The sequence below is a fragment of the Paenirhizobium daejeonense genome, from assembly GCF_014280875.1.
In the GTDB taxonomy this organism is placed as follows: Bacteria; Pseudomonadota; Alphaproteobacteria; order Rhizobiales; family Rhizobiaceae; genus Allorhizobium; species Allorhizobium daejeonense.
This window is the reverse complement of the sequence record NZ_JACLAL010000005.1, coordinates 279677-336862: the sequence shown is the minus strand read 5'-3', so window position 1 is coordinate 336862 and position 57186 is coordinate 279677. Positions and strand designations below refer to the sequence as shown.

Below are 57186 nucleotides of genomic sequence, written 5' to 3'. Positions count from 1 at the left end.
TGGCGCTACGATCAAGATCGAGCAGGCAGCCGACATCATCTCGCAGAACATGCTGACCCGTGCCCGCAAGAAACACGACCGCAATACCGCCTTTTCAACGGAAGGATGGACAGAGCTCTCGGCGATGCACATTGAAGTGGTGAAGAACGCCCGCCTCGCCTTCAACCTTCTCGTCAATCGCGACATCGAACACGCTCGTCAACTCGTCGACCGCAAGGAAGCCGTGCGTAACCTCGTGCGCACCAGCGAGGAACAGCATCTGCAGCGACTTCGCAGCGGCAACGCCGCAAGCTTCGAATCGAGTTCCCTGCACATCGACACCATGCGCGACCTTAAGGAAATCAACTCGCTGTTTGCCTCGATCGCCTATCCGCTGCTTGAGCAGGAAGGCCTTCTGAGGCACAGCCGACTACTCTAGAGAATTTCCGCTTTTCTTCGAATCGCGAAAATTCTCCATCTCTTTTTGTTTACGCATTTCTGGACGCAAAACCGTGGCATACTTTTGCTGGAAAAGCTCCAGCGGCCGCACCGCCGCAAGAAGATCCTCGGCGGTCATTCCCTGCCCGGCCCGGCTTCCGGCCTCCCCATGCAGCCAGACGCCAGCTGCAGCAGCCTCGAAGGCCGGAACAGCCTGAGCCATCAGTCCGCCGATGATACCCGCCAGCACGTCACCCGAGCCTGCGGTGGCAAGCCATGGCGGCGCGTTCTCGTTGACCAGCGCCCGGCCATCGGGGCCAGCAATCACCGTGTCGGCGCCCTTGTAAACGATGGCGGCATTGGCGCGTTTCGCCGCGGCAAGCGCCATATCGATCTTGCTCATGCCCGCATCGGCGGCGATATCCGGAAAGAGCCGCGCAAACTCGCCTTCGTGCGGGGTGAGAACAAGTCGGGTTTCGCCGCTTTCAAACGCACCGAACAGTGCCTGCGGTTCCTCACGGAACGAAGTGATGCCATCGGCATCCAGCACCAGCCGCCGGCTCCACAGCGCGAGCGCAAAGGTTCGGGCTTTCGTCCCTACACCGAAACCGGGGCCAAGCACGAAAGCAGTGCGTCGTTCGTCGGCGAGATATTCCGCCAATGCGGCTGCGTCCTCGACCGGTTTCAGCATGACGGCGGTGGAATGCGCGGCATTGACAGCGAGCGCCTCCACGGGAGATGCGAGCGTCACAAGCCCTGCTCCGCTCTTCAATCCCGCCTCGGCTGAAAGCCGCGCGGCGCCCGTTGCCGTCGCCGGGCCTGAAAAAACGGTGAGATGACCGCGCCGGAATTTGTGGGCATCCGCAGAGAGAGACGGAAGCGCCGAAGCCCAGGCAGCCGGAGTGTTCGCGAACACGCCATCCGTATGCTGGCTGACGATGCGCCAGGGAATGCCGATGTCATAGACCTCGACCTCGCCACACAACTGCCGTCCCGGCAGCAGGAGATGACCCGGCTTGCGGGTCATGAATGTCACGGTATGACCTGCCCGAAAGGCTGCGCCAAGCACTCTGCCCGTCCGGCCATCGAGACCTGACGGAAGATCCACCGCAATGACCGGTACACCGACGCTCTCGACCTTGGCAATTATATCCGCAACCTCCTGCGGGACATCGCGCGCCAGCCCTGCACCGAATATGGCATCGATAATGACATCGCCCGTATCAGGCAGATAGTTGGCCAGAGGCGATCCCGTCACATGACAAAGCGCCCGCGCTGTTGCGGCGTCCCCCTTTAACCGCTGCGGAACGCCGAGGTGGTAAAGGGCGACATTGGCTCCTGCCTCCTGAAGGGCGTGGGCAGCCACATAGCCGTCGCCGCCATTGTTTCCCGGCCCGCAAAGAACGACGAAACGAAGGGCGCCCGGATGAAGCTTAAGGGCCGATGCCGCCACCGCGCAGCCCGCTTTCTCCATGAGACCGAAGGAATTGATCCCCGAGGCCGCGGCTGCAGCATCTGCCCCGGCCATCGCTGCCGGTGTCAGAAGGCTTCTGTAACGCTCATTTTCCATGCACTTATCAAAGCAGATTCCATGCATCCCGAAAACCATACCAAGCAGCCAGAGCGAATTGCCTCAACTTTAATCAAATGACTATTTTTTACTCTTTTAGAACTGCATATTTAATCATCATGCCATTTGATGCCGAAACGATTGCGACCAAAATTCCGAAAGAAAATAACAGAATTACACGCAAATGGGCTGGTATTTTGCCCGGCATTGCGCAAGATTTCGCTCAGGAGCGCAGGAAATCGGGAGTTTTTCCCAAAATCGCTATCCAAACTGGCACGTTACGTGCATCAGACTGGGCGAGCGGGAGTGACCTGCTTTAATGAGGGAAGCGGAGAGAAATTTTCTCATGAAAAAGATCGAAGCGATCATCAAGCCTTTCAAGCTCGACGAAGTCAAGGAAGCGCTTCAGGAGGTCGGCCTACAGGGTATTACCGTAACGGAAGCCAAGGGCTTCGGCCGTCAGAAGGGCCATACGGAACTCTACCGGGGTGCAGAATATGTCGTTGACTTCCTGCCGAAGGTGAAGGTCGAAGTAGTACTGGCCGATGAGAACGTAGAAGCCGTGATCGATGCTATTCGAAACGCGGCCCAGACCGGCCGAATTGGAGACGGAAAGATCTTCGTGTCCAATGTGGAGGAAGTGGTGCGCATCCGTACCGGCGAAACCGGTATCGACGCCATTTGACAATGTCCCAGCCCTCGGGCCGGGTTGTAATATCGTCATCTCACTCAAGGAATTCGAAAAATGACGACCGCAAATGAAATTCTGAAACAAATCAGGGACAACGACGTCAAGTTCGTCGATCTGCGCTTCACCGATCCAAAGGGCAAGCTGCAGCATGTGACGATGGACGTATCGTGCGTCGATGAAGACATGTTCGCGGACGGCGTCATGTTCGACGGTTCCTCGATCGGCGGCTGGAAGGCGATCAACGAGTCCGACATGGTGCTCATGCCTGACACGGATACGGTCCACATGGACCCCTTCTTCGCGCAGTCGACCATGGTCATCATCTGCGACATTCTCGACCCGGTTTCCGGCGAGGCCTATAACCGCGACCCACGCGGCACCGCCAAGAAGGCTGAGGCCTATCTGAAGGCATCGGGTATCGGCGACACCATCTTTGTTGGCCCGGAAGCTGAATTCTTCATCTTCGACGACGTCAAGTACAAGGCCGACCCATACAACACCGGCTTCAAGCTCGACTCGACCGAGCTGCCGTCCAACGACGACACCGATTACGAGACCGGCAACCTCGGTCACCGTCCGCGCGTCAAGGGTGGCTACTTCCCGGTTCCGCCGATCGACAGCTGCCAGGACATGCGTTCCGAGATGCTGACGGTTCTGACCGAGATGGGCGTCGTCGTCGAAAAGCATCACCACGAAGTGGCTGCTGCCCAGCACGAACTCGGCATCAAGTTCGACGCGCTGGTTCGCAACGCCGACAAGATGCAGATCTACAAGTATGTGGTCCATCAGGTCGCGAACGCATACGGCAAGACCGCAACCTTCATGCCGAAGCCGATCTTCGGCGATAACGGCTCGGGCATGCACGTTCACATGTCGATCTGGAAGGACGGCAAGCCGACCTTCGCCGGCGACGAATATGCAGGCCTGTCTGAAAGCTGCCTCTACTACATCGGCGGTATCATCAAGCATGCCAAGGCGATCAACGCCTTCACCAACCCGTCGACCAACTCTTACAAGCGACTGGTCCCGGGCTATGAAGCTCCGGTTCTGCTCGCCTATTCCGCCCGCAACCGCTCCGCTTCGTGCCGCATTCCGTTCGGCTCGAACCCGAAGGCAAAGCGCGTCGAAATCCGCTTCCCCGACCCGACTGCAAACCCCTATCTCGGTTTCGCCGCCATGCTGATGGCAGGCCTTGACGGCATCAAGAACAAGATCCATCCGGGCAAGGCCATGGACAAGGATCTCTATGATCTGCCGCCGAAGGAACTGAAGAAGATCCCAACGGTTTGCGGCTCGCTGCGCGAAGCTTTGGAAAGTCTGGACAAGGACCGCAAGTTCCTGACCGCCGGCGGCGTTTTCGACGACGACCAGATCGATGCCTTCATCGAACTGAAGATGCAGGAAGTCATGCGTTTCGAAATGACCCCGCATCCGGTCGAGTACGACATGTATTACTCGGTCTGATCAATTTGCCCGTCTGCGCGATGCAGGCGGGCAACCTGTAAAGGAAAAGGCGGCGGTTCATTCGAACCGCCGCCTTTTTCCAAATGGACGCACGGCGCTCCAGTTCTTGTCACTGCTTCTTGAGACGCTGCTTGAGGAGATTGAGGTATTCCTCATTGGCATCCGGAGCCTTTGGAACCGGCGGCGCGGGAACCATGCAATTGGGCTTGTAATCGAGTGCCATCCCGACTTTCACACAGCTTCCGACCTGCCAGCCCGGCGGCAGCGCGCTCAGGTCTACCGACTTCCATTTCGGATGACCGGTCTCTTCCAGCTTGGGCAAGCCATTCAGGATAAGGTTTGAGAAATCGGACACTGAGCGGCAACTGTCACGATGGTAGGCATTCTTCTTCGGATCATAGTCGTAGGTCATCAGCACAGCCTTCACCGCGACCAGATCGACGGGCTGTTGCTGGAAACTGTAGGTGGCCGCGGGGACGGTGACCGGCGTGTAGGTCGCGAGAAGTGGCGTGTCCTTGATCGGCAGAAGATGGAACCTGGCTGAGTCGATCGCCGTATTGGCGAATAGTTGTGCCGGCGCACCGGCGACGTAGAAGAGCGCATCGATCTCGCCGGAAAGAAGTTTCGGCAGCGCTTCGTCCGGATTGATGGTCAAGCGCTCGTCGGCCTTCACCTGAAGGATGTCCAGCATCAACGTCGCGGTAAGATATGTACCGCTATCCGCCTTGCCGATGGCGATCCTGCGACCGGCAAGCCCCTTGAGATCGGCGATGTCCGTTCGGGCGAGGACGTGTACTTCTTCATTATAGAGCGGGAACATGATGCGCACGCCACGCACCGCCTGCTGCACTTCGGGATCGTTAGCCTCGAAGGTCTTCAGATATTCGAGAACGTCGCTCTGAACGATACCGAACTGGGTGTTGCTGCGATTGCGGACGCCGACGAAGTTTTCCAGCGACCCCGCGCTTTCCACGACAGTGAGGTTCATGCCGCAGCTCGCGCCTAGCGCGGCGATGTCGCGGCCGATGCGGATATAGGTTCCGCTCGGCCCACCGGTCATGATGTTACGTTCGAAGGTGTCCGCGGAGGCCGCCCCCGCGACAAGCGATATCGCCACGGCACCAAGAATTGCAGACAGTCTCGATACCATTGACACAACTCCCCTCTTTCAACAGTCACTTTTCAGATCGCGTATCAGATTTCGAAGCGTCACGACCGGAACACTTGGAAAGACCGCCCGGAGACCTGTCGTCACGCACTGGCCTGAAACCAGCATATCCCGCAGACGCTGCCGGTTCTCGGACGTCAGCCGATCGATGCCCGGCGTGCTGGCGAGAACCTTATCCACAAGCGCCACGTCCCGCGTGGCTTCCCCGGTGGATGGCTTCTCGGTGGCGGCCGGGGACGTCTGCGGCTCGGTTGTAGCTGAGGAACTGACCGTATTGCGCTTCAATCGCTCCAGTTCCTCTGTCAGCACCGCATTCTTCTGCCGTTCTGCGCCAAGTGCGGACCGCAAGTCGGAGACGTCGACTCTTGCCTCTCCCAGGGCCTTCTCAAGCGACTGCGTTTGCGACTGTGCCGTGGCGGCATCCGCCTCGCTGGCAGCAACCTTCTCGCGGAGTTCAGTAATCTGTCCGTTGAGACTCGATACTTCCTCGCTACGGAGACGTTCAACTTCCCGCAGCCCGCTGCCCTGCTGCGCAGCCAGTCTCGCCTGAAGATCGGCTATTGCGACATCAGCCTCGGCGCGCGCGACCTTCGCGTCCTTCTCCGCCTCGATGATCGCCGTGGCCTGCGAACGCACCTTGTTTCGCTCGCCATCGAGTTCCTGCGACAGACTGGTTGAGTGATCCCTTTCCGCCTGCAGAGTGTCGCTGATGCGTGCGACCTCCTCGGCCATGGCGTCGAGTTCTGACCGCTGTAGGTCCAGCTTCTTCTGCAGTTCCGCGGCATCGCTTTCGGCGGGCCTGGCGTCGGCTTCACTGTTCTGTTGTGCAGAAATGGCTTGGCCGAGCTTTTTCCTTGTATCCGCCAGCTCTCCCGCAAGCTCGGAATTGCGCTGCTCCACCGCGGCCAGTCGGGAGACTGCATCGCCAGACGTATAACGCAGATAGCCATAGCCGACGATACCGCCGAGCGCGAGTCCCAGCACCAGGGCGAGAACTACACGCGCTGTCGACGCACTGCGCGCCGAAACGGACTGACTGTCCCTGCCCCACTGATTGCTCACGATATCTCCCGGCTTGACCGTGATCCGGCGGGTGAAATGAGAGATCACATCGCCTGAAAGGCTTCGAAGCGAGCTCCATGACCGGCGTGTTGCCCGTTGGGTAGCGTGAATTGCCAGCCCTTGCAAGCTTGGCGGTCGGGGAGATTTGTCAGTGCTCGGCGCTTTCCAATCCGGCACACTCTTTGTAGTCTCGCCAGATTGCGCGCCATGGGAAGCGCGACCTCGCCCCAACAGATCCTCAACACCGGTGTATTTCATGTCCATCCCGGAAGCGCATGCAGTAAAGCCAGCAGATTGGTTTCTATTCCTGCTGACGCCGATATTCTTCTCCACCAACCTGATCTTCGGACGTGGGATCACGGGTGATATCGCACCCTTCATCACCGCCTTCCTGCGTTGGGCTGGCTCGGCGGCCATCATGTTTCCATTCGTCTATGCCGAACGTAATCTCTGCCTCGCCTTCGTGCATGGCAACAAAGGCCTCTGGCTGCTTCTGGGCTTTCTAGGCATGGGGATCTGCGGCGGATTCGTGTACTGGGCGCTCACTCTGACGACGGCATCGAACGCGACTTTGATCTACACCACGTCTTCGCTCTTCATCATTCTTCTGCAATGGCTTCTTCATGGCCGCAAGATGAGCCGGGGCGAGCTTGCGGGCATGCTGATCGCCTTTGCCGGCGTAACCGCGATCGTGCTCAAGGGTGACATGAACGCCTTGCTGCACTTTACCTTCAACCTCGGGGACCTCGGCATTCTTGTGGCGGCGATCGCCTTCGCCATTTATTCGCTACTGCTGCGCCACCCAGCCGCAAGAGCCATGCCGCCTTTACCCCTGTTCGGTCTTCTGGCCTTATCCGGCGCGCTGGTGCTGGCTCCACCTGCCCTGTACGAGGCGCTGAAAGGCGGGCCGCTTCCCGACAGCCTGAGCGACTGGACGAAGCTTGCGGGCATCATCGCTTTCGCCTCGCTCGCCGCTTTCTACTGCTTCACCCATACCGTGCGTGCTTTCGGTCCTGCGGTCGCCGGCATTACACTCTACCTGATGCCACCGATGTCGATCCTGATGGCGGTCGTCTTTCTGGGAGAGATTTTTGAGATCTACCACGCAGTCGGCATCGTGCTCGTGATCGGCGGAGTAATCCTTGCAACCGCACCGCGGCGTGCGAGCAGCTTCAAATCCGCCTGACTGCAGGCCCATGCCTCAGGGACTTGATATCCGCTCCATTTCTCCCCAGATATTAATAGAAAGGAAGTGGAGCCATGAAACAACGAAACGCTAAATTTGGTATCGGGGAAGTCGTCCGCCATAAGGTCTTTCCGTTCCGCGGCGTCGTGTTCGATGTGGATCCGGAGTTTGCCAATACCGAGGAATGGTGGAACGCCATTCCGGCGGAAGTGCGCCCGAGCAAGGATCAACCCTTCTATCACTTGCTCGCGGAAAACGCCGACACCGAATATGTTGCCTATGTCTCGGAACAGAATCTGGAGCCTGACAATAGCGACGAGCCGTTGCGCAATCCCCATGTGCAACAGATTTTCGTCCAGGAACAGGCCGGACGCTACCGCCCCAGGCAGAACTTCGCGCACTGACGATATGTCGATGGCGAAGTCGGGTTACAACCCTCTTAAAGAGCGAAAGGCCCGTGCGAGCGGGCCTTTCTCATATCCAACCAGAATATCAGGGCTTATTGGCCCTGCTTGGCAGCATTCTGGGCGTCGTTGATTGCCTTGTTACGCTCTTCCTGCTTCTTCTGCATTGCTTCCTGCAGCAGACGCTGGCGTTCTTCGGCCTGCGACTGGGTCATCGCCTCGCCGTCATAGGCGCCAGTGAAGCCTTCGAGCGCGATCTTGATCGGGTTCGGGGCGCGACGGAAGTTGATCGAGGTAAAGACAACTTCGTTGCCCTTCTTGAGGCTGGCGATCAGCGCGTCCGTCAGCGGAATTTCAGCGGTGCAGCGATCCGGCAGGCAGACCGTGTAGTCGAGCTTGGTGCCCTTGGCGCCATCGATCTGCATCATGATACCCGGGGGGATCAGACGTGCCGAGGGAACGGTAACCTGCAAAAGCTTGCGATTGACCTTGCCTTCGATCGAGATCAGGCCGACAGCCGTGATGAGCTGACCGTTCTGCGCCGTCTGCTGGTTCTGGACCACGCAGACGTCTGAATCTTCCTGCTTGGTGCAGGTCTTGAACCACTTTGAAGGTGCGCCCGGAGCTGCCGCTTCCTGAGCCTGCGAGACGGCCGGAACCGTAGCGGCGCCAAGCGTCAGAACCAGAGCAGACAGGGCCGTCCGCGTAACTTTGCTTGCTTTGAACATCATAACCTAATCCGTCTCCTGAAAACCGGTATCGAGACCGCGACCCTCCGCGGCACTCCCTGGTCCGTTGCCCGTCAACTGTCGTTCAAATGAGGCAAATACATGACCTTGGTTGTCGGGACCACCTGTTACATCGCGCGGTGTGGAATATCCAGTCCTTCTTTGGCAGAACCCCGCAACCTGACGCCATTTTCCGGACGTGGTGTGTTGGTTTTATGGTGTTCATGATAGTTTTCCGCAGATTCTCAGGTTACGGCAAAGAGGAAACGACGTGCGTCGACTGTTACTCGGTCTGATTTTTCTTCCCTTTTGCGGTTTGGCCCAGGCCGAGCCGGTCCACGGCATCGCGATGCATGGCGAACCGGCGCTCGACGCCGGTTACCGGAGTTTCCCCTATGTCAACCCACAGGTTAAGAAGGGCGGCAAGATCAATTACGGCGTCGTCGGAACGTTCGACAGCCTCAATCCCTTCGTGCTTAAAGGCATGCGCACCACGGCCCGCGGCATATGGGATCCGGAATACGGGAACCTGTTCTACGAATCGTTGATGACGCGCTCCAGCGACGAGCCGTTTTCCCTTTATGGCCTTCTCGCCGAGACGGTGGAGATGGATGCCGACCGCACCTACATCCAGTTCAATCTCAATCCCAAGGCCCATTGGCAGGACGGCAAGCCGGTAACGCCCGAGGACGTAATCTTCTCCTTCAACCTGCTGCAGGAAAAGGGACGACCGCCCTATAACCGGCGCATGGCCGTGGTCGACAAGCTGGAAAAGGTCGGAGAAAACAGCGTCCGCTTTACCTTTAACGACAAGGCCAACCGCGAAACGCCGCTGATGATCGCCATGTCGCCGATCCTGCCAAAACATGCGACGGATGTAGCCACTTTCGACCAGAGCTCGCTGGCCGTTCCGGTGGCATCTGGCCCCTACAAGATCAAGGCGATCAAGCCCGGCGAAAAGATCACCTGGGAACGGGATCCGAACTATTGGGGCAAAGACCTGCCGTCCAAGGCCGGTTTCGATAATTATGATGAAATCTCCGTCACATACTTCCTGCAGGATTCGACACTGTTCGAAGCCTTCAAGAAGGGAGACATCGATGTCTATCCAGAGGGTGATTCCGGCCATTGGGCGCGCGCTTACGACTTTCCGGCTGCCCAAAACGGCGATGTCGTGAAAGAGACGTTCCAGCCCGGACTGCCATCCGGCATGCTGGGCTTCGTCTTCAACACGCGGCGCTCGCTTTTTGCCAACGAGGACGTCCGCGAGGCGCTGTCGCTCGCCTTCGACTTCGAATGGGTCAACAAGAACCTCTACAGCAGCGCCTTCAAGCGCAGCCAGAGCTTCTGGCAGAACTCCGCCCTCGGCGCATACGGCAATGCGGCCGACGAGCGGGAGATCACGCTTCTTGGAACCGCCAAGGACCGCATCGATCCGGCAATCCTTGCCGGCACCTATGCAATGCCGGTAACCGACGGCTCGGGCGCGGACCGCAAGGTTCTGCGCGAGGCGGTCAACCTGCTCAACAAAGCCGGCTATGCCATCAAGGGCGGCAAGATGGTAGATGCTTCGGGTCGCCAGCTCGCCTTCGAGGTGATGACCCAGAACGAGGGGCAGGAGAAAATGGCGATCGCCTATCAGCGCGCGCTCTCCCTCATCGGCATCGCCATGTCGATCCGGACAGTGGACGACGCCCAGTATCAGGCGCGTTCCAACAGCTTCGACTACGACATGATCGTCAAGGCGTACACTTCGTCGCTTTCACCAGGCGCGGAGCAAATCAACCGCTGGGGATCGTCGTCACGCGACGCGCAGGGCAGTTTCAACTACGCCGGCGTCGCCGATCCGGATATCGACCGGATGATCGACGCTCTTGTCAATGCACGCAGTGCAGAGGACTTCCGCGCAGCGGTTCGGGCCTATGACCGCCTTCTCGTCGCTGGCCACTATGTGGTGCCGCTCTACCATGTCGGCGAGCAATGGATGGCGCGCTGGAAACATGTGGGACGGCCGGAAAAGACCCCGCTCTACGGTTATCAGTTGCCGGTCTGGTGGGATGCACGGGCACAATAAGGATCGGAAAAGCCGGAGGGTCAGATAGTTACTTAGCGGTAACCGGTTGAAATGGGTGCAAATTCACCCTACTTCGCGACGACGAATGCCATTCGCGACCCCGCTGCCGGAAAGGAACCAGCATGCTGCGTATCACCATCGACCTCGTTTCGGACGTCGTCTGCCCGTGGTGCTATCTTGGCAAGGCAAGGCTCGACCTCGCAATCGCCGAAGTTCAGGACGAGATCGGCGTGGACATCAACTGGCGCCCCTACCAGCTCAATCCCGACTATCCGCCAGAAGGTGTGGACCAGCAGGTCGAGCTTGCAAAAAAGCTCGGCGGCAAGGCCAATATGGATCGAGGCCATGAGCAGCTCAGCGCGCTCGGCCGCGAGGTCGGCATCACCTTCAATTTCGAGGCGATCAAGATTGGACCGAACACACTTGACGCTCACCGCCTGATCCATTGGGCCGGCGTCGAAGGACGCGAAGTGCAGGAGCGTGTCGTATCCGCGCTGTTCAAGGCCAATTTCGAAGAGGGTCGTAACGTAGGGGACAAGGCCGTCCTGGCGGACATCGCCGAATCGGCCGGCCTTGATCGCGATGTGATCATGCAGTTGCTGGAAAGCGATTCCGACAAGGCCGAGGTACTCGGCGAAATCGATGCGGCCCGGCAGATGGGCGTCAACGGCGTGCCGTTCTTCATCTTCGACCAGCAATATGCGGTCAGCGGAGCCCAGACCCCTGACGTCATCGTCAATGCACTGCGTGATATTGCGAGAATGAAATCCGAAGCGCTTGCAAAACTCAATTGACGCGCGGCAGGAACGATCCTAAGCACGGGTTCATCCTCCCCCAGGACTTCAATTCGCCGTGCGCTCAGATCTCATCCTTCGAGGCATTCTTATTGCCTTCGCGTCCTTTGCCGCGTTCTCCATCAGCGATGCAAGCGTCAAGCTGATTGAAGGACGTCTCTCTCCACTCGAATCCGGTTTCTTCGGCGCCTGTTTCGGCCTGTTCGCCCTGCCCTTCCTCCTAAAGCGTAACGACCAATGGCTTGATATCGTCAGGACGACCAATAGGCCTCTCTGGGTCCTGCGCTTCGTTTCCGCAGGACTGGGTACGATCGGCAGCGTGACTGCCTTCACACACCTCTCCATGGCAGAAGCCTTCTGTCTGATCTTCCTGCTGCCGTCCTTCGTCACCATCATGTCGGTGATCTTCCTGAAGGAATCTGTCGGGATCAAACGCTGGAGCGCCGTCATCATCGGCTTTCTCGGCGTTCTCGTCGTCTTGCGACCGGGCTTCCGGGAATTGTCGATCGGACATCTGGGCGCCGTGTTCGCTGGTCTCGGCGGTGCGCTGTCTATCGTCATCTTCCGGGCGATCGGACCATCCGAAAAGAACATCTCGCTCTACGGCGCAGGCCTTCTTGGAACTCTACTGGTCTGTGGCGTCGCCATGATCCCGTATTTCACATGGCCAAGCGGCGAGGAATGGTTGCTGCTTGCGGGTTACGGCCTGCTTGCCGCCCTGGGCAACGTGCTGCTGATGTATGCTGCCTTCTACGCACCGGCCGCGGTCGTTGGACCAACGCAGTACAGCCAGATGCTCTGGGCAATCTTATTCGGCTACCTGATCTTCGGCGACCATGTCGATACGCCGATGCTGATCGGCATCGTGTTGATCATCGGTTCTGGTCTGCTGACGCTGTCACGTGAACGCGCGCGCGGCGTTACCCTTCCGCCGCCGGTTGCTGGAAATAGCCAGGCAGCGCTGGCCATCAAGCCGGAGGATGAAAACTCGGCATAGCCCCCGCCAACGGCCGCGGCTCAGCCTGAAGATCGTGCATGACTTCAGAACACCAACAATCGCACGACCCAGATGTGCTTTTTCCACAGATTCCGGGAGTACACTGCCGGGTTGGAAATACGTTAGAAATTGTTGACGGTGGTGCTCTTGGGCTTATGATATATCACAGCATCTTACTGTCTCGATTACGACATGGCAGTATTTGATATATCAGCGGAGGATGCCATGCCGAAACCTGCCGGCTCGCAAAGTCACCTTGCCTATCTCACGCTCGAGCAGCTGATCGTCACACTGAAGCTGGCGCCCGGCGCCCTGGTGAACGAACGACAACTTATCGATTTGTCTGGCTTCGGCCGAACCCCAGTGCGTGAGGCCATCCAGAAACTGGAGTGGCAGGGGCTGATTGTCGTGAAGCCGCGGGTCGGCCTCCAGATATCGGAAATCCATAACGAGGATCATCAGGCGATCATGGCGGTCAGGCGTCGCCTGGAGCCCTACGCGGCAAGACTGGTGGCAGAAAACGCCGATGTGAATCATCGTACCGCCCTTGTCGAATGCGCCAAGGCAATGACCGGAGCCGCCGCCGCCGGCGATTTCGACGCCTTCTTCACTGCAGACAAGCAGTTCGATGAAATCATAGAAGACGCCTGCCCCAACAGTTTCCTGATCTCGGCGCTAGAGCCTCTGCTTTCCCACTCACGTCGTCTCTGGTTCGCGAAAGCCACCAACAGCAGAATGGATCGTTCCGTGTCGCTGCATGTGGCGGTCATCCGCGCCATACAGCAGGGAGATGGCAACGAGGCAGAAGCTGCAATGCAGGCGCTAATCGACTATCTCACCGAAAACTGACGCAGCAACAGAAAACGCCCGGCCAAAGACCGGGCGTTTTCTCAGGATATCCAAGGTGATCACCCGACGAATGCACGCTCGATCACGAACTCTGCGGGCTTGTTGTTGGCACCTTCATTGAGGCCGGCCTTTTCCAGCAGAGCCTTGGTGTCCTTCAGCATTGCCGAGGAACCGCAGATCATGCCTCGGTCGACAGCCGGATCCAGCGGCGGCACACCCAGATCGGAATAAAGCTTGCCGCTCTCCATCAAGTCGGTGATGCGGCCCTTGAACGGAAAATCTTCGCGGGTGACAGTCGCGTAGTGCTTGAGCTTGTCGCCAACGATTTCATTGAGAAATTCGTGATTACGGATCTCCTCGACGAGATCGAAGCCGTATTTCAGCTCAGCAACCTCGCGGCAAGTATGCGTAAGGATCACTTCCTCGAACTTTTCATAGGTCTCCGGATCGCGAATCAGGCTTGCGAAAGGTGCGATGCCGGTACCGGTCGAAAACATGTAGAGGCGCTTGCCCGGGGTCAGCGCATCAAGCACCAGCGTGCCGGTCGGCTTCTTGCGCATCAGCACCCGGTCACCCGGCTGGATACGCTGGAGATGCTGGGTCAGCGGACCATCCGGAACCTTGATCGAGAAGAACTCCAGTTCCTCGTCCCAGGCCGGGCTCGCGATCGAATAGGCGCGATAGACAGGTTTTTCGCCCACCATCAGCCCGATCATGGCGAACTCGCCGGACCGGAAGCGGAAGCCGGCCGGACGGGTCATGCGGAAACGAAACAGACGATCGGTATAGTGCGTGACGCTGAGTACGGTTTCCGCATACACGCCTTCCGGCACTATCAGTTCGGCATTGTCTGTCTTGGCGGGAGCATTCATAGGCTTGTCGATCCTATCCGTCTTTCGATCCAGTCGCGAACAGCCTATAAACCAGACCGCCGCATTCCACAATTGCATCGGGATGAAGTCTTGGTACCGATCCCATGCACCATGGATATCGCAGCGTCCTTGACTTCCCTCAAAGGTCGCCGCTCACATATCCTATTTTATATCTTTATGCACCAGCAGTTCCCAGACGACGCCAGCTGAACCCACCGACGATAGCGGAATCTCTGGCGGTCGGCTGATAGTGCTCGGCGATTCCCGGCAAGCGTCCTTCCTCCAGGCGTTTCAAAGCCACCGCATTACTCACAGAAAAGCTGTCGAATCCGGTTCGCAACATCAGGGGCACCTGATCGATCAGGACATCGCCCACCGCGCGGACTTCGCCGGTGAAACCCAGCCTCTTACGCAGCAGCGTTGCATGGCTGAAACCACGACCATCATTGAACGCTGGAAATGCGACGGCAATCAGGTCGATACGGTCCAGATAGGGCTGCAGCCGGGTGACATCGCAAGCTGGAGACACCAATACACCAAACCCGCCTTCATTGGTCTCGTCAGCAGCCGCGATGAACGCTTCCAGACCGAGGACGGCGCGCTCGCCCTCGCCGGCCTTTCGCTCCTCGGTTTCGATCACCCAGCGGTCATTCTCGACGAAACCGGTTTCCTTCCAGATCTTGCTCATTTCATATTCCTCAGGCGGATTCGGCGGCTTCGCCGTAAAGGGCATCCTTGAATGGCTTCGGACCGACACGACGATAGGCTTCGAGGAAAGTTTCCTTCGGCTCAAGGCGCAGGCCGAGATAGATATCGACGATCCGCTCCACGGCGTCCGTCACGCGATCCGGTTCGAAGCCACGACCGATGATCTCCCCGATCGACGTGTTCTCGTCGCCGGAACCGCCAAGCGTAATCTGATAGAGTTCGGCACCCTTCTTCTCGACGCCCAACAATCCGATATGCCCGACATGGTGATGGCCGCAGGCATTGATGCAGCCGGAAATCTTGATCTTCAATTCGCCGATTTCAGCCTGACGGGCCGGCGAGCCGAAACGCTTCGAAATTTCCTGTGCTACCGGGATCGAGCGGGCATTCGCTAGCGCGCAATAGTCCAGGCCGGGACAGGCGATGATATCCGTGATGAGGCCGGCATTGGCGGTTGCGAGGCCGGAAGCCTCCAGTGCCTGATAGACGCTGTAGAGATCGGCCAGCGCCACATGCGGCAGAATGAGGTTCTGTTCATGGCTGACACGGATCTCGTCCTGCGCGTAGCGTTCGGCAACATCCGCCACGACATCCATCTGCTTGTCGGACGCATCACCCGGCGTGCCACCGATGGGCTTCAGCGAAATCGTCACCATGCCGTAGTCGGGATGGGTATGTGGTTGCACGTTCTGGCTCGCCCAGGATGAGAAGGCGGCATCGGCCTTCTTCGCACGGGCCAGCGCTTCCCAGCCTTCCGGTCGGTCGGACAGAACCGGCGGAGCGAAATAGTTCTCGATGGCGCGGATATCGGCGTCCGGCAGCTTCAGTTCACCATCACGGATGTGGTCGAACTCGGCCTCGACCTGCCGGGTCAGTTCCTCGACGCCCGTCTCGTGGACGAGGATCTTGATGCGCGCCTTGTACTTGTTGTCGCGACGACCATGCAGATTGTAGACGCGGACGATCGCGGTCACATAGGTCAGCAGGTCTTCTTCCGGCAGGAAGTCGCGGATCTTCTTGGCGATCAGCGGCGTACGGCCCTGCCCGCCACCGACATAGACGGCAAAGCCGAGATTACCGGCCTCGTCCTTCTTCAAATGCAGGCCGATGTCGTGCACCTGGATTGCGGCGCGGTCGCGCGGAGCGCCGGTGACGGCGATCTTGAACTTGCGCGGCAGGAAGGAAAACTCGGGATGAACCGAAGACCACTGGCGCAGGATTTCGGCGTAGGGACGCGGATCGGCGACCTCGTCGGCGGCAGCGCCGGCGAAATGGTCGGCGGTCACGTTCCGAATGCAGTTGCCCGAGGTCTGGATGGCGTGCATCTCGACGCCTGCCAGATCCGAAAGGATATCGGGCGTGTCGGAAAGCTTCGGCCAGTTGTACTGGATGTTCTGCCGTGTGGTGAAATGACCATAGCCACGGTCATACTTGCGGGCGACATGGGCCAGCATGCGCATCTGCTTCGAATTCAGCGTGCCATAGGGAATGGCGACGCGCAGCATGTAGGCATGAAGTTGCAGGTAGACGCCGTTCATCAGGCGCAACGGACGGAAGGCGTCGTCGGCGATCTCACCACTCAGACGACGCTGCACCTGATCGCGAAACTGCTCGACGCGAGCAGAAACGAAAGCGTGGTCGAATTCATCGTAACGATACATGTCTGTCCTCAGGCGGCAATGAAATCGGGATCGGCATGGCCATGGCCGTCCGCATAGGGGATGGTGGGACCTTCGGCGCGGATACGTTCGCGCAGACGCAGCGGCCACAGCACACCGTCCTTCTCCTCGACATCGATGACATTCACGTCAAGCACGATGTTGCTGGCGAAGGACTGGCGACCGGCTTCCTCGAGCGCGGCAATCGCTTCGGCATGCCGGGCAACGAAGGCATCCTGCAGTTTTTCCGTCCACTGGCCGTTGGCATCGAGCCATACGGCGATACCGTCGCCAAGGCGGTTGGCGGTCAAGACTTTCTGGGCCATGTCAGGTCCTCTCGAAGGGGGAAAGGCTGGCGATCTTGCCGCGCAGCGGTTCGGAACGGGAGAAATTGCCGCCGGCAACGGCATCGCCGATGATGACCATTACCGGGCCGGTCAGCTCAGCGCGGTCTTCAAGCACCGGCAATTCATCCAGCGTGCCATGGAACAGGCGACTATGAGCGCGACCGGCATTTTCGACGACGGCTACGGTGGTATCTCGATCAAGGCCGGCCGCCATCAACCGGGTGGCGACGGATGCCGCGACACTGCGGCCCATATAGACCGCGACGGTTGCGCCAGAGAGAGCAAGACGCGCCCAATCGGGCAACGTTTCGCCATGCAGGTCATGCCCGGTGGTGAAGACCAGCGAAGAGGCAACGCCGCGAAGCGTCAGCGGCAGTTCGAAATCGGCGGCCGCGGCAAAGGCCGAGGTGATACCCGGCACGATTTCATAGGCGACGCCCGCGGCGCGCAACGCCGCCATTTCCTCGCCGGCACGACCGAAGACCAGCGGATCGCCAGACTTCAGGCGAACGACGCGCCTGCCCTCGCGACCAAGCTCGACCAGCAGGTCGTTGATTTCTTCCTGCGACTTCGAATGGCAGCCCTTGCGCTTGCCAACAGCAATGCGATCGGCATCCCGCCGGCCCATATCGATAACGGCCTGCGGCACCAGAGCATCATGGACGATGACATCGGCTTCCATCAGCAGCCTGTGCGCGCGCAGCGTCAGGAGATCCTCGGCACCCGGACCGGCACCGACAAGAAACACCCGACCGGGTTCGCGCTCGCCGCTCTCGGCGATCAAGCGCACCGCGTTGCGTCGGGCATTAGCGATATCGCCCTCGCCCACGGCATCGGCGACATCGCCGCTGAAGAAACGCCGCCAGAACTTGCGACGCATGGTGCCGCGCGGAACGCTGCGCTCCACGCTGGCACGAAACTCTTCCGCCAGTCGGGCAACACGACCAAGCGACCGAGGCAGACGGCGATCGATCTCGGCACGGATCATTTGTGCGAGAACCGGACCGGCACCCTCCGTTCCGATGGCAACCGCTATCGGCGCGCGATTCACCAGAGCGGGCGTGTAAAAATCGCAGTACTCGGGCTGATCGACCGCATTGGCCGGGATCCGGCACGCGCGGGCAGCGGCGACAATCCTGCGATCCAGCTCCGCATCACCCGTCGCGGCAAAGACCAGCGCAGCGCCATCGACCTGGCCGGAATGGAAAGACTGCGCCACCCGCTCGATCGCGTGGCGCTCCAGAAAATCCGCGTAGTCAGTTTCGGGAGCGACAGCATGGGCAATGATGCGCGCCCTGGTGTTGCGCAGCAGCCGCGCCTTGGCAAAAGCCTCCGCGCCGTCGCCAAAAATGGCGACAGCCGCATCCTCGACCTTGAAGAAGGCCGGGAAAACCGAAAGCTTGTTGTGGCCTGCGCCCATGGTCACGATCCAGTTGTACAGTGAGCGCCAATATCACCTTTTTGGGCAGGTGATAGAAGAAACAGAAATCCCCCGTCGCTCGGCACCGCACATTTCTTTGCTAGGCTTTCCACGGATGCGAGCAAAAGTCACCGAAGCGCCATAAGTCTACAATTTCTATCGTTTAATTGGCATTTCATATTTAAAAAAGCTGGCGACAAACAGTGTTTTTTGCTTTCGACCCCATCCGGCCGACGATAGGATCGCACCGCAGCAAGCCATGGGGACAAAGCCACATATGACGGATATCACTTCTCGCCTGCTCGATGTTATCGAGCACGACATCCTCCCCCTGACCGAGGCCGGAGTTGCAGCCGGCAACAAGGTTTTCGGCGCGGCGATCCTCAGGAAATCCGACCTGTCGCTGGTGCTGGCGGAAACCAACAATGAACTTGAAAACCCGTTGTGGCACGGCGAGGTGCATACGCTGAAGCGCTTCTACGAACTCGGAGAAAAGCCTTCGACCAAGGACTTGATCTTCCTTTCGACCCACGAGCCCTGCACCATGTGCATGTCGGCGATCACCTGGGCCGGCTTCGACAATTTCTATTACTTCTTCAGCCACGAGGACAGCCGCGATGCCTTTGCGATCCCGCATGACCTGAAGATTCTCAAGGAGGTCTTCGGTTTGGAACCCGGCGGCTATCATAAGTCGAACGCCTTCTGGAATTCCTATGCGCTGTCCGATCTGGTGGCGGTGAAGGACACGGCGGAACGGGAGAGCCTGAGGGAACAGTCCAGGCGCATCCGCGCGGTCTATGACCGCCTCTCCGGGCAGTATCAGTCCGGGAAATCGGACAACGACATACCGCTCAACTGAGCAGGCAGGACGACCGCATGGAACCCTCCAAGGATATCTCACGCCTGATAGAGATCATGGCAGCGCTTCGCGACCCGAAGACCGGCTGCCCGTGGGACATCGTCCAGACCTTCGAGACCATCAAGCCTTATACCGTCGAGGAGGCCTATGAGGTTGCCGACGCCATCGAACGCAACGATCCCGACGATCTCTGCGAGGAACTGGGTGACCTGTTGCTGCAGGTGGTGTTCCATGCGCGCATGGGAGAAGAAGCTGGCCTCTTCTCGTTCGGTGACGTGGTCGAGGCCATCACGCGAAAGATGATCCGCCGGCATCCGCACGTTTTCGCCGTCTCCGACGCGGACACGCCGGAGAGCGTGAAAGCTCAATGGGATGAGATCAAGCGGCAGGAAAAGCGAGAACGGGCCGAACGGCGGGCGCTGCGCGGCACAGCCGAACACGATGTGAAAGCCGGTCACCTCGGTGACGTGCAGCGGAGCTTCCCAGCGCTCACCGAAGCGTTGAAGCTGCAGGAACGCGCCGCCAAGGTCGGCTTCGACTGGTCGGAACCGGAGCCGATCCTCGACAAGATCGAAGAGGAAATCGCCGAACTGCGCGAGGCGCTGGCGGAGGGAAAGCCGGAAAAGATCACCGACGAACTCGGCGACCTGATCTTCGCCCTCGTCAACATCGGTCGCCACGTGGATGCGGACCCGGAACAGGCACTGCGCGGAACAAATACAAAGTTCCGTCGTCGTTTCAGTTATATAGAAAATTCTCTTAAAGAAAATTCTGAAACACTGGAGGATGCGACGCTGGAGCGAATGGAAGAACTCTGGCAGGCGGCAAAGGGGATCGAACGGCAGCTATCCCGCTGAGCATTTAGTACCCGTCGTCCAGACCTGTCCATGATGCGGATGAGTATAGCAACCCTTTTGTGGTTGTCTCTTCATTCGTTATTTCAGGTCGTCCGAACCGTTGACGGAAGTCGCGCAGGATTTGCAGCATATCGGCGTTATTCACGTTTCTTCCGCTTGTCTCCTCACTCAGAGCGAACGCACTGATGAACAGCAGGTTGTCGCCGCCGATTCCAGCATTCGCGCGCCTGACCAATGCATGCGCGCCGTCATCAAGATCCGGGCAGAACGTCATCCGTACGCCGCGCCCGGGTCGGGTACCGTAACCACGATCCAGATCGATTTTCTCAATCCACGTCCAAGGCAAAACAACACCCGCCAGCCTCGGATAGCCTATCCCGTCGCGTGAGAGGACAAGTCGCAGCGTATCGCCGACGTATTTGCGCTGCAGCCACAGAGACAAGCGGAAAAAGACAATCAGGAAGGCAACCGAAACGCCGAGAAATGTGCCTTTCTGCCCCGTGCCTATGCCAACTATCAAAGAGATTGCGGCCATCATGAACTGGGACAGAACCACGGCCGTGACGATAGCCATGAGGTAGGTGAACCGGCGCGATCGATGAAATCTCAGCTCGGATCGACCAAGGAAAAGCTGGTCGGCGCTATCGTCAACGGAACCCACTGCACTCCCCCAACGATCAAGATGCCCTACCGCTCCCAGTCTTCCTTTTCCCGCTTCGGGCCGCCGCCGAGCTTGCGCTCCAGTTCCAGCGCCTGATGCTCCGTGAGACGCAGGTCCAGAGTGACGGTGCCGTCTTCGTTGTCCTCACGATTGTCGATAATGGCGTTTTCATAGGCCCAGGAGATCAACGCATGCTTGTCTGCAGGAACGACGACCGTCGTTTCGGTCAGCACACCCGAAAGGCGCTCGGAAATCACGTCCATCAACCGATCGACGCCCTCGCCCGACATGGCGGAAACGGGGATGACATTCTCCCGGCTCTGGGCCTTCTGCAGGATCGCGTCATGGCTTTCCGGATCGAGGCGGTCGATCTTGTTCCAGACCTCGATGATGCGCTCCGCCCTCTCCTTCTCGTCGATGCCGAGATCGTCGAGGATGCGCAGCACGTCCGTGGACTGCGCCTGGTTGTCCGGATCAGACATGTCCCGCACGTGCAGGATGAGGTCGGCTTCCAGCACCTCTTCGAGCGTGGCGCGGAAGGCGGCAACCAGATGGGTCGGCAGGTCGGAGATGAAGCCTACGGTATCGGACAAAATGACGGTGCGGCCATGCGGCAGCTTCATGCGGCGCAAAGTGGGATCAAGCGTCGCGAACAGCATGTCCTCAGCCAGCACGCCGGCACCGGTGATGCGGTTGAACAGCGTCGACTTGCCTGCGTTGGTGTATCCGACCAGCGCAACGATCGGATGAGGCACCTTGCGGCGCTTGGCGCGATGCAGTTGGCGCGTCCGGACGACCTGTTCCAGTTCCCGTTCAAGCCGGACGATCCTGTCCTGCAAAAGACGGCGGTCCGCTTCGATCTGGGTTTCACCCGGACCACCCATGAAGCCGGCACCACCGCGCTGGCGCTCAAGGTGGGTCCAGCTGCGGACCAGTCGGCCCTTCTGGTAGTTGAGATGGGCAAGCTCGACCTGCAGCGTGCCTTCCTTCGTGGAGGCGCGGCGGCCGAAGATTTCCAGAATGAGACCAGTGCGGTCGATGACCTTGGCGCGCCATTCCTTCTCCAGGTTGCGCTGCTGTACCGGCGTCAGGGGATGATCGACGATCACAAGGCCGGCATTGTGTTCATCGAGGAGCGCCGACACTTCCTCGATCTTGCCGGTTCCGAGCAGCGTTGCCGGCCGCGGCTGGTTGACGGGTACGATGATGCCTGCGGCAATCGTGAGGTCGATGGCCCTTGCAAGACCGATGGCCTCTTCCAGCCGGCTTTCATTGGAACGCGTGGGCGCAACCGTTTCGGCTGCTGCCGCGCCACGTGCCTGCTTCAGGACGGGAACGATGACGACGGCGCACATGTCATCCCGGTGTTTTTCATCGTCCGGGATGATCGAATCATTTTTGGTGTCGCGAGTGGTTATGGCTTCAATCCTGTGACGAAGCGTTGTCTTCGCTTTCGAACATCTGCATGGGCTGGCCCGGCATGATGGTCGAGATGGCGTGCTTATAGACCAGTTGCGAATGGCCGTCGCGACGCAGCAGAACGCAGAAATTGTCGAAGGAGGTCACAACGCCCGTGAGCTTGACGCCGTTGATCAGGAAGATCGTCAACGAAATCTTCTGCTTGCGGACGGTGTTGAGAAATAGATCCTGCAGATTCTGAGAACGTTCCGCCATAGCGTCGCTTCTTTCTTTCTTGCCGGCTCATTGGCCGGTATAATTATTCTTTAAGCTTATCAGCCTTGTAAGGACTGTCCCTGATAGGCCCTTCACCGTGAAGGTGGTATCAAATCGCCGTCTTTTCCGCAATCTCGAAAAAAGCGCTGCGGATTTTCTCCGAAATCGTTCCGGGATGACCGTTAGCGATAGAAATCCCGTCGATTTCGACGATTGGAAAGCAAATACTGGTCGCAGCGGTAATGAACACCTCGCGCGCTTCAAGCATTTCCTCGCGCGAAAATTCCCGTTCGCGGATCGAGATACCCAACTTCTTTGCCACGTCCATCAGCGTGGTGCGCGTGATACCGCGCAGGATGCCGTGTTCGGCCGGCCGGGTGACGAGATTGCCATCGGCGTCGACGATCCAGACATTGGTCGCCGCACCTTCGGTCACCATGCCCCGGGAATCGATGAAAATCGCTTCTTGTGCCCCTGCTTCCTTCGCCGTCTGACGGGCGAGCGCATTGGGCAGGAGGCCGACCGTCTTGATGTCCACCCGGTCCCATCGATTATCGGGCACAGTAATCGCCTTGATGCCGGAGGCGTTCTTGCGCGCGATCACCGAGGGATCGGTGCTCTTGGCCGTTACCACCAGCGACGCCGGCGTATCCGCTGACGGGAAGACGTGATCCCGTTTCGCAACTCCGCGCGTCACCTGCAGATAGAACAATCCGTTCTTCACATGATTGCGACGGGCAACCTCGCGGACCACCTGCACCAGCGCCGCGCGCGACATCGGCGGGCGAATGCGGATTTCCGAAAGGGAACGGTCGAGGCGGTCGAGATGCCGGGGCAGATCCACGATAAGCCCGTGACGGATCTCGCAGACCTCATAGACCCCATCGGCAAACTGGTAACCGCGGTCCTCGATATGAACGCTGGCCTTGTTATGCTGGACATAGCGACCGTTGACATAGGCAATTCTCGGCATGGCGGCCTTCCGGATACTAGTTGTTGGAGATTAGAGCGCCGATCTGATGGAATCAGGTCGGCGCTCTAAGGCTTTCTTTTGAAGCATAATCTTGTCGACCCTCGTTTAACTCCGGTCGGATTATGCTCTAGAAATACTGGATGGAAACGCGGAACATCTGTTCAACAACGCGGACGGCATCGGCAGTGGCGAACATGACCACCCTGTCCTTCGCCTTGATCCGCGTGTCGCCGTTCGGCCGGATCACCGCCTTGTCGCGATAAATCGCACCGATGCGAAGCCCAGGCGGCAGATCGAGATCGCGGAAAGGCCGTCCGACAAGCGGTGATGTCTCCAGAGCTTCGGCCTCGATCACTTCGGCCATGCCTTTCTGTACGGCATAAACCGACAGGATGCGTCCCTTGCGGACGTGTTGGAGAACACGCGAGATCGTCACGGCGCGCGGATTGATGTGGGCGTCGATACCGACGCCTGTCGCCAGTTCCTGAAAGCCCGGATTGTTGATCAACGCCATGGTCGAACGGCAGCCCATGCGCTTGGCCATGGCAGCCCCGAGAATGTTGATCTGATCGTTGTTGGTGAGGGTCACCATCAGATCGGCTTCCTGAATATCGGCCTGCTGCAGGATCGCCTGATCGAGCGCGGAACCATGCAAGACAATCGTACTCTTCAACCGCTCCGATATCGCGACCGCCCGTTCGCGATCGCTCTCGATGATCTTGATTCTGGTCCTCGGCTGCATCTTCTCGATGGTGCGAGCGACGTATTGTCCGATATTGCCGCCGCCGGCGATGACAATGCGGCCGGCCTCCTGCTCATCATGACCGAACAGACCGAGCGTGCGGCGCGTGTGGTCACGCTGGCAGATGACATAAGCGAGATCGCCGACCAGAAGCTGGTCATTTGACTGGGCGACATGAAGTCTGCCGTTGCGATAAATCGCCGTTACTGTCGCCATCAGGTCGGGAAATAGCTGACTCAGTTGATGCAGGGGGGTATTGAGGACCGGGCAATCCTCCATGCACTCAATGGCGACCATGGCGATATGGTCTTCCGCAAAGCGCACGATGTCCGTCGCCCCGGGGAATGAGATACGCCTCAGGACCATCTTTCCAACTTCGATCTCGGGGGAGATCGTTACATCGATCGAGATGTGTTCCCGGCTGAAGAGATCGGCATATTCCGGCCGCATGTAATTCTGCGCGCGGATGCGTGCAATCTTGGTCGGCACGTTGAAAAGCGCATGCGCGACTTCGCATGCGACGATGTTCACCTCATCGTAGAGCGTTACGGCAATGATCATGTCGGCATCGTCGGCACCGGCCTTGGCCAGCATGTCGGGATGGGCGCCATGGCCGACGTAACCGCGAACATCGAGCGTCTCCGTGATATGCGCTACCAGCGATGCCGAGGTATCGATGACCGAGACGTCATTGTCCTCCTGGGACAAGCGCTCCGCGATACCGTAGCCAACCTGTCCCGCCCCGCAGATTATGACTTTCATGATGCCTCTTCATGCAATCGGAATCAGGCGCCCCCGTCAGGACCGCCCGCCATATGACTTATACGCCAAGCGACTTCAGTTTGCGATGAAGCGCGGAGCGTTCCATGCCGACAAACTCGGCCGTGCGTGAGATATTCCCGCCGAAACGGTTGATCTGCGCAACCAGGTAATCGCGCTCGAACATCTCACGCGCCTCGCGCAATGGCAGTGTCATGATGTGCGTATCATTCCGAGCTGAGACCTTCGGCAACATTTCCGACAGATCTTGCGGCAACATTTCGGCGGAAATCGGCGTGTCCGGACTGTCTCCCTGGGCCAAAATCATCAGGCGTTCGATGTTGTTGCGCAGCTGACGGATATTACCTGGCCAGTCGTTGGCCTGCAGGACGGCCATCGCGTCATCCCCGATCCGACGCTGACGGATGCCCGCCTGTTCAGATACCTGACGCATAAACATGTCAACAAGGAAGGGAATATCCTCCCGTCGCTCCGCAAGCGCCGGCACCTTGATCGGCACGACGGCGAGCCGGTGGAACAGATCCTCGCGAAACTGCCCCTCGGCGATCATGCCTTCGAGGTTGTAGGCGGAAGACGAGATAATCCGTACATCGACCTTCACCCGCTTGGAGCCGCCGACACGTTCAAACTGCTGCTCAACAAGAACCCGAAGGATCTTGTTCTGGGTCTCGCGAGGCATTTCACCGATTTCATCGAGGTAGAGGATACCGCGATGGGCCTCCTCCAGCGCCCCTATGCGGCGCGGCTGGCCCGGGGTGCCTTCGGTGCCGAACAGGGCGATCTCCATACGATCAGGCGTGATGGCGGCAGCGTTGAGTGTCACGAAGGGGCCGCCGACACGGCTCGACCGTTTATGAATCATACGGGCGACCAGTTCCTTGCCCGAACCGGACGGGCCAAAGATCATGATGCGGCTATTGGTCGGGGCAACCTTTTCAATCGTTTGACGAAGTTGCGAGACGGCAACGGAGGTGCCAATCAGCTCAACAGCATCCCCCGTGCGTTTCTTGAGTTCGGAAACCTCTCGCTTCAGCTTGGAATTCTCAAGCGCACGCTCCGCGATCAGGATCAGGCGATCCGCCTTGAACGGCTTCTCGATAAAATCGAAAGCACCACGCTTGATCGCCGAAACGGCCGTCTCGATGTTGCCATGACCGGAAATCATCACGACCGGAAGATCGGGATGCCGTGTCTTGATCTCGTCCAGCAGCGAGAGACCATCCAGCCGGCTACCCTGCATCCAGATGTCGAGAAAGACGAGACGCGGCGCACGATCCGAAATCGCAGCCAATGCGCTGTCGGCGTCGTGGGCGGTTCGGGTTTCGTGTCCCTCGTCGCTGAGGATGCCGGAGACGATTTCGCGAATATCCTCTTCGTCGTCGACTACCAGAATATCAGAGGCCATGGACCTTTTCCTTATTGCTTTCTTTGTCCACGGCAGTCGTCGTCTCAAGACGCGGCAGGACGATGCGGATCATTGCACCCCTGCCGCGGTCGAAATCTGCGGGAGCGTCATGCAACTCCAGCTGACCACCATGTTCTTCAATAATCTTCTTCACGATGGCCAGCCCGAGGCCGGTGCCTTTTTCGCGCATGGTCATGTAAGGTTCGAGAATGCGATGCCGGTTTTCCACCGGGAGACCGCGCCCGTTGTCGATTACATCAACGACGAAACGATCTTGCCCGTGATCGAAGGAGGAGCGAACCATGATCCTCCCGCCATCGGGCAGTTCCTCGCTCGGCACGGCCTCAATCGCCTCGACCGCATTCTTGATGATGTTGCCGACGGCCTGCGACAGCATGCGGGCGTCGAAACTGCCCAGTAGCGGTTCGTCGCCAAACTCCCGGGTGAACTTGATGTCGTGGGACCCCATCTCACGCAGAAATACGGCGTCACGAAGCACGTCGCGCAAATCCGCGCTTTGTTTTGCAGGCTTCGGCATTCGGGCAAAGGCAGAGAACTCATCGACCATCCGCCCGATATCCTCGACCTGGCGGACGATGGTGTCGGTGCACTGGTCAAAGACGGCGCGGTCGTCTTCGGCGATATGCTTGCCGTAACGGCGCTTGAGACGTTCGGCAGAAAGCTGGATCGGGGTGAGCGGGTTCTTGATCTCGTGGGCGATACGACGCGCAACGTCCGCCCACGCGGTCGAACGCTGGGCGATGACGAGATCGGTGATATCGTCAAGCGTGATCACGTAGGAATCTTCGGAACCGCGGGTTTCCTCGCGCGTCACCTGAACGTTCAGCGTCCGCTCCTTGCCGCCCCGGATCAGGTTGATCTGCTCTCGATATTCGCCTCGATGACGCACCGCTGCTTCGGCAAGAACACGATCCACCTCGGGTGCGGCAAGGCTCAACTTCTGGCCGATCAGATCTTCGGAAGCGGTCGCAAGGAAGTATTCGGCGGATGGATTGACGATGGTGATGACGCCATCATCCTCCACGCCGATAACGGCGGCCGTTACACCTGACAACACCGCTTCTATGAAGCGCCGACGGTCGTCCACCTCGTCCTTGGCTTCGAGGATTTCGTCGCGCTGGCTACGGATCTGGGTAATCATCTTGTTGAAGGTGCGCGACAAGCTGCCGACGTCGCCATCCGCGGAACGCACCGGCACGATGACATTCATATTGCCGGAAGCAACATTGTCAGCGGCGCCGATCAGGAGCCGGATCGGCCGGACGATACGGTCTGCTACAGCGATTGCTGTCCAGATCGCCGCAAGCAGCACGATCAGAGCGAAGCCGAGATAGAGGATGGCGAAAGCGATCTGCAGCGTGGTGCGGCCATCCTCCATCGCCTTGTACTCGGCAGTGTTCTCTTCCATCAGCCGCATCGCCGACATCACTTTCGGATCGACGGCACGGATCGTGTAGAGATAAGTGCCCGAAATCGACTCCAGCTTGATGATCGCGCCGACAAGATTAGTCACGCCCGGCGGAATGAGCGTCGGCTGGCCGGCAGCGGCGCTCTCCAACGCGTCTTTCGGGATTGCAGGCAGCGGCTTGTCGGTTGCTATGTCGGCCTGGGTGATCGAGGAACCGTCCTGACGCACGAGGAATGCACCGAGCATTCCTCGTCCCTTGGTCTGCCGGGTCAGAAGCTGCACGAAGCCGGTACGGTCCAGATAATAGAGCGCGCGATTGCGCTCCAGATCGTTCGCCATCGAGATCGTCTGCCCCTGAAGGTAGCTGGCGTTCTCCAGCATGTAAGCTTGCGCAACATTCATCGATGACGAGACGATGGACTGTGTTCTCAAAGAGAACCATCTGTCCAAGCCGACGTTCAGGGTGATGCTGGCGAAGATCGCAACCAGGATTGCCGGCGTAATGGCAACGATCGAGAACAGCACCACAATGCGTACATGCAGGCGCGCAGCAGCACGACCGCGCGTGCGCGCCTTAAAAAGCCGCGTTACCTCGCGGCCGATGAGAAACATCAGGCCGACGATGAAAAGGGAATTTACGATCGCCGAGGCGATAAGAACCTGGGATGTTGGCTCGATGGGCGTGAGGCCAAGCAGCACCGGCAGCGTGAAAACGGCGCACGCAAGCGCGCCACCTGCCACGACGAGGCCGGGCATTGCAAAGGACGCACGACGGTCATGGGACGTCGCAGCGTCGAGATCCGTTGCGGACGCGGCCATCCGACTGACCATGAAAACTCCCGCGCCCTGCCTGCAGAGCCCAATTCGATGCTTCACCTCGGATCAGACCCGAAACGGGCTGATCACCTTCCTCGCGTCACACTCCGTCCCTATCCCATTAAACCGACAGGATAGGAGTACTCCGAGGTTTCGTGACTTTTGAGCAACGCAATGTGGCGAAATTGCAACGGGCCTTGCAGCTTTGTCAAGCCGAGCGGGAACTACGATAGACTGAGACCCCCAGCTCACGGATCTTTTTGCGCAACGTATTCCGGTTGAGCCCGAGGAGATCGGCGGCCTTGATCTGATTACCGCGCGTCGCGGTGAGCGCGGCGAGAATCAGCGGATATTCCATTTCGGTGAGCACCCGGTCATAAAGGCCCGAAGGCGGCAGGGCATCACCGAAGCTCGCGAAATAGGTTCGCATGTTTTCCTCGACGGCCTGCGAAATCGTCATGGAGCCAGCCGGTACGCCCACCTTGGCGATCGGGCTGTCAGCAATGTCGGAGCGCAGTTCCTGTTCAACAATCTCGCGGGAAATCACATCCTGCGGATAGAGCGCCATCAGGCGGCGGACGACGTTTTCCAACTCGCGCACATTGCCCGGCCAGGCATACGCCTTCATCACCTCCAGCGCCTCGTTCTCGAATCGCTTCGGATCCAGGCCCTCCTTTTCACCCTGCTGGATGAAATGGCGGACCAGATCCGGAATATCTTCCGCGCGGTCGCGCAGCGGCGGCAGGCGCAGCGGCACGACGTTCAGTCGGTAATAGAGGTCTTCGCGAAAGAGGCCCTGGTTGATCGAATGCTTCAGGTCCTTGTTGGTGGCGGCAACGATCCGGACGTCGGTACGGATCGGCGTGCGCCCCCCCACGGTCGTATATTCGCCCTGCTGCAGCACGCGCAGCAGACGAGTCTGCGCATCCATCGGCATGTCGCCGATTTCATCGAGGAAGAGCGTGCCGCCTTCGGCCTGTTCGAACCGGCCGGTCGAGCGGGTCTGGGCGCCGGTGAAAGCTCCCTTCTCGTGACCGAAGAGTTCCGATTCGATCAGATCGCGCGGGATCGCGGCCATGTTGATGGCGACGAAGGGACCGTTGCGGCGTTTTCCGTAATCGTGCAGCGCACGGGCAACGAGTTCCTTGCCGGTGCCCGATTCGCCGGTGATCATCAGCGTCAGGTCGGTCTGCATCAGGCGCGCGAGAACTCGGTAGATTTCCTGCATGGCGGCCGAACGGCCAACAAGCGGCATGCCATCCTGCATGTCATCATCGAGACGGGCCGGCTTCTTCTTCGGCTCGGCCAACGCACGACCGATGATGGCAATCAGTTCCGTAAGGTCGAAGGGCTTAGGCAGATAGTCGTAAGCCCCCTTCTCCGATGCCTTGATCGCGGTCATGAACGTGTTCTGCGCACTCATAACCAGCACCGGCAGATCAGGCCGGGCCTTCTTGATACGCGGCAGTAGATCGAAGGCGTTCTCGTCCGGCATGACGACGTCGGTAACAACGAGGTCGCCCTCGCCGGCAGAGACCCAGCGCCACAAAGTGGCGGCATTAGAGGTGATCCGCACTTCATAGCCGGCGCGGGTCAAAGCCTGGTTCAATACTGTGCGAATGGCTGCGTCGTCATCAGCGACAAGGATCGTTGCAGTCATCAGAAGCTTCCTGTGGATTTCGCCGGGGGTTCTTCATCAAGCGGGATGTCCTTGGAGACGGGCATCAACACGCGGAAAGTCGTACGGTTCGCCTGGCTATCGCATTCGACGATGCCGCCATGACCGCCAATGATCTTGGCGACCAGCGCAAGCCCTAGGCCGGAACCATTTGTTTTGGTCGTAATAAAGGGATCGAAAAGATGCGGCAGCAGATCGGCTGGCACGCCTGGGCCGTTATCGTGCACGCAGAATTCCAGCGGTAGAGAAATCTTTTCCCGCGAACCCGCAACCGAAAGCCGGATGCCCGGACGATAGGCCGTCGTCAGCTGTATCTCGCCATCCGGTCGGTCGCCGATCGCCTCGGCGGCATTCTTGATGAGGTTCAGGAATACCTGCACGAGCTGGTCGCGATTGGCGTAAACCGGCGGCAGCGATGGGTCGTAGTTCTCGGTGATGCGAATGTTGCGGGCAAAACCGGCCTTGGCAATGGCCTTCACATGATCGAGCACGGAGTGAATGTTCAGCGAAATCCGGTCTACCGGCCGTTCGTCGGAGAAGACCTCCATGCGGTCGACCAGCGAAACGATACGGTCCGTCTCATCGCAGATCAACCGCGTCAAGGCGCGATCTTCGTCTGTGACCGATGTCTCGAGCAATTGTGCAGCACCACGAATGCCGGAGAGCGGGTTCTTGATCTCGTGGGCCAGCATCGATGCGAGGCCGGTTACCGAACGGGCTGCTGCGCGGTGCGTCAATTGCCGGTCGATCTTGTCGGCCATGGACCGTTCCTGAAAGACGATGACCACGTCGCCCGGCTGGTTGACCACCGGAGCGACATAGAGGTCCACCAGCTTGTCCTGCCCGAGGCGGGGCGAACTGAGGTCGACGCGATATTCGTTCACCGGAGCACGACGCTCGCGGACCTGGTCGATCAGCGAAAGCAGCGGACTGCCAAAGGGAATGAAGGTGGACAGTTTGTAGCGGGACAGATGCGCAGCACTCGCACCGAAGAACGCTTCGGCTTCCCAGTTCGCAAAAGCGATATGGCCGTTGGTATCGACCATCACTACGGGATTCTGGACCGAGTTGAGCACTGCCATGGCAAGCCCGTTGCCGCCATTATTCGCGTTCATGCAGCCTCCTGTCGGCTGTCTGCGGAGGAAAGCGCCTCAGACAGCACGCTGAAAAGCGATTTCGAAACGAAATCGGCGTCCTTCGACGTCATTATTTCTCCCTTGGCGGCAGCAGATGCCCCCGGTGCAAAGCGGTCGAGATACCAGCCGAGATGCTTGCGAGCATGCCTTATACCGACATCGCGCCCGTAATGGCCGAGCATTGCCTCATAATGTTCGCTGACAAGTGCGGGGATCTCGGAGGCATCGGGACCCGCGCCACCGGCGAGCCAGCCGACATGCCACGGACGCCCCTGACAGGCCCTGCCCGCCATAACCGCATCGGCACCGGAGCGACGCAGGATCTCAACGGCATCTTCGCGGGTCTCCACGTCGCCATTGGCAACCAGCGGGACGGACACGACGTCTCGCACCCGCGCAATGGCATCCCAATCGGCCCTGCCTTCATAGAACTGCATGCGCGTACGGCCATGCACGATGATCATCTTAACGCCCGCGGCTTCCGCCCGGCGCGCGATTTCCGGCGCATTCAGGGAGTTATCGTCCCAGCCTAGCCGCATTTTCAGCGTCACCGGTACCTTCACGGCATTGACCGTCGCCTCGACCAGCGTCAGGGCATGATCGGGATCGCGCATCAGGGCCGAGCCGGAATAACCACCCGTCACCTTCTTGGCCGGACACCCCATGTTGATGTCGACAATATCGGCGCCGTTGGCTTCGGCAATGCGGGCCGCCTCGCCCATCCAGTAGGCTTCGCGTCCGGCAAGCTGGACCATGTGCGGATTGATATCTGCGCCCTGCAGACGGGACCAGGATTCCGCAGCATTGTGAGCAAGTTCGCGGCTTGCGACCATCTCGGTCACCACGAGACCAGCCCCGAAACGCCAGGCCAGCCTGCGAAACGGCAAATCGCTGACACCCGACATCGGAGCCAGAATCACGCGATTGCGTATCGCGACCGACCCGATCTCGAATGGCGTATTCAGCGCAACAGAACTCAAATGATTATCTTTCGGGCACGCTTCAAATTTGCACTATTTTTAGACAGAGATTGTGCGCTTGCCAAGTGAAATTCGAGGGGCCGCGATAAAAATTCGGGCAAATGCTGGAAAAACTGAAGTTCAGCCGGTAGACCACGCTTGCGAATTTTTTGTGTCCTTATGTCTTTTACACAGGTCGAACGCTGCAATGCAACAACGCGAAGTTGCCACCATCGGTATCATTGTCGTAGCAGCGGGACGCGGAGAACGCGCCGGAGCCTCCGACGAGGGACCGAAACAGTATCGCCGAATCGGCGGACATCCGGTGATCGCACATACTCTGGAGAAGTTTCTCGCCTGGAAGAGGTCGGGACCGATCATCGCGGTTATCCATCAGGATGACCATGAACTCTTTGAAAATATGCGACTTTGCCTGAGAGAAGGGAACAGAGTCATTACTGTGAACGGGGGAGCAACCCGCCAGCAGTCCGTTCTGGCAGGTCTTCGCGCTCTTTCGCAGCACGGTGCAAGTCACGTGATGATCCATGATGCGGTCCGCCCATTTTTCGACGAAGAACTTCTCAACCGTGTGGCGACTTGTCTTGAACAGGGGAATGCCGGTGTTCTGCCAGCGATGCCGGTTACCGACACGTTGAAGCGATCGAGCGCGGACGGACACGTCGCCGAAACAGTAGACCGCGCGGGCCTTTTCGCGGCCCAGACTCCGCAAGCTTTTGCGCTGCCGGTGATTCTCCATGCCCATGAAAGGGCAGCGGCGGACGGCCGCAGCGACTTCACCGACGACGCCTCGATTGCGGAATGGGCCGGCATCCCGGTGCAGCTGGTAGAGGGGTCACCCGACAACGTGAAACTGACCGTGAAAAGAGATATCGCCATGGCCGATGCCAAACTTTCCAGCCCCACCGCCCTGCCCGACGTCCGCACCGGCAACGGCTACGACGTGCATCAGTTGGAGCCTGGCGATGGCGTTACCCTTTGCGGGATCTTCATTCCCCACGACCAAAAACTCAGGGGCCATTCCGATGCCGACGTCGCGCTACATGCGCTGACTGACGCGCTGCTTGCCACCTGCGGTGCCGGCGATATTGGCGACCACTTCCCGCCTTCGGATCCGCAATGGAAAGGCGCCCCCTCTCGAATCTTTCTGGAGCATGCGGCCCGTATCGTTCGCGAGAACGGAGGAACGATCATGAATGCGGATGTATCCCTAATCGCGGAGGCCCCGAAAGTCGGTCCGCACAGGCTGGAAATGCGGGAGAGGCTCTCCGAGATTCTCGAAATCACGCTCGACCGCTGCTCGGTCAAGGCAACCACAAACGAGAAGATCGGCTTCATCGGCCGGCGCGAAGGCATCGCCGCCATCGCCACCGCAACGGTGGTCTATGGAGTGCAGGCAAAATGACGATCTTTCCAGATGATATCGAAGCTTCCGCCGCCCGCATCATTGCCGACTTTTCGGCCCGTGGCCTGACGATCGCGACGGCAGAATCCTGCACAGGCGGCCTGATTGCCGGTGCACTTACAGAGGTTTCCGGCTCCTCGGCTGTGGTAGACCGTGGTTTCGTCACCTATTCCAACCAGGCGAAGGCTGACATGCTCGGCGTCTCCACCGAAGTTCTGACGCGCTTCGGTGCGGTATCCCGCGAGACTGCCCTGCAGATGGTCGATGGCGCGCTGCGACGCTCGGGCGCCAACGTCGCCGTTGCGGTTACCGGCGTCGCAGGTCCAACCGGCGGGACAGCCGAAAAACCAGTCGGCCTCGTGCATCTGGCGGCCAAGAGCCAGAGCGGATTGCTGATCCATCGCGAAATGCGCTATGGGGCCATGAGCCGCACGGAAATAAGACTATCTACAGTGCGAACCGCTTTCGAACTGCTGGCAGCAGTTGCCGGCTGACGTTGACGTCAGGCCGTGTAGATCTTGTCTGCTCGCGCCTCGAAAGCCTCCGTGAACATTCGAAAGGCACGATCGAACATCGAGCCCATGACCGCGCCGAGGATACGGTTCTTGAACTCGTAGCTGATGAAGAAGTTCACGTCGCAGCCGCCGTCGGCCCGCCCCTCGAAACGCCAACGATTGTCGAGATAGCGGAACGGACCTTCAATATACTTCACGTCGATCACCTGTTCGCCTGGCACCAGAAGCACCTGCGTGGTGAAGGTTTCGCGGATTGCCTTGTAACCCACGGTCATGTCCGCGATCAGCAGTTCCTTGCCGTCGCGTTCGCGGCGCGAACGGATCGTCAAAGCCTCGCAAAGAGGCAAGAATTCCGGGTAGCGTTCGACATCGGCTACGAGGTTGAACATCTGGGTTGCGGAGTGACGAACCGTGCGTCTGGTCTCAAATTCTGGCATGCTCCTCAAATATGCAATTGGCAAACAAGAGACAAGCCGTTTGCCGGCCTGCGGCATTGTGAAGAGCCGGCACAAATTCCTACACAGCCCAATATACAGGCTTCCCGCCCGTTTTATAATTAGCGGCCGAGAGATGCACGACGGTGCGACGCGCCAAGCCGCCTGCGCCAGATGATACTCGTAGCATCAACCTATTTGCTCGCGACCTGTTCAGCCAGAAACGAAAGCCCGCTCTCCCATACTGACAAGCAACCGTTCAGAAGCAGCGTGCGATCTCAACGTCAGAACGGACACCTCACCGGAAAAGGCCGCGAGTTGCGCATCGACCTGAGGCGCGGAATGGCGCTCGAAATTCCAGACATAGCGCAGGAACTCCAGCGTCACCCTCTCGGGGCAACCGTCTGCCATTTCCGGTCGACTGCGTCCGCGGTAACGGATACCGCGTGACAAGACGCCATAAAGCGACACCAGACGCGGCGGCCGCATCCAGATGACAATATCCGCTCGCGGTAGCCTGATGGGCAGTGTGCCCGGGCTGGTTCCGTCCATGATCCAGCGCGACGTCGCCGCGATTTCGACGATACGCTTTACCGCTTCTTCGCGCGGTCGCTGCTGCCAGCCGGGCAACCAGAACACCTCGCGATCCATGGAAATGTGCGGCAGATCCAGTAACTCCCCGAGCTTGCGGGACAAGGTGCTCTTGCCGCTACCGGAACAACCGAGCACCAGCAAACGCCTACATCCCGGCAACAACCGCGCCGCTGTTTCCACATCGATATAACGGACAGGCATGGGCGAAGCTCCGAAGCAAGACGGGCGCTCCGACATGCGGAACGCCCGTGCATAACACAGATCTTGTATTGGCCTTAAGCGCCGGCGCGAACTGCCTCTTCTGCCAGCATCTTCTCGCGATTGGCCTTCAGCCGTGCGAAGTCATCACCGGCATGGTGGGATGAACGCGTGAGCGGGCTCGAAGAGACCATAAGGAAGCCCTTGGCATAGGCGACGGTCTCATAGGACTTGAACTCGTCCGGAGTAACGAAACTCATCACCTGATGATGCTTGCGGGTCGGTTGCAGGTACTGGCCGATGGTCAGGAAGTCGACATCAGCGGTCCTGAGATCGTCCATCAGCTGAAGGACTTCATTCCGTTCTTCGCCGAGACCGACCATGATGCCGGACTTGGTAAACATGGTCGGATCCAGTTCCTTCACGCGCTGCAAAAGGCGGACGGAGTGGAAGTAGCGAGCGCCCGGACGAACGGTCAGATAATTGCCCGGAACGGTTTCCATGTTGTGGTTGAAGACGTCTGGCTTTGCGGCAACGACACGCTCCAGAGCGCCCGGCTTCTTCAGGAAGTCCGGCGTCAGGATCTCGATGGTCGTCTGGGGAGAAGCCGCACGGATCGCCCAGATTACCTTCTCGAAATGCTCTGCGCCGCCATCCTCCAGATCGTCACGGTCGACGGAAGTGATGACCACATGGGACAGGCCCATCTGCTTCACGGCCTTGGCGACGTTTTCCGGCTCGTCGAGATCGAGCGCGTTCGGCTTGCCGGTCGCGACGTTGCAGAAGGCACAGGCGCGCGTACAGATCTCGCCCATGATCATGAAGGTGGCGTGCTTCTTGTCCCAGCACTCGCCGATGTTCGGGCAGCCGGCTTCCTCGCAGACGGTCACCAGCTTGTGCGAGCGCACGAGATCGCGCGTCTCCGCATAGCCCTTGGAGGTCGGAGCCTTCACGCGGATCCATTCCGGCTTGCGCAACACCTCGGTATCCGGGCGATGAGCCTTCTCCGGGTGACGGACGCGCTTTTCCTCGAGATTTGTCCTGTCGAGGATGGTGACCATGGTTCAGCCTTCCTTTGCCGCAGCCATTGCAGCGAATGAGTTTAGCGTCGCACCAGCTTGACGACGAAGAGCAATATGCAGGCGCCGACAAAGCTGGTGATCAGATAACCGAGCCAGTCGCCTTCCACGAAGATGCCGAAGCGCCGGAAAACCGCCGAAGCAATGACCGCACCGACGATGCCGATGATGATGTTCATCAGCACACCGAAACGCACATCCACAAGCTTGCCTGCCAGCCAGCCGGCGAGACCGCCGACGATCAACATCAGGAACCAGCCGATTTCAAAGCCTGCCATTGCTACATCCTTCCGTGGGACATCCGCGGTCTATATAGGCCGCGGCATCGATCATCACAACAGGCTCAGGCGTTGAGCGCGCGACCGTAAGCGTCCAGCACGCTTTCCTTCAGCGTTTCCGAAATGGTCGGATGCGGGAAGATGGTGTGCATCAGTTCTTCCTCGGTGGTTTCGAGGTTCATCGCCACCACGAAACCCTGGATGAGTTCGGTCACTTCCGCACCCACCATGTGGGCTCCGAGAAGCTCTCCGGTCTTCTTGTCGAAGATGGTCTTGACCAGACCCTGATCTTCGCCGAGCGCAATCGCCTTGCCGTTGGCGACGAAGGGGAAGCGGCCGACGCGGATGTCGCGGCCCTGCTCCTTGGCCTTGGCTTCGGTCAGGCCGACAGAAGCGACCTGCGGGTGGCAATAGGTGCAGCCGGGAATCTTGGCCTTGTCCATCGGATGCACGTTCGGAAGGCCTGCCAGCTTCTCGATGCAGATGACGGCTTCGTGCTCGGCCTTGTGGGCCAGCATCGGCGGACCTGCGACGTCGCCGATCGCATAGATGCCCGGTACGTTGGTCTTGCCGTAACCGTCGATGGCGATGAAGCCGCGATCGGTCTTCACGCCGAGCGCCTCAAGGCCGATGTTCTCGATGTTGGCCTGAACGCCCACGGCCGAAATCATCCGGTCGGCAGTGATCTTCTCGACCGATCCGTCCTTCTTCTGGACATGGGCGGTGATGGAGTTTGCACCCTTCTCGACCTTTGCGACCTTGGCTTCCAGCAGGATCTTCATGCCCTGCTTTTCGAACTGCTTCTTTGCCAGCGCGGAAATTTCGGCGTCCTCGACCGGCATGACCTGGGTCATGACTTCAACGACGGTCACATCGACACCCATGGTGCGATAGAAGGAGGCGAATTCAATGCCGATGGCGCCGGAGCCCATGACGAGCAGCGATTTCGGCATTTCCTCGGGCTTCATCGCTTCGAAATAGGTCCAGATCAGCTTGCCATCCGGCTCGATGCCTGGAAGCGCACGCGGACGCGCGCCGGTGGCGACGACAATGTGCTTGGCAGTATAGGTGCCTTCCGGCAGCACATTCTTCGGAAGCGGAGCCTGCGGCTGCTGGATCGCCTTGGTGGTCTTGGAAACGACGATCTCGCCGGGCTTGGTGAGCTTTGCCTCGCCCCAGATGACATCGACCTTGTTCTTCTTCATCAGGAAGCCGACACCGCCGTTCATACGCTGCGCGATCCCGCGCGAACGGGCGACGATCGCCTTCAGGTCCGGCGTAACAGTGCCTTCGACCTTGATGCCGTATTCACCAGGATGCTGGGCGTAATGCAGGATTTCGGCGGAACGCAGCAGAGCCTTGGTGGGAATGCAGCCCCAATTGGAGCAGATGCCGGCCAGATGTTCGCGCTCAACGATGGCAGTCTTCAGGCCAAGCTGGGCAGCGCGGATTGCGGCAATGTAACCGCCGGGGCCGGAGCCGATAATGATGACGTCATAGGCGTTGGACACTGGTCTTCATCTCCCTTTTTGTCCGGAGCGAGCCCCGTCCTGCGACGGAGCCCTTCCGAGGGATGAGACCAGCCCGATCAAGCCTTGGTCAGCATCCCGTAGATTTCATCCTTCAGAACCATGCGCTGCTTGCGCATCGTTTCCATCTGCACGTCGCCGACCGGCTCGACCTCGGTCTCGGCGCGATGGATCGCACGGTTCACCTCGCGGTAGTCTTCCAGAAGCTTGCCAAAACGCTCGTCACCAGCCTTCAGCGCGTGCATCTTCTCTGCGTATTCCGGAAACTCGTCCTGGATTTCGTGCGGGGTGTTCGACATTCGATATCTCCTCTTTTGTCGGTCGATATTCAAAGTCTATTCACCCGGTCGTCTTTCTCCTTGATCCTGATCAATTTTTTCGGATCGAACTCATATACCCAACATCATGCGCACGACCGGCTCGAGACCGCGCCCGATGGCGCGCGTATTGGCCGCATCGAGATGAATTCCATCGAGCGGCGTCGTCTTCGCCACCAGTCCGGCATCGAAGAAACCGCAACCGTTTTCATCGGCAAGATCCCGGTAGAGACTTGCGAGCATGGCCGATTCGTCCAGCGCACCCCTGAACGTGGCAGCGAAAGCAGCATTGGCAGTCTCGCAGACCGGAGGCGGCGAAACCACCAGCACATCCGGACCTTCAAAATCAAAACCCCAGTCATGCAGCCTGACCTGCCGGATCAGGCGACCAATACCCTTGGCGGCAGCGATCGCAGTCCCGGCAACAGTTTGCTTCATGTCGTTGGTGCCGAGCATGAGGATCACGAGATCCAGCGGCTTGTGCGTCTCCAGCACGCTCGGCAGCAGTTTCACGCCATTGCGGTCGCAATCGGCAAGATGGTCGTCATAGGCGGTGGTTCGTCCGTTCAACCCTTCGGCGATGACGCTGACACTGGCTCCAAGCGCGCCCTGCAGCACACTCGGCCAACGATCCTCATGGGCATGCCGGCCCATGTTCTCCGGATCGTATCCCCAGGTCAGACTGTCGCCGTAGCAGAGAACGGATTTCATCGAACCGCTCTCCCGGTCAGACCAGCATTCCCATCGGGCTTTCTATATAGCGCTTGAAGGCCGAAGCGAGTTCGGCGCCGAGCGCTCCATCGATGACGCGGTGGTCGAAGGCGAAGGTCGCGGTCATGACGGTGCCGATCTTAATCTCGCCGTTCTTCACCACCGGCTTTTCAATGCCGGCGCCGATCGAGACGATCGAAGCATGAGGCGGATTGATGATCGAGGTGAAGTTCGACACGCCGAACATGCCGAGGTTGGACACCGCCGTGGTACCGCCCTGGTATTCATCCGGCTTCAGCTTCTTGTCACGGGCGCGCTTGGCAAGGTCCTTCATCTCGTTGGAGATGACGGAAAGCGTCTTCTGCTCGGCCTTGCGAATGATCGGCGTGATGAGGCCGTCCGGAATGGCAACCGCCACTCCGACATCCGAATGCTTGTGCAGGAGGCGTGCAGTGGAGGTCCACGAGGCGTTTGCCGCCGGAACGTCGCGGAGCGCAAGCGCCATCGCCTTGATGATGAAGTCATTGACCGACAACTTGAAGGTCGGAACTTCGCCCTTTTCCGTCTTCACCGTCGGGGCGGACTTGTTGATGTCGGCGCGCAGCTTCAACAGTGCGTCGATCTCGCAATCCATCGAGACGAAGTAGGACGGAACGGTCTGGTGCGATTCCAGAAGGCGCGAGGCGATCGTCTTGCGCATGCCGTCATGCGGCAGGACCTCGTAGGAACCCTGCTCGAACAGCTTGAGAACGGCGTCGTCGCCCGCACCCTTGGCAAGGGCCGGAGCCGGAGCGGCGGCGGATGCTGCTGCAGCCGGTGCCGGAGCAGCCTTTGCACCGCCGGACGCAATTGTCTTCTCGATATCGCTCTTGACGACGCGGCCATGCGGGCCGGTGCCGGAGACGACGGAAAGGTCGAGACCGGCTTCCTTGGCCAGACGACGGGCCAATGGCGAAGCGAAGACGCGATTGGCATCCGACTTTACCGGTGCAGCCGCAACCGGAGCCGCGGCAGCGACGGGCGCTGCGGCAGCCGGAACAGGCTGAGCAGCAGGTGCGGCTTCGGCCTTCGGAGCGGGAGCGGAGGCAGCACCGCCTGCGGCGGCGGCCTGAACATCCTCGCCTTCCGCGGCCAGAACGGCAATCAGGGTGTTGACCTTGACGCCTTCGGTTCCAGCCGGCACGACGATCTTCGCAAGTGTCCCCTCGTCGACAGCTTCCACTTCCATGGTCGCCTTGTCGGTCTCGATCTCGGCAATGACATCGCCCGACTTGATCTGGTCGCCTTCCTTGACAAGCCACTTGGCAAGATTGCCCTCTTCCATGGTCGGGGAGAGTGCCGGCATCGTGATGTTGATCGGCATGTTACTACCCTCCCGTTACTTGTAGCAGACGGTTTTCACCGCCTGGACGACTTCGCCGACATTCGGCAGCGCCAGCTTTTCGAGATTTGCCGCGTAAGGCATCGGAACGTCCTTGCCGGCAATCGTCAGGATCGGCGCATCGAGGTAATCGAAGGCCTGCTGCATGACGCGGGTGGCGATTTCGGTGCCGACCGACGACTGCGGATAACCTTCCTCGACCGTGACGAGACGACCGGTCTTCTTGACCGATTCGACCACGGTCGGGATGTCCATCGGACGGATGGTGCGAAGGTCGATCAGCTCGACGTCGATGCCTTCCTTGGACAGTTCCTCGACAGCCTTGGTGGCATAGGTCATGCCAATGCCCCAGGATACGACCGTGACGTCGGAGCCGGCCTTGTGGATGCGCGCCTTGCCGATCGGCAGGACGAAATCATCGAGCTTCGGCACTTCAAAGGAATGACCGTAGAGGATTTCGTTTTCGAGGAAGATCACCGGGTTCGGATCGCGGATGGCAGCCTTCAGCAGACCCTTGGCATCAGCGGCCGTATATGGCTGGATGACCTTGAGGCCCGGAATGTGGCTGTACCAGGATGCGTAGTCCTGGCTGTGCTGGGCCGCAACACGTGCGGCCGCTCCGTTCGGACCACGAAACACGATCGGTGCGCCCATCTGGCCGCCGGACATGTAGAGTGTCTTGGCCGCGGAGTTGATGATCTGGTCAATCGCCTGCATGGCGAAGTTGAAGGTCATGAACTCGACGATCGGGCGAAGGCCTGCCATGGCCGCACCGACGCCGACGCCGGCAAAGCCGTGCTCGGTGATCGGGGTGTCGACCACGCGCTTCGGACCGAATTCCTGCAGAAGGCCCTGGGTGATCTTGTAGGCGCCCTGATACTCGGCGACTTCCTCGCCCATGATGAAGACGTCCGGATTGGAGCGCATTTCCTCGGCCATGGCTTCGCGAAGCGCTTCGCGAACGGTCATGGTCACCATTTCGGTGCCGGCCGGGATATCCGGATCGGCGGCGACGGTTACAACGGGTGCAGCTGGAACCGAAGCGGAAGCAGCCGGCTTTTCGGCTTCGACAGCGGCAGGAGCCGGGGCAACGTCGGCCTTCGGCAAAGCGGCAGGCTTTTCGTTGCCGATGTCGGCGGCGGTTTCGCCATCCTGCAGCAGTACTGCGATCGGCGTGTTGACCTTGACGTTTTCGGTGCCGGCGGCAACCAGAAGCTTGCCGAGCACGCCTTCATCAACGGCTTCCACTTCCATGGTGGCCTTGTCGGTTTCGATTTCGGCGATCACGTCGCCGGACTTTACGGCGTCGCCTTCCTTCTTGACCCACTTGGACAGGGTACCCTCTTCCATGGTCGGAGAAAGGGCGGGCATGAGAATATCGATTGGCATGGGCTTACCCTCTCCCAACTTACAACAGGATATCGGTGTAGAGCTCGGATGCATCCGGCTCCGGGTCGGCCTGGGCGAAATCGGCGCTGTCGGCAACGATGTCGCGGACGTCCTTGTCGATCTGCTTCAGCTCCTCTTCGCTGGCCCAGCCCTTTTCCAGCAGGCGGTTGCGAACCTGCTCGATCGGATCGTGCTCGGAACGCATCTTCTGCACTTCATCCTTTGAGCGATACTTCGCCGGGTCGGACATGGAGTGACCGCGGTAGCGATAGGTCATCATTTCGAGGATGACCGGGCCCTTGCCGGCGCGGCAATATTCGGCAGCCTGCTCGCCCGCGGCGCGAACCGCGCGGACATCCATCCCGTCGACCTGAATGCCGGGGATATTGAAGGAGACGCCGCGCTGCGAGAAGTTCGTCTGCGCGGAAGCGCGCGAGACGGCCGTACCCATGGCGTAGCGGTTGTTCTCGATCACGTAGATGACCGGAAGCTTCCAGAGCTCGGCCATGTTGAAGCTTTCGTAGACCTGACCCTGGTTGGCGGCACCGTCACCGAAGTAGGCGACCGAGACGAGACCGTTGTCACGATAGCTGTTGGCGAAGGCCAGACCGGTACCGAGCGACACCTGGGCGCCGACGATACCGTGACCGCCGTAGAAGTTCTTCTCCTTGGAGAACATGTGCATCGAGCCGCCCTTGCCTTTCGACAAGCCGCCACGACGACCAGTCAACTCAGCCATGACGCCGCGGGCACTCATGCCGCAGGCCAGCATGTGGCCGTGGTCACGATAACCGGTGATGACCTGATCGCCATCCTTCAACGCCATCTGCATGCCGACGACGACAGCTTCCTGGCCGATATAAAGGTGACAGAAACCGCCAATGAAGCCCATGCCGTAAAGCTGGCCGGCCTTTTCCTCGAAGCGGCGGATAAGAAGCATTTCACGATAGGCCTTAAGCTCCGTATCGCGGTCGAACTCGCTGATCGCTCCTTCGGTGAAATCCTTCTTCGCAGGCTTGGCCGTAGTTTTGCGGCTGGTAGCAGTCGCGGATTTGCGCGGCGCCATTCATCCCTCCCGTGCGTTATGGTCGAATTTGGTTGGCCGCAGAATAAGCAAGAAAGAGCTCAACCGCAATGCCAGAATTGCATGCCTCACATTCTATGTAAGCACATGAATTTTTTATGAAATCTTCAATTAACCTGATTTCGGTTAACTACAAGGCCTTGTTAAAAATGACGATTTCGTCGGGCCTGGACATGTTCAGCTGGTAACGCGCCTTCTCATCGATCATGTCACGCTCCAGCGAGCCGTCGCTCATCAACTCCACCTGTCGCTCAAGCTGTTTGCGCTGAGCCACGAGGTGCGCAAGCTCACCGCTGCGAACCACACGCTGGCGCTCGAATTCCTGCGCCGCACGCAGACCGAAATCGCCATGCACGGAATGATAACCGAAGTAGGAAAGAAAGGCGACAGTGACAGCGGGAAGAACGAGGCGTCCGAATTTTCTTTTTTTGTGATGCCTGGTCCACATATGCACGATGCCCTGAAACGCAAAACAGTTCATTCAGATTAGCGTTCAGAGCTTAACCGTTCGTTGACCGAGAGTGTCGGCAAACGAAAAAGCCCGCGCCCCTTTTCAGGGCGCGGGCCGAAAATGCCGCAATTGGAAAAATCAGCCGCGCAGGATGGAGGTGCCGGCATAGGTGGCCTGCGGGCCAAGGGCTTCCTCGATACGGATCAGTTGGTTGTACTTTGCGAGCCGGTCCGAGCGGGCCAGCGAACCGGTCTTGATCTGACCGCAGTTGGTTGCGACGGCGAGGTCGGCAATCGTCGAATCCTCAGTTTCGCCGGAGCGGTGCGACATGACTGCAGTGTAGCGAGCCTTGTGAGCGGTCTCGACGGCGTCGAGGGTCTCGGAAAGCGAGCCGATCTGGTTGACCTTGACGAGGATCGAGTTGGCAACGCCCATCTTGATACCGTCGCGCAGGCGGGCCGAGTTGGTGACGAACAGGTCGTCGCCGACCAGCTGAACCTTGGAGCCGATCTTGTCGGTCAGGGCCTTCCAGCCAGCCCAGTCATCTTCAGCCATGCCGTCCTCGATCGAGATGATCGGGTATTTGGCGGCAAGCTCGGCGAGATAGTCAGCCATTGCTTCCGGCTCGAGGGTACGGCCTTCGCCTTCCAGAACGTACTTGCCGTCCTTGAAGAATTCGGTGGAGGCGCAGTCGAGTGCAAGGAACATGTCCTCGCCCGGACGGTAGCCGGCCTTTTCGATCGACTTCATGATGAAGTCGAGAGCAGCAGGCGCGCTTTCGAGACCCGGAGCAAAACCGCCTTCGTCACCGACGTTCGTGTTGTGACCCTGGGCAGCGAGTTCCTTCTTGAGCGTGTGGAAGACTTCCGAGCCCATGCGGACGGCGTCGCGGATGTTGTCCGCACCAACCGGCATGATCATGAATTCCTGGAAGTCGATCGGGTTGTCGGCATGCGCGCCGCCGTTGATGATATTCATCATCGGAACCGGGAGAACATGAGCGTTCGGACCACCGACATAACGATATAGCGGCAGGCCGGAGGATTCGGCAGCAGCCTTGGCAATAGCGAGCGAGACGCCGAGAATGGCGTTTGCGCCGAGGCGCGACTTGTTCGGCGTGCCGTCGAGTTCGATCATGATCCGGTCGAGCTGGATCTGGTTCTCGGCATCGAGACCGCCGATTGCATCGAAGATTTCGGTATTGACGGCATCGACAGCCTTCTCGACGCCCTTGCCCAGGTAGCGGCTGCCGCCGTCGCGCAGTTCAACGGCTTCATGCGCGCCGGTCGAAGCACCCGACGGAACCGCCGCGCGGCCCATGCTGCCGTCTTCGAGATAGACGTCGACCTCTACGGTCGGATTGCCACGGCTGTCGAGAATTTCGCGGCCGATGATGTCGGTAATGGCGGTCATGTTGGCTCCCTGATGGCTCTTAGTCGAGAGAAGAGGACGGCCTTCTCTTAATCGAAGCAAGGGAAAATACAATGGCAAGCATATGACATCGCAACCAGCGAGGCATCGGGAAAGGCCGAGAAAGAAGGAAAGGGTAAACGGGACAGAAAACGGGAAACGCCGGCCGCTTTCGGGCCGGCGCATCATCATCCGGTCGATGGAAGAGCGTCAGTTACTCTTGGCGATCGCGTCGAACGCGAGGAGCTTCTCCAGAAGCCTCGGCATGTCGTCCAGCCGGACCATGTTAGGTCCGTCGGAGGGAGCATTATCCGGGTCCTCGTGAGTCTCGACGAAGAGCCCGGCAATGCCGACCGCGATCGCAGCGCGCGCCAGGGTCTCGACGAAACGGCGGTCGCCGCCGGTCGAACCGCCCTGCCCGCCCGGCTGCTGCACGGAATGGGTAGCGTCAAAGACCACCGGAGCCCCGGTTTCCGCCATGATCGGCAGCGACCGCATGTCGGAAACCAGCGTGTTGTAGCCGAAGGAAGCGCCGCGCTCGCACAGCAGAACATTAGGATTTCCGCTGGTGGTTATCTTGTTAAGGACATTCTTCATGTCCCAGGGAGCAAGAAACTGGCCCTTCTTGACGTTGATGACACGGCCGGTCTTTGCAGCCGCGACCAGCAAATCCGTCTGGCGGCAAAGAAACGCCGGGATCTGCAGCATGTCGACCACGGGTGCGACCGCCGCGCACTGCTCTTCCGTATGGATGTCGGTGATCACGGGGAAACCGTATTCCTTCTTCAGGTCGGCAAAGACTTCAAGCGCCTTTTCAAGGCCGATGCCGCGCTTGCCCGAAAGGGAGGTGCGGTTCGCCTTGTCGAAGGACGACTTGTAGACGAGGCCAAGGCCGAGGCGATCGCAAAGCTCCTTGAGGACGCCGGCGATCATGAAGGCGTGATCGCGGCTCTCCATCTGGCAGGGACCGGCGATCAGGGCGAAGCGGGCGCTATTGGAGAAAAGCACACGGTTATCGCCCTCGCCCACGAAGACTTCGGAATTGGTGGAATTGCTCATGCGATACCCTCGAAAACAAAAGAAACACCCTGCCCCGCAGCCGGAGGCACGACGAGCCGCGCCCCATGGCGCGCGAATGCGATGCCCCTATCAGCGAGCAGTCGCTCTGTCACGCCGATATCACCGACACGGAAGACGACTGCTACGGCATCCAGCCCCCGCCCGCGCGGGCTGGAAGCAATGCCGTAATAGCCGCTCAACCCCGCAGACGTCAGCGCCTCGATGCGAACATTGGCCGACTGCAGGCCGATGCCGAACGAATGCGCCTCTATTTCGCGTTGACCGAACACGGTTTCAAGGAGGTACTGAAAATCGGAGGGGTTCTCCTCGCTCAGGACCACAGCGGCAATGCCGAGCACGCCATTGTCATGACGCTCCAGACCACCCCGATTGGCAGGAAGAGCATTGACCCGCTGGCATGCAAACAGGAAGAAATCGGGGGCGCGCAGATCGCTTGCGAAGGCCAGGCGGAAACCTGCAGTCGTTTCAGTGCCATCCGGCAGCTTCATCGGGCGTTCGAAATACAGCATGTCGCCCGCCGAAAACCCCGCAGCGCCGAACCTTGCGTGGTCAGCGGTCGCGTCCAGGCTCTTGACGACAATCGCCGAAGCACCTTCTCCCCGACGAAAACGAAACGCCTGATCGCGCGCAACGAATACGTTTCCAGCGCGGGCCGCCGCCTCGCACTCCTCCCGGCTCGCAACCGCCAGAGGCTCCAGATAGGTATCATCGGAGAAGAACACGCAGGCGTTTTCCGTCCCGAATGGGTGGCGGGCATCGGCAGCTACGGTGAACCCCAGGCTTGCAAGCCGCGCACGAGCCTCATCCAGCGCCATGACGGGCAAGACGACATGATCGAGCGCGCGCAGGCTCTCTTGATGGTCGGACATAATCGGAGCCCTTTCGCTCGCCGTTGTGACGGGCGCAGGTTTTAGCCTTTTGCTGCCGATTGGCAAGCAGGCGGGACCGGCAGCCCCCTCGACAGGCCGAGAAAGGAAAATGACGATCCTTGATCGGTTCTTCACGGAAATTTAGGCACTTGCAGAACACAAATGGAACAGATAGTGTCTGTTCTGTATTTGTTTCACATTCGAGGCACCGCAACATGCTGACGCGCAAGCAACAGGAACTGCTTCTGTTCATTCACGAGCGGATGAAGGAATCGGGTGTGCCTCCGTCATTCGACGAGATGAAGGATGCGCTGGATCTTGCCTCCAAGTCCGGCATCCACCGTCTGATTACGGCACTCGAAGAGCGTGGCTTCATTCGTCGCCTGCCCAACCGCGCGCGCGCTCTAGAGGTCATCAAGCTGCCGGAAGCCTATACGCCGAGCCTCCAGCCGCGTCGCGGTTTCTCGCCAAGCGTCATCGAGGGAAGTCTCGGCAAGCCGCAGCCTGTCAGCCCGCCCAAGCCGGTTGCGGAAAACACCAATTCCGTCAACGTTCCGGTCATGGGCCGCATCGCCGCCGGTGTGCCGATCTCGGCAATCCAGAACAATACGCACGACATCACAGTTCCGGCGGAAATGCTGGGTTCGGGCGAACATTACGCGCTTGAGGTCAAGGGCGATTCGATGATCGACGCCGGCATTCTCGATGGCGATACGGTCATCATCCGCAACACATCGACGGCAAGCCCCGGAGATATCGTCGTCGCACTCGTCGATGACGAAGAAGCGACGCTGAAACGCTTCCGTCGGCGCGGCGCATCGATTGCGCTTGAAGCCGCCAATCCGGCCTACGAGACGCGCATCTTCGGACCCGACCGCGTGAAGGTTCAAGGCAAACTCGTCGGCCTCATTCGCCGTTATCACTGATCGTGGCTTCGGGCTGCATTTCTGAAACGGTGCCGCCTCCGCTGGTCACGACGGGACTGTTTTGACCAGGCGTGAATGGCGTTGAAGCCATCTGGAATTTGCCGCTGCGCCAATCGTAATAGCGATGCTGCGACCAGGGGCGCGGCGGACCGCTGAAGGATGCCTCAACAGCAAACTGCCGGGTTGCGCGGTCGCCGAGGCGAAGTTCGATTGCGCCGCTTCTTCTCAGCGTTTCGGCAGTCATCAGGACGGCACCGGATAGGCAACCGGGAAAGTTCGTGCGCCGTTCGGAGATCACCAGGTCGGCGATATCACAAGCCTTGCCCACAAGCGCGCCGTCCTCGACCGTTGCGACGATCCAGCCGTTGGTCAACCTTGCCATGCACCATGTCTTCGACTCACAGATGAAACGGCCGATTTCGATATCGGCCAGCGCTTGGCGCATGCGCTCGACGGACGTGTCCACTTCCACCGGAGTTCGCTTCACCCGACCACCATCAGCAGTCTTTTGCGGAGCGGTAACGGCTATTTCATCGGGAGCGATATGCGTCTTCAATTGCAGGGCCGCAGTCCACTGATCGTATATGAAGGATGGCGGGCGGGCGCGGTTTGTAGCGACTATCGCGGGCGGTTTAAGCAGGCCAACCAAACGGCCATCCTCTGAGACCAGCACGTCTGCGCGTTCAACACCCGTTGCGCCTGAGAATAGTGCCGAGCCAGCGATGACAAGCAACAGGCTGCCGACATGCCGCCAGATGCTGCTTAACAAGGTAAGGAACAGCAGGCCGAGGGATGCGACGGGCAGAAACCATGCCGGCGGCTGCAGAAAGCCGACGCCCTCGCCCCAGGCGGAAACCTCCCGCGCGATGACCAGCACCCATTCCAGACCGACGCCCATGGAAACGAGGAAAGGGGTATCGAGGCCGAAGGGCATCAGCAGCATCGCAACGAGCCCGGCCGGCATGATGATCAACGAAATCAGTGGCATGGCGGCAAGATTTGCCTCGAGACTATGCGGCGCGAGACGATGAAAGTGGGCGATGGCGAAGACTGCCGTCGACAGGCCGCCGATCAGCGAGGTCATGATGGTGCCGGCAATCACGCCCCAACTCCAGCGCAGCGCGTTCGCGCCGGGAAAGTCGAAATCAGGGATCCATCGTCTCGCGGGCCTGTCTCGCCACGCCGCATAACCGGCGATCAGCGCGGCTGTCGCGGCAAACGACATCTGGAAGCTCGGCCCCATGATCGCCGAAGGCGTCACGGCAACGATGACGATCGCGGCTAGCGCAAGATTTCTCAGACTGATTGCCGGTCGGTCGAACAGAACCGCCATGAGCATGATCGCCGTCATGAGGAAGGCGCGAACGGCAGAGACCTGATATCCGGAGATGAGCAGGTAGGTGAAAGCCCCGACAAGCGCGCCGGTGGCTGCAAGCTTCTTGATCGAAACCGCGTGGGCAAGCCCCGGTAGCAGACTCAGCAGCTTGCGCAGACCGACGAAGAAGATACCTGCGGCAAGCGCCATGTTGAGTCCGGAAATGGCGGTGATGTGCGCCAGACCTGAAAGCCGGAGCGCCTCCGTAGCCTCCTTCGACATGGAGCGTCGCTCGCCGGTGATAATGGATGCCGCGAAGGCGCCGGGATCGCCAGGAATGACGGATCGAATACGTGTCGAAATATCGTCCCGGAGAGAAAAAAGCGTCCGGTCGAACCGCAGCCCCCATGTCTCGGCTCCTCCTTCGTAAGGCCTCGACTGCGATTGCGGTGGCCCCAGGAAAAAACCGACTGCGCCGACGCCATCGAAATAGCTGGCGAAAGCGAAATCATTGAGCCCCGGCAATGCGGGACCGGATGGCGGGGATAGGCGTGCCCGGCCGGAGAGATATCCGCCGATCGGCGCCGGCTCGTGCTTGCCGCGGGCAAGAAGCGACACGCGTTCGGGCGGCCGGCGGATCTGTGGGTCTCTGGTTGACGTCACTCTCACCACATATCGCCATTCACCCCTCGATCCCGCTTCCCGCCGCTCAACGATGCCGGAGACGACAGTGGTGACCGGCGTATCCAGAATGATGGTCCCCTCCCGCCATGCCTCCGCATTGGCAAGCATCATCCCCGCGACAAAAAGAGTAGTTGCAAACGCACCGAAGGCCACAAACAGCCGACCGTAGCGCACGACCCACGCGACCGTCGCAAGAACGCCAAACATAATGAAAAGGGCGATAGCGCCGGGCGGCTCGGCCATGCTGAACCATGTGACGGCACCGACTCCAAGGAAGACTGGGACGAAATGGAAGAGGTGGCCATGGGCCTCCTCACCCGCTAAAGCCGTCCTCCCCGCCCGCAAAAGCCTCGCCGAGCCCTCCGCCAGTTGCAGGGCAGCATTGCGTGTCGGTCTTGGCGGAAGGGCAAGGGGATAGTTTTCTTCTACAACCATCAGCGGTTGGGCGAGCCGGCCGTAAGCCTGCTCATTTACGGATTCGTGCTTGGCGACCTGCCCCAAATGCTCCCCCGGCCCACATCTTCGACAGCCTTACGCCGCTTTTTATCCGTCGTTCAACGGCTGCGGCAAGATGGAGGCTCGTTTTGCAAATTAGCAATTTTGGCGTGTACCGAAAAGCATGCAATACCCGAAAGCTTGTTCAATCGATTAAATCTCGCACCTGCCTCTTTAATAGGCTTTTGCGACGCACAATTTGCCCTTTGGATAGCTTGGCATTAACTTCCGTATCATATAGCTACATCCCTACGCTTAAACCCAAGGCGCCCTTCGGGACGCCTCCCGCCAATTCCGGAGGATTAGCATGACGGACAAAAGCGCTTCTTTGAAACTCGGGGAAAAATCGGCTGAACTGCCTGTAAAATCGGGCACGATCGGCCCGGATGTCGTCGATATCGGTACGCTTTACAAGCACACCGGCATGTTCACCTACGACCCTGGTTTCACCTCCACTGCCTCCTGCGAGTCCAAGATCACCTACATCGATGGCGACGAGGGCGTGTTGCTGCACCGCGGCTATCCGATCGAGCAGTTGGCGCAAAAGGGTGATTTCCTCGAGGTCTGCTATCTGCTTCTTTACGGCGAACTGCCAACTGCTGCGCAGAAGAAGGACTTCGACTACCGTGTCACGCACCACACCATGGTGCATGAACAGATGAGCAAGTTCTTCTCTGGCTACCGCCGCGACGCCCATCCGATGGCTGTCATGGTCGGCACGGTTGGCGCTCTCTCGGCCTTCTATCACGACTCCACCGACATCACCGATCCCCACCAGCGCATGGTTGCTTCGCTGCGCATGATCGCCAAGATGCCGACGATCGCGGCCATGGCCTACAAGTACCACATCGGCCAGCCCTTCGTTTACCCGAAAAACGATCTCGACTACGCCTCCAACTTCCTGCGTATGTGCTTTGCCGTGCCGTGCGAAGAGTATAAGGTGAATCCGGTTCTGGCCCGCGCCATGGACCGCATCTTCATCCTGCATGCCGACCACGAGCAGAACGCATCGACCTCGACGGTCCGCCTCGCCGGCTCGTCTGGCGCCAACCCGTTCGCCTGCATCGCTGCCGGCATTGCCTGCCTCTGGGGCCCGGCCCACGGCGGCGCGAACGAAGCAGCACTCAACATGCTGATGGAAATCGGTTCCGTAGATCGTATTCCGGAGTACATCGCCCGCGCCAAGGACAAGAACGATCCGTTCCGCCTGATGGGATTCGGTCACCGCGTCTACAAGAACTATGACCCGCGCGCCAAGATCATGCAGCAGACCATGTACGAAGTACTGGAGGCAACCGGTCATTCGGACGATCCGCTGATGCAGGTCGCACTGGAACTGGAACGCATCGCGCTCAGCGACGAGTACTTCAAGGAAAAGAAGCTCTACCCGAACGTCGACTTCTATTCGGGCATCACGTTGCGTGCACTCGGCTTCCCCACCACCATGTTCACCGTACTCTTCGCTCTCGCCCGCACCGTCGGCTGGATCGCTCAGTGGAACGAGATGATCGAAGATCCGCAGCAGCGCATCGGTCGCCCGCGCCAGCTCTACACCGGCGCTCCGAAGCGCGACTATGTAGCGGTCTCCAAGCGCTGATCTGCTTCATTCAATCGACAGAAAACGCCGGCGGATTTCTCCGCCGGCGTTTTTCGTTTGAGGGAGAACGTCGGCTGCTGCTCACATGGCGTGAGCCTTCAGCTTCAGTCAGACACTTCCTTTCAGTAAAACGGTCGTGGCTGGATGCCTCCCCTCACGCAAAGCTGAATTCATTGCACGCTCAAATGTTGCCGACGCGCAAGGCTTTTCGCCATTCTAGCCTTCATTTCCGCCAAGCTTTGATTTAAGGAACGTTTTCTGCTTCGCAGGCCCCGCGAATATCCGCAATGAGGTATTTGAGTTCCGATGCTCACCGTTCTGAGAAAAGCCGCCCATACGGCGGTCGCAAAGTTGTTGATGCTTCTGCTTGTCGTATCCTTCGGGGTCTGGGGAATATCAGCATCGCTCTTCAGCTCCACAAGCAATGCGGTGGTTACCGTCGGTGACCAGACGATTTCGCCGAACGAGTTCAGTCTCGCCTACCAGCGCAAGCTTGCAGAACTCGGCCGCCGCTTCGGTGTGCAGCTAACCAGCGAGCAGGCCCGGGCGCTCGGCGTGGAGAACCAGGTTTTCGCCGAGCTTTCTGCAGGTGCTGCCCTCGACCAGCTTTCGCAGGACATGCGTCTCGGTCTTTCCGAAGACAAGCTCGCCCAGCTGATTGCAGAGGATCCGGCCTTCAAGTCCGATAACGGCCAGTTCGACCGTCAGCTCTTCACCAGCCGCCTGCGCAACGCCGGCCTCCGAGAGGACGATTATATCCGCGAACGCTCCAAGGTTGCCGTACGTAGCCAGATCGTGGAGGCGACGTCGGATGGTTTCACCGCGCCGAAGGTTCTCGTCGATGCTCTTAAGAGCTATCGCTACGAGAACCGTGATATCTCCTATATCCTCTTGACCAATGCCAATATCGATCCGGTCAAGGCGCCCGACGAAAAGACGCTTGCGACCTGGTTCGACACCGTGAAAAGCCGCTACCGGGCACCAGAATATCGCAGTCTCACCTATGTGAAGCTCGAAGCCGCCGATATAGCGGACAAGGGCGCCATTACCGACGAAGCGATCGCTGAGGATTATGAAAAGCGGAAGGCAAGCTACGAGATCGCCGGAACGCGAACAATCGAGCAACTCTCCTTCGAAAACCGCGAAATGGCTGAGGCGGCTGAAGCCGAACTCAAGTCCGGCACACTGTTCGACCAGCTTGTTACCGATCAGGGCAAGACCGCAAGCGACGTGCTGCTCGGCGAGTTCTCCCGTGACAAGCTTCCCGATCCCGCCCTTGCGGATGCGGCCTTCGCCGTAACCAAGGAAGGCGCGACAACGCCGGTTGTCGACGGGGCGCTAGGTCCGGTCATTCTTCGGGTCACCAATATCAAGGAAGGCCGCACCCGCAGCCTCGACGAGGTTCGCGAGGAGATCCGCGAATCGCTCGCCGATTCCGCTGCCGTTCAGGACATCGCGAACGTGCATGACCGTTTCGAAGACCTGAGGGCCGGCGGCATGCCTCTCGATGAAGCGGCAAAGGAACTGAAGCTGTCCGCCGTTACTGTGAAAGCTGTCGACCGTAATGGCAAGGATGAGAACGGAAACGATGTTTCCAATCTGCCCGAGCGTCAGGCGCTTCTCGATGAAGCTTTCCAAACGGATGTCGGTGTCGAGGCACTGCCTATCAACATCGGCAATGGCGGCTATGTTTGGCTCGAGGTGAAGGACATCACCGCGGAGCGAGACCGTACACTGGACGAAGTGCACGACAAGGCCGTCGCCGACTGGACTGCCGAGCAGCAGAAAATTGCGCTCGGAGCCAAGGCCGAGAGCCTGAAGCAGCGCCTCGCCCAGGGCGGTACGCTGGAGGACGCTGCGGCAGAACTCGGCCTTGCTGTCGAAACGAAGCTCGGCCTTCAGCGCCAGACGGAAGACGCCGTCCTCGGCCCGGCCGCTGTCGTTGCAGCCTTCAGTGGCCCCGTCGGCACTGTTGCCACCGCTCCGGGAGGTGATCCGTCGACCCAGATCCTGCTGAAGGTTACCGATGAACGTGATCAGGGTTCGTCCGATGTGCTGACCAATGACGATGCACAGATCACGGAAATCGCCCGCGCTGCCGGTGACGATATCCTCGACCAGATGGTGAGCCGCCTGCAGGCGCAGTATGGCGTCACGATCAACCAGACCCTTGCCGAACAGGCGATGGTTCGTCGCTAGGCGCAGGGGGAAGAGAAAAGCATGTCCGGGTTGAAACCTTTCATCGCCAAGATCGCGGCTCGGCAGGCGCTGACGCGACAGGAAGCCAGCGACGCCTTTGAAGTGATGATGTCGGGTGAGGCCAGCATGGCCCAGATCGGCGGCTTCCTGATGGCGTTGCGCGTGCGTGGTGAAACCGTCGACGAGATCGCCGGCGCCGTCTCGATCATGCGGTCAAAGATGGTCTCCGTCGAAGCGCCAGAGGACTCCATCGACATCGTCGGGACCGGCGGTGATGGTACCAACACCTATAACATTTCGACTCTCGCCTCGCTGATCGTCGCAGGTGCAGGCGTTCCCGTTGCCAAGCACGGCAACAAGGCGCTGAGCTCGAAATCGGGAACCGCGGACGCTCTCTCGCAACTCGGCGTGAAACTCGACATCGATCCGGAAACCATCTCGCGCTGCATCCGCGAGGCGGGTATTGGCTTCATGTTCGCGCAGATCCACCATCCGGCCATGCGCCATGTCGGCCCTGCCCGCGTCGAACTCGGCACCCGCACGATCTTCAACATCGTCGGCCCACTCTCCAGCCCGGCAAACGTCAAGCGGCAGCTCTTCGGCGTCTATTCGCCGGAATGGCTTCTGCCCGGCGCCGAGGCGTTGCGCGATCTTGGTCTGACCAGCGCCTGGGTAGTTCATGGCAGCGGCCTCGATGAGGTCACGACCACTGGACCGACTCAGGTTGCGGCCCTAAAGAACGGCGAGATCACCGCCTTCGAACTCACGCCCGACGATTTCGGTGTGGCGACTGTATCGATCGAGGCCATCCGAGGGGGTGACGGTGTAGTGAATGCAGCCGCGCTTCGGGAGGTGCTTTCCGGCGCCAAGAATGCCTACCGCGACGTGGCGCTGTGCAACGCTGCCGCTTCGCTCATCGTGGCCGGACGGGTCGACAACGTGCGTGATGGCATGGCCGTAGCAAGCCAGGCACTCGATTCGGGTTCGGCGGCGGCCGCGCTCGACAAGCTGATCGAGGTTTCCAATTCCGCCGCACAGGGCTAAGCTTGCGCCATGACCGATATCCTGAAACGCATCGAACTCTACAAGCGCGAGGAAATCGCAGCGGCTAAAGCTGCTTTGCCTCTGGCAGAGGTCAAGGCACAGGCGGCCGACCAGCCTGCCCCGCGCGGGTTCTACAATGCTCTCAAGAGACGGCGTGACGCGGGACAATTCGGCCTGATCGCCGAAATCAAGAAGGCCAGCCCCTCCAAGGGCCTGATCCGTCCGGATTTCGATCCGCCGGCGCTTGCCGCCGCCTATGAGGCCGGCGGTGCGGCCTGTCTTTCGGTACTGACCGATACCCCCAGTTTTCAGGGTTCGCTCGACTATCTCGTCGCTGCACGCAAGGCCTGCTCGCTGCCGGCATTGCGCAAGGATTTCATGTTCGACGCCTATCAGGTCCATGAAGCCCGCGCCCATGGTGCAGACTGCATCCTGCTGATCATGGCGTCGCTCTCGGACGATGAGGCGAAACAACTCGAGAACGAGGCCTTCTCTACCGGAATGGATGTGCTGATCGAGGTGCATGATGAAGAAGAACTCGAGCGGGCGCTCAAGCTCTCGTCCCCGATGGTCGGCATCAATAACCGTAACCTGCGCACTTTCGAGGTCAGCCTGACGGTCAGCGAACGGCTGGCACCGATGGTTCCGTCCGACCGTCTTCTCGTTGGCGAAAGCGGCATCTTCAGATACGAGGACTGTGCGCGCCTCAAGACTTCCGGCATCACCACCTTCCTCGTTGGCGAAAGCCTGATGCGCAAGGACGATGTTACTTCGGCGACACGGCTGCTGCTGACCGGCGAAGCCGGGACCATGGCCGCCGAATGAGCGGCCTTACCCACATATCCGCCTCGGGAGAGGCGCATATGGTGGATGTCGGCGACAAGACCGACACGGTTCGTATCGCAACAGCCGAGGGTTATGTGCGGATGACCGCCGAGACGCTGGAGACGATCCGCGCCGGCAATGCGAAAAAAGGCGACGTGATCGCGACCGCGCGGATCGCCGGCATTATGGCCGCCAAGCAGACGTCCAACCTCATTCCGCTCTGCCATCCTTTGATGCTCAGCAAGGTAACCGTGGACATCACGGAAGATCCTGCCCTGCCCGGCCTGCGCGTCGTTGCCACGACCAAGCTGACAGGTAAGACAGGCGTGGAGATGGAAGCACTGACAGCCGTCTCCGTCGCCTGCCTGACCATCTATGACATGGCCAAGGCAGTCGACAAGGCGATGGAAATCGGGGGCGTCAGGCTCGTCGAGAAGATCGGCGGGAAATCAGGCCACTTCCGTCACCCGGAGGCCCGGTAAATGTCTCTCATTCCCGTCGAGGAAGCCCAACAGCGACTGCTTGGCGCCACGCAACGCGTCAGTCGCACGGAGATGCTGGCGCTCGGCGAAGCCGAAGGCAGGGTACTTGCTGCCGACCTTCAGGCGCGGCTGACACAGCCGCCCTTCAATGCCTCGGCCATGGATGGCTATGCGCTTCGCGCAGAGGATGCGCCACTTCCGGGCGCCGAACTCTACGTGATCGGTACCTCCGCCGCTGGACACGCCTTTGCAGGTACCGTTGGACCTGGGGAAACCGTCCGCATCTTCACCGGTGCTCCCGTGCCCGAAGGCGCCGATTCCGTGCTCCTTCAGGAAGACGCCAAGAAGTTGGATGGAAAACGCATCCGCACTGCATTCCCCGTCACGCTCGGCCGCCATGTGCGCCCTCGCGGGCAGGATTTTCTGGAAGGCGAAACTGTCCTGTCGGCGGGCACCCACCTCGACTTTGCCCGGCTGACGCTCGCCGCTGCCATGAACC

55 protein-coding genes (2 of these 55 only partly in view) are annotated in these 57186 nt (G+C 59.5%); 21 read left to right on the top strand and 34 right to left on the bottom strand.

Annotated elements, in window-relative coordinates; translation table 11 throughout:
• Nucleotides 1-418: the end of a Na/Pi cotransporter family protein gene (locus H4I99_RS14210; RefSeq protein WP_163905523.1), read on the top strand. 1229 nt of this gene lie to the left of the window's left edge; only the last 418 of its 1647 coding nucleotides appear in the window; its start codon lies beyond the left edge, outside the window; the stop codon is at nucleotides 416-418.
• Here H4I99_RS14210 and H4I99_RS14205 read toward each other — a convergent pair.
• Nucleotides 410-1987, bottom strand: a complete 1578-nt coding sequence (locus tag H4I99_RS14205) for an NAD(P)H-hydrate dehydratase (RefSeq protein WP_163905521.1) — start codon at nucleotides 1985-1987, stop codon at nucleotides 410-412. The genes H4I99_RS14210 and H4I99_RS14205 overlap by 9 nt on opposite strands.
• 119 nt (nucleotides 1988-2106) lie before the next feature.
• Here H4I99_RS14205 and H4I99_RS14200 point away from each other — a divergent pair, with 119 nt between their 5' ends.
• The 3 genes from H4I99_RS14200 to glnA are packed head-to-tail and all read left to right on the top strand — an operon-like array spanning nucleotide 2107 to nucleotide 4142.
• Nucleotides 2107-2307, top strand: a complete 201-nt coding sequence (locus tag H4I99_RS14200; protein ID WP_163905519.1) for a hypothetical protein — start codon at nucleotides 2107-2109, stop codon at nucleotides 2305-2307.
• Between the two features lie 26 nt (nucleotides 2308-2333).
• The gene (locus H4I99_RS14195) at nucleotides 2334-2672 is read left to right on the top strand and encodes a P-II family nitrogen regulator (protein WP_006727717.1); all 339 of its coding nucleotides are present in this window, start codon (nucleotides 2334-2336) and stop codon (nucleotides 2670-2672) included.
• Nucleotides 2673-2732: 60 nt separating this feature from the next.
• Nucleotides 2733-4142: a type I glutamate--ammonia ligase gene (gene glnA, locus H4I99_RS14190; RefSeq protein WP_163905517.1), complete on the top strand. Its 1410-nt coding sequence runs from the start codon at nucleotides 2733-2735 to the stop codon at nucleotides 4140-4142.
• Nucleotides 4143-4251: 109 nt separating this feature from the next.
• On the opposite strand, the gene H4I99_RS14185 is transcribed toward glnA, so the two are convergent.
• Together H4I99_RS14185 and H4I99_RS14180 are read right to left on the bottom strand one after the other, a co-directional pair.
• Nucleotides 4252-5292, bottom strand: coding sequence for a TAXI family TRAP transporter solute-binding subunit (locus H4I99_RS14185; RefSeq protein WP_163905515.1), 1041 nt, complete (start codon nucleotides 5290-5292; stop codon nucleotides 4252-4254).
• 18 nt (nucleotides 5293-5310) lie between these two features.
• Nucleotides 5311-6372, bottom strand: a complete 1062-nt coding sequence (locus H4I99_RS14180; RefSeq protein WP_163905513.1) for a coiled-coil domain-containing protein — start codon at nucleotides 6370-6372, stop codon at nucleotides 5311-5313.
• 256 nt (nucleotides 6373-6628) lie between these two features.
• Between H4I99_RS14180 and H4I99_RS14175 the strand changes: the two genes are divergently transcribed.
• Both H4I99_RS14175 and hspQ read left to right on the top strand, forming a co-directional pair.
• Nucleotides 6629-7558 (top strand): DMT family transporter, encoded by a 930-nt coding sequence (locus tag H4I99_RS14175; protein WP_163905511.1) that lies wholly within the window; start codon nucleotides 6629-6631, stop codon nucleotides 7556-7558.
• A gap of 74 nt (nucleotides 7559-7632) precedes the next feature.
• Entirely contained in the window at nucleotides 7633-7962 is a 330-nt protein-coding gene (hspQ, locus tag H4I99_RS14170) for a heat shock protein HspQ (RefSeq protein ID WP_163905509.1), read from the top strand.
• Between the two features lie 95 nt (nucleotides 7963-8057).
• Here hspQ and H4I99_RS14165 read toward each other — a convergent pair whose 3' ends face one another.
• On the bottom strand, nucleotides 8058-8693 hold the full coding sequence (locus H4I99_RS14165; RefSeq protein WP_163905506.1) for an invasion associated locus B family protein: 636 nt from the start codon (nucleotides 8691-8693) through the stop codon (nucleotides 8058-8060).
• A gap of 268 nt (nucleotides 8694-8961) precedes the next feature.
• On the opposite strand from H4I99_RS14165, the gene H4I99_RS14160 reads away from it, so the two are divergent.
• From H4I99_RS14160 to H4I99_RS14145, 4 genes are all read left to right on the top strand, one after another.
• On the top strand, nucleotides 8962-10764 hold the full coding sequence (locus H4I99_RS14160) for an extracellular solute-binding protein (RefSeq protein WP_163905505.1): 1803 nt from the start codon (nucleotides 8962-8964) through the stop codon (nucleotides 10762-10764).
• A 122-nt stretch (nucleotides 10765-10886) separates the two neighbouring features.
• Nucleotides 10887-11558 (top strand): DsbA family oxidoreductase, encoded by a 672-nt coding sequence (locus H4I99_RS14155; protein WP_163905503.1) that lies wholly within the window; start codon nucleotides 10887-10889, stop codon nucleotides 11556-11558.
• Nucleotides 11559-11616: 58 nt separating this feature from the next.
• Complete coding sequence (locus H4I99_RS14150; protein WP_163905501.1) at nucleotides 11617-12555, top strand: DMT family transporter; 939 nt, start codon at nucleotides 11617-11619, stop codon at nucleotides 12553-12555.
• Nucleotides 12556-12780: 225 nt separating this feature from the next.
• Entirely contained in the window at nucleotides 12781-13404 is a 624-nt protein-coding gene (locus H4I99_RS14145) for a GntR family transcriptional regulator (protein ID WP_163905499.1), read from the top strand.
• A gap of 59 nt (nucleotides 13405-13463) precedes the next feature.
• On the opposite strand, the gene H4I99_RS14140 is transcribed toward H4I99_RS14145, so the two are convergent.
• The 5 genes from H4I99_RS14140 to cysG all read right to left on the bottom strand — a co-directional run bounded on the left by H4I99_RS14140 (nucleotide 13464) and on the right by cysG (nucleotide 18409).
• The gene (locus tag H4I99_RS14140; protein WP_163905497.1) at nucleotides 13464-14276 is read right to left on the bottom strand and encodes a ferredoxin--NADP reductase; all 813 of its coding nucleotides are present in this window, start codon (nucleotides 14274-14276) and stop codon (nucleotides 13464-13466) included.
• Nucleotides 14277-14451: 175 nt separating this feature from the next.
• Entirely contained in the window at nucleotides 14452-14964 is a 513-nt protein-coding gene (locus H4I99_RS14135) for a DUF934 domain-containing protein (protein WP_163905495.1), read from the bottom strand.
• 10 nt (nucleotides 14965-14974) lie between these two features.
• Nucleotides 14975-16645, bottom strand: coding sequence for a nitrite/sulfite reductase (locus tag H4I99_RS14130; RefSeq protein WP_163905493.1), 1671 nt, complete (start codon nucleotides 16643-16645; stop codon nucleotides 14975-14977).
• Nucleotides 16646-16653: 8 nt separating this feature from the next.
• Nucleotides 16654-16968, bottom strand: coding sequence for a DUF2849 domain-containing protein (locus H4I99_RS14125; RefSeq protein ID WP_163905492.1), 315 nt, complete (start codon nucleotides 16966-16968; stop codon nucleotides 16654-16656).
• 1 nt (nucleotide 16969) lies between these two features.
• Nucleotides 16970-18409, bottom strand: coding sequence for a siroheme synthase CysG (cysG, locus tag H4I99_RS14120; protein WP_163905490.1), 1440 nt, complete (start codon nucleotides 18407-18409; stop codon nucleotides 16970-16972).
• Nucleotides 18410-18686: 277 nt separating this feature from the next.
• Here cysG and H4I99_RS14115 point away from each other — a divergent pair, with 277 nt between their 5' ends.
• Nucleotides 18687-19268 carry a deaminase gene (locus H4I99_RS14115; RefSeq protein WP_163905488.1) on the top strand — a complete coding sequence of 194 codons (582 nt, stop codon included), beginning with the start codon at nucleotides 18687-18689 and terminating at the stop codon, nucleotides 19266-19268.
• A gap of 17 nt (nucleotides 19269-19285) precedes the next feature.
• Nucleotides 19286-20125, top strand: a complete 840-nt coding sequence (mazG, locus tag H4I99_RS14110; protein ID WP_163905486.1) for a nucleoside triphosphate pyrophosphohydrolase — start codon at nucleotides 19286-19288, stop codon at nucleotides 20123-20125.
• 4 nt (nucleotides 20126-20129) lie between these two features.
• Here the strand turns inward: mazG and H4I99_RS14105 are convergent, their stop codons facing one another.
• The 10 genes from H4I99_RS14105 to dusB form a co-directional block, all read right to left on the bottom strand.
• A complete protein-coding gene (locus H4I99_RS14105; protein WP_163905484.1) occupies nucleotides 20130-20699 on the bottom strand; it encodes a hypothetical protein in 570 nt (189 codons plus the stop codon).
• A 113-nt stretch (nucleotides 20700-20812) separates the two neighbouring features.
• The gene (hflX, locus tag H4I99_RS14100; protein WP_186663333.1) at nucleotides 20813-22213 is read right to left on the bottom strand and encodes a GTPase HflX; all 1401 of its coding nucleotides are present in this window, start codon (nucleotides 22211-22213) and stop codon (nucleotides 20813-20815) included.
• The gene (gene hfq / locus H4I99_RS14095; RefSeq protein WP_099057781.1) at nucleotides 22209-22460 is read right to left on the bottom strand and encodes an RNA chaperone Hfq; all 252 of its coding nucleotides are present in this window, start codon (nucleotides 22458-22460) and stop codon (nucleotides 22209-22211) included. The genes hflX and hfq overlap by 5 nt, the downstream gene beginning before the upstream one ends.
• Before the next feature lie 109 nt (nucleotides 22461-22569).
• Nucleotides 22570-23433: a D-amino-acid transaminase gene (locus H4I99_RS14090; protein ID WP_163905480.1), complete on the bottom strand. Its 864-nt coding sequence runs from the start codon at nucleotides 23431-23433 to the stop codon at nucleotides 22570-22572.
• A gap of 127 nt (nucleotides 23434-23560) precedes the next feature.
• The gene (trkA, locus tag H4I99_RS14085) at nucleotides 23561-24937 is read right to left on the bottom strand and encodes a Trk system potassium transporter TrkA (protein ID WP_163905478.1); all 1377 of its coding nucleotides are present in this window, start codon (nucleotides 24935-24937) and stop codon (nucleotides 23561-23563) included.
• 58 nt (nucleotides 24938-24995) lie between these two features.
• Entirely contained in the window at nucleotides 24996-26360 is a 1365-nt protein-coding gene (ntrX, locus tag H4I99_RS14080; RefSeq protein ID WP_163905476.1) for a nitrogen assimilation response regulator NtrX, read from the bottom strand.
• A complete protein-coding gene (locus H4I99_RS14075) occupies nucleotides 26350-28620 on the bottom strand; it encodes a sensor histidine kinase NtrY-like (protein ID WP_163905475.1) in 2271 nt (756 codons plus the stop codon). Before H4I99_RS14075 ends, ntrX begins: the two co-directional genes overlap by 11 nt.
• Nucleotides 28621-28813: 193 nt before the next feature.
• Nucleotides 28814-30265, bottom strand: a complete 1452-nt coding sequence (gene ntrC / locus H4I99_RS14070) for a nitrogen regulation protein NR(I) (RefSeq protein ID WP_163905473.1) — start codon at nucleotides 30263-30265, stop codon at nucleotides 28814-28816.
• Nucleotides 30265-31398: a two-component system sensor histidine kinase NtrB gene (locus H4I99_RS14065; RefSeq protein WP_186663319.1), complete on the bottom strand. Its 1134-nt coding sequence runs from the start codon at nucleotides 31396-31398 to the stop codon at nucleotides 30265-30267. Before H4I99_RS14065 ends, ntrC begins: the two co-directional genes overlap by 1 nt.
• Nucleotides 31395-32399: a tRNA dihydrouridine synthase DusB gene (gene dusB, locus H4I99_RS14060; RefSeq protein WP_163905471.1), complete on the bottom strand. Its 1005-nt coding sequence runs from the start codon at nucleotides 32397-32399 to the stop codon at nucleotides 31395-31397. Before dusB ends, H4I99_RS14065 begins: the two co-directional genes overlap by 4 nt.
• A gap of 187 nt (nucleotides 32400-32586) precedes the next feature.
• On the opposite strand from dusB, the gene H4I99_RS14055 reads away from it, so the two are divergent.
• Together H4I99_RS14055 and H4I99_RS14050 are read left to right on the top strand one after the other, a co-directional pair.
• Nucleotides 32587-33801, top strand: coding sequence for a bifunctional 2-C-methyl-D-erythritol 4-phosphate cytidylyltransferase/2-C-methyl-D-erythritol 2,4-cyclodiphosphate synthase (locus H4I99_RS14055; RefSeq protein WP_163906310.1), 1215 nt, complete (start codon nucleotides 32587-32589; stop codon nucleotides 33799-33801).
• Nucleotides 33798-34295: a CinA family protein gene (locus H4I99_RS14050; RefSeq protein ID WP_163905469.1), complete on the top strand. Its 498-nt coding sequence runs from the start codon at nucleotides 33798-33800 to the stop codon at nucleotides 34293-34295. The genes H4I99_RS14055 and H4I99_RS14050 overlap by 4 nt, the downstream gene beginning before the upstream one ends.
• Before the next feature lie 8 nt (nucleotides 34296-34303).
• Here H4I99_RS14050 and H4I99_RS14045 read toward each other — a convergent pair whose 3' ends face one another.
• The 14 genes from H4I99_RS14045 to H4I99_RS13980 form a co-directional block, all read right to left on the bottom strand.
• Nucleotides 34304-34753, bottom strand: coding sequence for a type II toxin-antitoxin system RatA family toxin (locus H4I99_RS14045; RefSeq protein ID WP_163905467.1), 450 nt, complete (start codon nucleotides 34751-34753; stop codon nucleotides 34304-34306).
• A 210-nt stretch (nucleotides 34754-34963) separates the two neighbouring features.
• Nucleotides 34964-35545 (bottom strand): P-loop NTPase family protein, encoded by a 582-nt coding sequence (locus H4I99_RS14040; protein WP_244625083.1) that lies wholly within the window; start codon nucleotides 35543-35545, stop codon nucleotides 34964-34966.
• Nucleotides 35546-35619: 74 nt separating this feature from the next.
• Nucleotides 35620-36603, bottom strand: a complete 984-nt coding sequence (gene lipA, locus H4I99_RS14035; protein WP_163905463.1) for a lipoyl synthase — start codon at nucleotides 36601-36603, stop codon at nucleotides 35620-35622.
• 41 nt (nucleotides 36604-36644) lie between these two features.
• Nucleotides 36645-36899, bottom strand: coding sequence for a GlsB/YeaQ/YmgE family stress response membrane protein (locus H4I99_RS14030; RefSeq protein WP_163905461.1), 255 nt, complete (start codon nucleotides 36897-36899; stop codon nucleotides 36645-36647).
• A gap of 65 nt (nucleotides 36900-36964) precedes the next feature.
• Nucleotides 36965-38410: a dihydrolipoyl dehydrogenase gene (lpdA, locus tag H4I99_RS14025; RefSeq protein ID WP_099057768.1), complete on the bottom strand. Its 1446-nt coding sequence runs from the start codon at nucleotides 38408-38410 to the stop codon at nucleotides 36965-36967.
• Between the two features lie 77 nt (nucleotides 38411-38487).
• Nucleotides 38488-38727: an HP1242/YdcH family protein gene (locus H4I99_RS14020; RefSeq protein WP_099057767.1), complete on the bottom strand. Its 240-nt coding sequence runs from the start codon at nucleotides 38725-38727 to the stop codon at nucleotides 38488-38490.
• A gap of 90 nt (nucleotides 38728-38817) precedes the next feature.
• Nucleotides 38818-39456 (bottom strand): SGNH/GDSL hydrolase family protein, encoded by a 639-nt coding sequence (locus H4I99_RS14015; protein WP_163905460.1) that lies wholly within the window; start codon nucleotides 39454-39456, stop codon nucleotides 38818-38820.
• A gap of 16 nt (nucleotides 39457-39472) precedes the next feature.
• The gene (locus tag H4I99_RS14010; protein WP_163905459.1) at nucleotides 39473-40819 is read right to left on the bottom strand and encodes a pyruvate dehydrogenase complex dihydrolipoamide acetyltransferase; all 1347 of its coding nucleotides are present in this window, start codon (nucleotides 40817-40819) and stop codon (nucleotides 39473-39475) included.
• A gap of 15 nt (nucleotides 40820-40834) precedes the next feature.
• The gene (locus H4I99_RS14005) at nucleotides 40835-42226 is read right to left on the bottom strand and encodes a pyruvate dehydrogenase complex E1 component subunit beta (RefSeq protein WP_163905458.1); all 1392 of its coding nucleotides are present in this window, start codon (nucleotides 42224-42226) and stop codon (nucleotides 40835-40837) included.
• Between the two features lie 19 nt (nucleotides 42227-42245).
• Nucleotides 42246-43292, bottom strand: coding sequence for a pyruvate dehydrogenase (acetyl-transferring) E1 component subunit alpha (gene pdhA, locus H4I99_RS14000; RefSeq protein ID WP_163905457.1), 1047 nt, complete (start codon nucleotides 43290-43292; stop codon nucleotides 42246-42248).
• Between the two features lie 148 nt (nucleotides 43293-43440).
• Nucleotides 43441-43758, bottom strand: a complete 318-nt coding sequence (locus H4I99_RS13995) for an FtsB family cell division protein (protein WP_099060005.1) — start codon at nucleotides 43756-43758, stop codon at nucleotides 43441-43443.
• Between the two features lie 141 nt (nucleotides 43759-43899).
• Entirely contained in the window at nucleotides 43900-45174 is a 1275-nt protein-coding gene (eno, locus tag H4I99_RS13990) for a phosphopyruvate hydratase (protein WP_163905456.1), read from the bottom strand.
• A gap of 207 nt (nucleotides 45175-45381) precedes the next feature.
• Nucleotides 45382-46230, bottom strand: coding sequence for a 3-deoxy-8-phosphooctulonate synthase (gene kdsA / locus H4I99_RS13985; protein WP_163905455.1), 849 nt, complete (start codon nucleotides 46228-46230; stop codon nucleotides 45382-45384).
• Complete coding sequence (locus H4I99_RS13980) at nucleotides 46227-47120, bottom strand: VOC family protein (RefSeq protein ID WP_163905453.1); 894 nt, start codon at nucleotides 47118-47120, stop codon at nucleotides 46227-46229. Before H4I99_RS13980 ends, kdsA begins: the two co-directional genes overlap by 4 nt.
• 215 nt (nucleotides 47121-47335) lie before the next feature.
• Here H4I99_RS13980 and lexA point away from each other — a divergent pair, with 215 nt between their 5' ends.
• Nucleotides 47336-48046 carry a transcriptional repressor LexA gene (gene lexA / locus H4I99_RS13975; RefSeq protein WP_099057759.1) on the top strand — a complete coding sequence of 237 codons (711 nt, stop codon included), beginning with the start codon at nucleotides 47336-47338 and terminating at the stop codon, nucleotides 48044-48046.
• Here lexA and H4I99_RS13970 read toward each other — a convergent pair.
• Complete coding sequence (locus tag H4I99_RS13970) at nucleotides 48027-50546, bottom strand: ComEC/Rec2 family competence protein (RefSeq protein WP_244625082.1); 2520 nt, start codon at nucleotides 50544-50546, stop codon at nucleotides 48027-48029. The two genes, lexA and H4I99_RS13970, sit on opposite strands and share 20 nt — an antisense overlap.
• 301 nt (nucleotides 50547-50847) lie before the next feature.
• Here H4I99_RS13970 and gltA point away from each other — a divergent pair, with 301 nt between their 5' ends.
• The 6 genes from gltA to H4I99_RS13940 all read left to right on the top strand — a co-directional run.
• Entirely contained in the window at nucleotides 50848-52137 is a 1290-nt protein-coding gene (gene gltA / locus H4I99_RS13965) for a citrate synthase (RefSeq protein WP_163905451.1), read from the top strand.
• 306 nt (nucleotides 52138-52443) lie between these two features.
• Nucleotides 52444-54336: a peptidylprolyl isomerase gene (locus H4I99_RS13960; RefSeq protein WP_163905449.1), complete on the top strand. Its 1893-nt coding sequence runs from the start codon at nucleotides 52444-52446 to the stop codon at nucleotides 54334-54336.
• 21 nt (nucleotides 54337-54357) lie between these two features.
• Nucleotides 54358-55380 carry an anthranilate phosphoribosyltransferase gene (gene trpD, locus H4I99_RS13955; protein ID WP_163905447.1) on the top strand — a complete coding sequence of 341 codons (1023 nt, stop codon included), beginning with the start codon at nucleotides 54358-54360 and terminating at the stop codon, nucleotides 55378-55380.
• Between the two features lie 9 nt (nucleotides 55381-55389).
• A complete protein-coding gene (gene trpC / locus H4I99_RS13950; protein ID WP_163905445.1) occupies nucleotides 55390-56205 on the top strand; it encodes an indole-3-glycerol phosphate synthase TrpC in 816 nt (271 codons plus the stop codon).
• The gene (gene moaC, locus H4I99_RS13945; protein ID WP_163905443.1) at nucleotides 56202-56687 is read left to right on the top strand and encodes a cyclic pyranopterin monophosphate synthase MoaC; all 486 of its coding nucleotides are present in this window, start codon (nucleotides 56202-56204) and stop codon (nucleotides 56685-56687) included. Before trpC ends, moaC begins: the two co-directional genes overlap by 4 nt.
• Nucleotides 56688-57186, top strand: the beginning of a protein-coding gene (locus tag H4I99_RS13940; RefSeq protein ID WP_163905441.1) for a molybdopterin molybdotransferase MoeA. Its footprint extends 722 nt past the window's final position; 499 of the gene's 1221 nt are visible here — the first part of the coding sequence; the start codon lies at nucleotides 56688-56690; its stop codon lies off the right edge, out of view. It abuts the gene before it with no gap.

Excerpts from the sequence above, each read along its gene's own strand:
- H4I99_RS14010 (WP_163905459.1), bottom strand. The coding sequence starts at position 40,819 with ATGCCGATCAACATCACGATGCCGGCACTCTCCCCGACCATGGAAGAG.
- H4I99_RS14105 (WP_163905484.1), bottom strand. The coding sequence starts at position 20,699 with ATGGCTATCGTCACGGCCGTGGTTCTGTCCCAGTTCATGATGGCCGCA.
- kdsA (WP_163905455.1), bottom strand. The coding sequence starts at position 46,230 with ATGAGCAATTCCACCAATTCCGAAGTCTTCGTGGGCGAGGGCGATAAC.
- hspQ (WP_163905509.1), top strand. The coding sequence starts at position 7,633 with ATGAAACAACGAAACGCTAAATTTGGTATCGGGGAAGTCGTCCGCCAT.
- lexA (WP_099057759.1), top strand. The coding sequence starts at position 47,336 with ATGCTGACGCGCAAGCAACAGGAACTGCTTCTGTTCATTCACGAGCGG.
- H4I99_RS14135 (WP_163905495.1), bottom strand. The coding sequence starts at position 14,964 with ATGAGCAAGATCTGGAAGGAAACCGGTTTCGTCGAGAATGACCGCTGG.
- H4I99_RS14005 (WP_163905458.1), bottom strand. The coding sequence starts at position 42,226 with ATGCCAATCGATATTCTCATGCCCGCCCTTTCTCCGACCATGGAAGAG.
- H4I99_RS14090 (WP_163905480.1), bottom strand. The coding sequence starts at position 23,433 with ATGCCGAGAATTGCCTATGTCAACGGTCGCTATGTCCAGCATAACAAG.
- glnA (WP_163905517.1), top strand. The coding sequence starts at position 2,733 with ATGACGACCGCAAATGAAATTCTGAAACAAATCAGGGACAACGACGTC.
- H4I99_RS14045 (WP_163905467.1), bottom strand. The coding sequence starts at position 34,753 with ATGCCAGAATTTGAGACCAGACGCACGGTTCGTCACTCCGCAACCCAG.
- eno (WP_163905456.1), bottom strand. The coding sequence starts at position 45,174 with ATGACCGCCATTACCGACATCATCGGCCGCGAAATTCTCGACAGCCGT.
- H4I99_RS13960 (WP_163905449.1), top strand. The coding sequence starts at position 52,444 with ATGCTCACCGTTCTGAGAAAAGCCGCCCATACGGCGGTCGCAAAGTTG.
- H4I99_RS14145 (WP_163905499.1), top strand. The coding sequence starts at position 12,781 with ATGCCGAAACCTGCCGGCTCGCAAAGTCACCTTGCCTATCTCACGCTC.
- gltA (WP_163905451.1), top strand. The coding sequence starts at position 50,848 with ATGACGGACAAAAGCGCTTCTTTGAAACTCGGGGAAAAATCGGCTGAA.
- H4I99_RS14055 (WP_163906310.1), top strand. The coding sequence starts at position 32,587 with ATGCAACAACGCGAAGTTGCCACCATCGGTATCATTGTCGTAGCAGCG.
- H4I99_RS14155 (WP_163905503.1), top strand. The coding sequence starts at position 10,887 with ATGCTGCGTATCACCATCGACCTCGTTTCGGACGTCGTCTGCCCGTGG.
- H4I99_RS14125 (WP_163905492.1), bottom strand. The coding sequence starts at position 16,968 with ATGGCCCAGAAAGTCTTGACCGCCAACCGCCTTGGCGACGGTATCGCC.
- H4I99_RS13980 (WP_163905453.1), bottom strand. The coding sequence starts at position 47,120 with ATGTCCGACCATCAAGAGAGCCTGCGCGCGCTCGATCATGTCGTCTTG.
- ntrC (WP_163905473.1), bottom strand. The coding sequence starts at position 30,265 with ATGACTGCAACGATCCTTGTCGCTGATGACGACGCAGCCATTCGCACA.
- H4I99_RS14030 (WP_163905461.1), bottom strand. The coding sequence starts at position 36,899 with ATGGCAGGCTTTGAAATCGGCTGGTTCCTGATGTTGATCGTCGGCGGT.
- trkA (WP_163905478.1), bottom strand. The coding sequence starts at position 24,937 with ATGAAAGTCATAATCTGCGGGGCGGGACAGGTTGGCTACGGTATCGCG.
- H4I99_RS14130 (WP_163905493.1), bottom strand. The coding sequence starts at position 16,645 with ATGTATCGTTACGATGAATTCGACCACGCTTTCGTTTCTGCTCGCGTC.
- H4I99_RS14115 (WP_163905488.1), top strand. The coding sequence starts at position 18,687 with ATGACGGATATCACTTCTCGCCTGCTCGATGTTATCGAGCACGACATC.
- hfq (WP_099057781.1), bottom strand. The coding sequence starts at position 22,460 with ATGGCGGAACGTTCTCAGAATCTGCAGGATCTATTTCTCAACACCGTC.
- H4I99_RS14140 (WP_163905497.1), bottom strand. The coding sequence starts at position 14,276 with ATGAATGCTCCCGCCAAGACAGACAATGCCGAACTGATAGTGCCGGAA.
- H4I99_RS13995 (WP_099060005.1), bottom strand. The coding sequence starts at position 43,758 with ATGTGGACCAGGCATCACAAAAAAAGAAAATTCGGACGCCTCGTTCTT.
- H4I99_RS14200 (WP_163905519.1), top strand. The coding sequence starts at position 2,107 with ATGCCATTTGATGCCGAAACGATTGCGACCAAAATTCCGAAAGAAAAT.
- mazG (WP_163905486.1), top strand. The coding sequence starts at position 19,286 with ATGGAACCCTCCAAGGATATCTCACGCCTGATAGAGATCATGGCAGCG.
- lipA (WP_163905463.1), bottom strand. The coding sequence starts at position 36,603 with ATGGTCACCATCCTCGACAGGACAAATCTCGAGGAAAAGCGCGTCCGT.
- H4I99_RS14195 (WP_006727717.1), top strand. The coding sequence starts at position 2,334 with ATGAAAAAGATCGAAGCGATCATCAAGCCTTTCAAGCTCGACGAAGTC.
- H4I99_RS14175 (WP_163905511.1), top strand. The coding sequence starts at position 6,629 with ATGTCCATCCCGGAAGCGCATGCAGTAAAGCCAGCAGATTGGTTTCTA.
- H4I99_RS14050 (WP_163905469.1), top strand. The coding sequence starts at position 33,798 with ATGACGATCTTTCCAGATGATATCGAAGCTTCCGCCGCCCGCATCATT.
- trpD (WP_163905447.1), top strand. The coding sequence starts at position 54,358 with ATGTCCGGGTTGAAACCTTTCATCGCCAAGATCGCGGCTCGGCAGGCG.
- H4I99_RS14020 (WP_099057767.1), bottom strand. The coding sequence starts at position 38,727 with ATGTCGAACACCCCGCACGAAATCCAGGACGAGTTTCCGGAATACGCA.
- cysG (WP_163905490.1), bottom strand. The coding sequence starts at position 18,409 with ATGGGCGCAGGCCACAACAAGCTTTCGGTTTTCCCGGCCTTCTTCAAG.
- ntrX (WP_163905476.1), bottom strand. The coding sequence starts at position 26,360 with ATGGCCTCTGATATTCTGGTAGTCGACGACGAAGAGGATATTCGCGAA.
- H4I99_RS14015 (WP_163905460.1), bottom strand. The coding sequence starts at position 39,456 with ATGAAATCCGTTCTCTGCTACGGCGACAGTCTGACCTGGGGATACGAT.
- H4I99_RS14075 (WP_163905475.1), bottom strand. The coding sequence starts at position 28,620 with ATGGTCAGTCGGATGGCCGCGTCCGCAACGGATCTCGACGCTGCGACG.
- trpC (WP_163905445.1), top strand. The coding sequence starts at position 55,390 with ATGACCGATATCCTGAAACGCATCGAACTCTACAAGCGCGAGGAAATC.
- moaC (WP_163905443.1), top strand. The coding sequence starts at position 56,202 with ATGAGCGGCCTTACCCACATATCCGCCTCGGGAGAGGCGCATATGGTG.
- pdhA (WP_163905457.1), bottom strand. The coding sequence starts at position 43,292 with ATGGCGCCGCGCAAATCCGCGACTGCTACCAGCCGCAAAACTACGGCC.
- H4I99_RS14040 (WP_244625083.1), bottom strand. The coding sequence starts at position 35,545 with ATGCCTGTCCGTTATATCGATGTGGAAACAGCGGCGCGGTTGTTGCCG.
- H4I99_RS14165 (WP_163905506.1), bottom strand. The coding sequence starts at position 8,693 with ATGATGTTCAAAGCAAGCAAAGTTACGCGGACGGCCCTGTCTGCTCTG.
- H4I99_RS14065 (WP_186663319.1), bottom strand. The coding sequence starts at position 31,398 with ATGAACGCGAATAATGGCGGCAACGGGCTTGCCATGGCAGTGCTCAAC.
- H4I99_RS14205 (WP_163905521.1), bottom strand. The coding sequence starts at position 1,987 with ATGGAAAATGAGCGTTACAGAAGCCTTCTGACACCGGCAGCGATGGCC.
- H4I99_RS14185 (WP_163905515.1), bottom strand. The coding sequence starts at position 5,292 with ATGGTATCGAGACTGTCTGCAATTCTTGGTGCCGTGGCGATATCGCTT.